General features: G+C 48.0%; 57 protein-coding genes, 1 tRNA gene and 1 pseudogene (2 of these 59 cut by a window edge). 26 read left to right on the forward strand and 33 right to left on the reverse strand.

Features of this window, described 5'->3' with window-relative positions:
* Both dnaG and rpsU read right to left on the reverse strand, forming a co-directional pair.
* A protein-coding gene (dnaG, locus tag B8880_RS11515) for a DNA primase (protein WP_084257736.1) crosses the window boundary here: on the reverse strand, positions 1–998 show its 5' portion. Its footprint begins 763 nt before the window's first position; 998 of the gene's 1,761 nt are visible here — the first part of the coding sequence; its start codon is at positions 996–998; its stop codon lies beyond the left edge, outside the window.
* Between the two features lie 158 nt (positions 999–1,156).
* Positions 1,157–1,372 (reverse strand): 30S ribosomal protein S21, encoded by a 216-nt coding sequence (gene rpsU, locus B8880_RS11520; protein WP_034614227.1) that lies wholly within the window; start codon positions 1,370–1,372, stop codon positions 1,157–1,159.
* A 265-nt stretch (positions 1,373–1,637) separates the two neighbouring features.
* On the opposite strand from rpsU, the gene tsaD reads away from it, so the two are divergent.
* Entirely contained in the window at positions 1,638–2,663 is a 1,026-nt protein-coding gene (gene tsaD / locus B8880_RS11525) for a tRNA (adenosine(37)-N6)-threonylcarbamoyltransferase complex transferase subunit TsaD (RefSeq protein ID WP_084257737.1), read from the forward strand.
* A gap of 41 nt (positions 2,664–2,704) precedes the next feature.
* The gene (locus B8880_RS11530) at positions 2,705–3,220 is read left to right on the forward strand and encodes an HdeD family acid-resistance protein (protein WP_084257738.1); all 516 of its coding nucleotides are present in this window, start codon (positions 2,705–2,707) and stop codon (positions 3,218–3,220) included.
* A gap of 67 nt (positions 3,221–3,287) precedes the next feature.
* On the opposite strand, the gene plsY is transcribed toward B8880_RS11530, so the two are convergent.
* Positions 3,288–3,887: a glycerol-3-phosphate 1-O-acyltransferase PlsY gene (gene plsY, locus B8880_RS11535; RefSeq protein ID WP_084257739.1), complete on the reverse strand. Its 600-nt coding sequence runs from the start codon at positions 3,885–3,887 to the stop codon at positions 3,288–3,290.
* A 108-nt stretch (positions 3,888–3,995) separates the two neighbouring features.
* Here plsY and folB point away from each other — a divergent pair, with 108 nt between their 5' ends.
* Positions 3,996–4,352 (forward strand): dihydroneopterin aldolase, encoded by a 357-nt coding sequence (gene folB, locus B8880_RS11540; RefSeq protein WP_084257740.1) that lies wholly within the window; start codon positions 3,996–3,998, stop codon positions 4,350–4,352.
* Positions 4,352–5,254, forward strand: coding sequence for a DMT family transporter (locus tag B8880_RS11545; RefSeq protein WP_084257741.1), 903 nt, complete (start codon positions 4,352–4,354; stop codon positions 5,252–5,254). The genes folB and B8880_RS11545 overlap by 1 nt, the downstream gene beginning before the upstream one ends.
* Here B8880_RS11545 and B8880_RS11550 read toward each other — a convergent pair.
* The 4 genes and pseudogenes from B8880_RS11550 to aspA form a co-directional block, all read right to left on the reverse strand.
* Positions 5,246–5,530: a helix-turn-helix domain-containing protein gene (locus B8880_RS11550; protein ID WP_084257742.1), complete on the reverse strand. Its 285-nt coding sequence runs from the start codon at positions 5,528–5,530 to the stop codon at positions 5,246–5,248. The two genes, B8880_RS11545 and B8880_RS11550, sit on opposite strands and share 9 nt — an antisense overlap.
* 116 nt (positions 5,531–5,646) lie before the next feature.
* Positions 5,647–5,883: a type II toxin-antitoxin system RelE/ParE family toxin gene (locus B8880_RS11555; protein ID WP_244165644.1), complete on the reverse strand. Its 237-nt coding sequence runs from the start codon at positions 5,881–5,883 to the stop codon at positions 5,647–5,649.
* A gap of 183 nt (positions 5,884–6,066) precedes the next feature.
* Positions 6,067–6,789, reverse strand: a pseudogene (locus tag B8880_RS11560) (HAD-IA family hydrolase).
* 356 nt (positions 6,790–7,145) lie between these two features.
* A complete protein-coding gene (gene aspA, locus B8880_RS11565; protein WP_084257743.1) occupies positions 7,146–8,567 on the reverse strand; it encodes an aspartate ammonia-lyase in 1,422 nt (473 codons plus the stop codon).
* Positions 8,568–8,842: 275 nt separating this feature from the next.
* Here aspA and B8880_RS11570 point away from each other — a divergent pair, with 275 nt between their 5' ends.
* From B8880_RS11570 to groL, 3 genes are all read left to right on the forward strand, one after another.
* On the forward strand, positions 8,843–9,301 hold the full coding sequence (locus B8880_RS11570; protein WP_084257744.1) for an FxsA family protein: 459 nt from the start codon (positions 8,843–8,845) through the stop codon (positions 9,299–9,301).
* 136 nt (positions 9,302–9,437) lie between these two features.
* Positions 9,438–9,728 (forward strand): co-chaperone GroES, encoded by a 291-nt coding sequence (locus B8880_RS11575; protein WP_084257745.1) that lies wholly within the window; start codon positions 9,438–9,440, stop codon positions 9,726–9,728.
* A 47-nt stretch (positions 9,729–9,775) separates the two neighbouring features.
* Positions 9,776–11,416 (forward strand): chaperonin GroEL, encoded by a 1,641-nt coding sequence (groL, locus tag B8880_RS11580; protein WP_084257746.1) that lies wholly within the window; start codon positions 9,776–9,778, stop codon positions 11,414–11,416.
* Between the two features lie 133 nt (positions 11,417–11,549).
* Here groL and B8880_RS11585 read toward each other — a convergent pair whose 3' ends face one another.
* Positions 11,550–14,120, reverse strand: coding sequence for a penicillin-binding protein 1A (locus tag B8880_RS11585; RefSeq protein WP_084257747.1), 2,571 nt, complete (start codon positions 14,118–14,120; stop codon positions 11,550–11,552).
* A gap of 171 nt (positions 14,121–14,291) precedes the next feature.
* On the opposite strand from B8880_RS11585, the gene B8880_RS11590 reads away from it, so the two are divergent.
* From B8880_RS11590 to B8880_RS11625, 8 genes are all read left to right on the forward strand, one after another.
* Positions 14,292–15,185 carry a hypothetical protein gene (locus B8880_RS11590; RefSeq protein ID WP_084257748.1) on the forward strand — a complete coding sequence of 298 codons (894 nt, stop codon included), beginning with the start codon at positions 14,292–14,294 and terminating at the stop codon, positions 15,183–15,185.
* Entirely contained in the window at positions 15,163–15,765 is a 603-nt protein-coding gene (locus B8880_RS11595) for a hypothetical protein (RefSeq protein WP_084257749.1), read from the forward strand. Before B8880_RS11590 ends, B8880_RS11595 begins: the two co-directional genes overlap by 23 nt.
* Positions 15,766–15,781: 16 nt before the next feature.
* Complete coding sequence (locus tag B8880_RS11600; RefSeq protein WP_084257750.1) at positions 15,782–16,324, forward strand: hypothetical protein; 543 nt, start codon at positions 15,782–15,784, stop codon at positions 16,322–16,324.
* Positions 16,317–16,709, forward strand: a complete 393-nt coding sequence (locus B8880_RS11605; RefSeq protein ID WP_084257751.1) for a hypothetical protein — start codon at positions 16,317–16,319, stop codon at positions 16,707–16,709. The genes B8880_RS11600 and B8880_RS11605 overlap by 8 nt, the downstream gene beginning before the upstream one ends.
* 41 nt (positions 16,710–16,750) lie before the next feature.
* Positions 16,751–18,160 (forward strand): type IV pilus secretin PilQ, encoded by a 1,410-nt coding sequence (gene pilQ / locus B8880_RS11610; protein WP_084257752.1) that lies wholly within the window; start codon positions 16,751–16,753, stop codon positions 18,158–18,160.
* Positions 18,161–18,419: 259 nt separating this feature from the next.
* Positions 18,420–18,968: a shikimate kinase AroK gene (gene aroK, locus B8880_RS11615; RefSeq protein ID WP_084257753.1), complete on the forward strand. Its 549-nt coding sequence runs from the start codon at positions 18,420–18,422 to the stop codon at positions 18,966–18,968.
* A gap of 57 nt (positions 18,969–19,025) precedes the next feature.
* Complete coding sequence (gene aroB / locus B8880_RS11620; RefSeq protein ID WP_084257754.1) at positions 19,026–20,117, forward strand: 3-dehydroquinate synthase; 1,092 nt, start codon at positions 19,026–19,028, stop codon at positions 20,115–20,117.
* 6 nt (positions 20,118–20,123) lie between these two features.
* The gene (locus B8880_RS11625; protein ID WP_084257755.1) at positions 20,124–21,020 is read left to right on the forward strand and encodes a Dam family site-specific DNA-(adenine-N6)-methyltransferase; all 897 of its coding nucleotides are present in this window, start codon (positions 20,124–20,126) and stop codon (positions 21,018–21,020) included.
* Here the strand turns inward: B8880_RS11625 and B8880_RS11630 are convergent.
* Positions 20,995–21,288 carry a DciA family protein gene (locus tag B8880_RS11630; RefSeq protein ID WP_244165645.1) on the reverse strand — a complete coding sequence of 98 codons (294 nt, stop codon included), beginning with the start codon at positions 21,286–21,288 and terminating at the stop codon, positions 20,995–20,997. The two genes, B8880_RS11625 and B8880_RS11630, sit on opposite strands and share 26 nt — an antisense overlap.
* A 173-nt stretch (positions 21,289–21,461) precedes the next feature.
* Between B8880_RS11630 and secM the strand changes: the two genes are divergently transcribed.
* From secM to mutT, 3 genes are all read left to right on the forward strand, one after another.
* Entirely contained in the window at positions 21,462–21,779 is a 318-nt protein-coding gene (gene secM / locus B8880_RS11635) for a secA translation cis-regulator SecM (RefSeq protein ID WP_084257757.1), read from the forward strand.
* A 94-nt stretch (positions 21,780–21,873) separates the two neighbouring features.
* Positions 21,874–24,567 (forward strand): preprotein translocase subunit SecA, encoded by a 2,694-nt coding sequence (gene secA / locus B8880_RS11640; protein ID WP_084257758.1) that lies wholly within the window; start codon positions 21,874–21,876, stop codon positions 24,565–24,567.
* A gap of 56 nt (positions 24,568–24,623) precedes the next feature.
* Positions 24,624–25,049: an 8-oxo-dGTP diphosphatase MutT gene (gene mutT / locus B8880_RS11645; protein ID WP_084257759.1), complete on the forward strand. Its 426-nt coding sequence runs from the start codon at positions 24,624–24,626 to the stop codon at positions 25,047–25,049.
* A 75-nt stretch (positions 25,050–25,124) separates the two neighbouring features.
* On the opposite strand, the gene B8880_RS11650 is transcribed toward mutT, so the two are convergent.
* Positions 25,125–26,324, reverse strand: coding sequence for an aspartate aminotransferase family protein (locus tag B8880_RS11650; RefSeq protein WP_084257760.1), 1,200 nt, complete (start codon positions 26,322–26,324; stop codon positions 25,125–25,127).
* A 296-nt stretch (positions 26,325–26,620) separates the two neighbouring features.
* On the opposite strand from B8880_RS11650, the gene B8880_RS11655 reads away from it, so the two are divergent.
* Complete coding sequence (locus tag B8880_RS11655) at positions 26,621–26,857, forward strand: Pathogenicity locus (RefSeq protein WP_084257761.1); 237 nt, start codon at positions 26,621–26,623, stop codon at positions 26,855–26,857.
* Here B8880_RS11655 and tldD read toward each other — a convergent pair.
* From tldD to B8880_RS11700, 9 genes are all read right to left on the reverse strand, one after another.
* Positions 26,854–28,299, reverse strand: coding sequence for a metalloprotease TldD (gene tldD / locus B8880_RS11660; RefSeq protein WP_084257762.1), 1,446 nt, complete (start codon positions 28,297–28,299; stop codon positions 26,854–26,856). The two genes, B8880_RS11655 and tldD, sit on opposite strands and share 4 nt — an antisense overlap.
* Positions 28,300–28,367: 68 nt before the next feature.
* Positions 28,368–29,846, reverse strand: a complete 1,479-nt coding sequence (gene rng / locus B8880_RS11665) for a ribonuclease G (RefSeq protein ID WP_084257763.1) — start codon at positions 29,844–29,846, stop codon at positions 28,368–28,370.
* A gap of 171 nt (positions 29,847–30,017) precedes the next feature.
* Positions 30,018–31,295 carry a UDP-N-acetylglucosamine 1-carboxyvinyltransferase gene (murA, locus tag B8880_RS11670; RefSeq protein ID WP_084257764.1) on the reverse strand — a complete coding sequence of 426 codons (1,278 nt, stop codon included), beginning with the start codon at positions 31,293–31,295 and terminating at the stop codon, positions 30,018–30,020.
* Positions 31,296–31,334: 39 nt separating this feature from the next.
* Positions 31,335–31,589 (reverse strand): BolA family protein, encoded by a 255-nt coding sequence (locus tag B8880_RS11675; RefSeq protein WP_084257765.1) that lies wholly within the window; start codon positions 31,587–31,589, stop codon positions 31,335–31,337.
* A gap of 25 nt (positions 31,590–31,614) precedes the next feature.
* Positions 31,615–31,941, reverse strand: coding sequence for an STAS domain-containing protein (locus B8880_RS11680; RefSeq protein WP_084257766.1), 327 nt, complete (start codon positions 31,939–31,941; stop codon positions 31,615–31,617).
* Positions 31,942–31,950: 9 nt separating this feature from the next.
* Complete coding sequence (mlaC, locus tag B8880_RS11685; RefSeq protein WP_084257767.1) at positions 31,951–32,595, reverse strand: phospholipid-binding protein MlaC; 645 nt, start codon at positions 32,593–32,595, stop codon at positions 31,951–31,953.
* Between the two features lie 29 nt (positions 32,596–32,624).
* A complete protein-coding gene (gene mlaD, locus B8880_RS11690; RefSeq protein WP_084257768.1) occupies positions 32,625–33,122 on the reverse strand; it encodes an outer membrane lipid asymmetry maintenance protein MlaD in 498 nt (165 codons plus the stop codon).
* Between the two features lie 59 nt (positions 33,123–33,181).
* The gene (gene mlaE / locus B8880_RS11695) at positions 33,182–33,967 is read right to left on the reverse strand and encodes a lipid asymmetry maintenance ABC transporter permease subunit MlaE (RefSeq protein ID WP_084257769.1); all 786 of its coding nucleotides are present in this window, start codon (positions 33,965–33,967) and stop codon (positions 33,182–33,184) included.
* A complete protein-coding gene (locus B8880_RS11700) occupies positions 33,964–34,758 on the reverse strand; it encodes an ATP-binding cassette domain-containing protein (protein WP_084257770.1) in 795 nt (264 codons plus the stop codon). The genes mlaE and B8880_RS11700 overlap by 4 nt, the downstream gene beginning before the upstream one ends.
* A gap of 200 nt (positions 34,759–34,958) precedes the next feature.
* On the opposite strand from B8880_RS11700, the gene lptC reads away from it, so the two are divergent.
* The 7 genes from lptC to B8880_RS11735 all read left to right on the forward strand — a co-directional run bounded on the left by lptC (position 34,959) and on the right by B8880_RS11735 (position 39,860).
* Positions 34,959–35,543: an LPS export ABC transporter periplasmic protein LptC gene (gene lptC / locus B8880_RS11705; RefSeq protein ID WP_084257771.1), complete on the forward strand. Its 585-nt coding sequence runs from the start codon at positions 34,959–34,961 to the stop codon at positions 35,541–35,543.
* Positions 35,521–36,030: a lipopolysaccharide transport periplasmic protein LptA gene (gene lptA / locus B8880_RS11710; protein ID WP_084257772.1), complete on the forward strand. Its 510-nt coding sequence runs from the start codon at positions 35,521–35,523 to the stop codon at positions 36,028–36,030. The genes lptC and lptA overlap by 23 nt, the downstream gene beginning before the upstream one ends.
* A 14-nt stretch (positions 36,031–36,044) precedes the next feature.
* Entirely contained in the window at positions 36,045–36,770 is a 726-nt protein-coding gene (gene lptB, locus B8880_RS11715; protein ID WP_084257773.1) for an LPS export ABC transporter ATP-binding protein, read from the forward strand.
* A gap of 32 nt (positions 36,771–36,802) precedes the next feature.
* The gene (gene ptsN, locus B8880_RS11720; RefSeq protein ID WP_084257774.1) at positions 36,803–37,327 is read left to right on the forward strand and encodes a PTS IIA-like nitrogen regulatory protein PtsN; all 525 of its coding nucleotides are present in this window, start codon (positions 36,803–36,805) and stop codon (positions 37,325–37,327) included.
* Positions 37,328–37,366: 39 nt separating this feature from the next.
* Positions 37,367–38,236, forward strand: coding sequence for an RNase adapter RapZ (rapZ, locus tag B8880_RS11725; protein WP_084257775.1), 870 nt, complete (start codon positions 37,367–37,369; stop codon positions 38,234–38,236).
* Positions 38,237–38,243: 7 nt separating this feature from the next.
* Positions 38,244–38,320, forward strand: a tRNA-Arg gene (locus tag B8880_RS11730).
* 226 nt (positions 38,321–38,546) lie between these two features.
* On the forward strand, positions 38,547–39,860 hold the full coding sequence (locus tag B8880_RS11735) for an anaerobic C4-dicarboxylate transporter (RefSeq protein ID WP_084257776.1): 1,314 nt from the start codon (positions 38,547–38,549) through the stop codon (positions 39,858–39,860).
* 118 nt (positions 39,861–39,978) lie between these two features.
* Here the strand turns inward: B8880_RS11735 and arcB are convergent, their stop codons facing one another.
* The 14 genes from arcB to murE all read right to left on the reverse strand — a co-directional run.
* Positions 39,979–42,354 carry an aerobic respiration two-component sensor histidine kinase ArcB gene (gene arcB, locus B8880_RS11740; protein ID WP_084257777.1) on the reverse strand — a complete coding sequence of 792 codons (2,376 nt, stop codon included), beginning with the start codon at positions 42,352–42,354 and terminating at the stop codon, positions 39,979–39,981.
* A gap of 113 nt (positions 42,355–42,467) precedes the next feature.
* Positions 42,468–43,328 (reverse strand): phosphoribosylaminoimidazolesuccinocarboxamide synthase, encoded by an 861-nt coding sequence (locus tag B8880_RS11745; RefSeq protein WP_084257778.1) that lies wholly within the window; start codon positions 43,326–43,328, stop codon positions 42,468–42,470.
* A 149-nt stretch (positions 43,329–43,477) separates the two neighbouring features.
* Positions 43,478–44,395, reverse strand: coding sequence for a UDP-3-O-acyl-N-acetylglucosamine deacetylase (gene lpxC / locus B8880_RS11750; RefSeq protein ID WP_084257779.1), 918 nt, complete (start codon positions 44,393–44,395; stop codon positions 43,478–43,480).
* A 77-nt stretch (positions 44,396–44,472) separates the two neighbouring features.
* Complete coding sequence (gene ftsZ / locus B8880_RS11755) at positions 44,473–45,690, reverse strand: cell division protein FtsZ (protein WP_084257780.1); 1,218 nt, start codon at positions 45,688–45,690, stop codon at positions 44,473–44,475.
* A gap of 71 nt (positions 45,691–45,761) precedes the next feature.
* Positions 45,762–47,039 carry a cell division protein FtsA gene (ftsA, locus tag B8880_RS11760; RefSeq protein ID WP_084257781.1) on the reverse strand — a complete coding sequence of 426 codons (1,278 nt, stop codon included), beginning with the start codon at positions 47,037–47,039 and terminating at the stop codon, positions 45,762–45,764.
* A 25-nt stretch (positions 47,040–47,064) separates the two neighbouring features.
* The gene (locus tag B8880_RS11765) at positions 47,065–47,877 is read right to left on the reverse strand and encodes a cell division protein FtsQ/DivIB (protein ID WP_084257782.1); all 813 of its coding nucleotides are present in this window, start codon (positions 47,875–47,877) and stop codon (positions 47,065–47,067) included.
* Between the two features lie 2 nt (positions 47,878–47,879).
* On the reverse strand, positions 47,880–48,803 hold the full coding sequence (locus B8880_RS11770; protein ID WP_084257783.1) for a D-alanine--D-alanine ligase: 924 nt from the start codon (positions 48,801–48,803) through the stop codon (positions 47,880–47,882).
* An 18-nt stretch (positions 48,804–48,821) separates the two neighbouring features.
* The gene (gene murC / locus B8880_RS11775; RefSeq protein ID WP_084257784.1) at positions 48,822–50,264 is read right to left on the reverse strand and encodes a UDP-N-acetylmuramate--L-alanine ligase; all 1,443 of its coding nucleotides are present in this window, start codon (positions 50,262–50,264) and stop codon (positions 48,822–48,824) included.
* 115 nt (positions 50,265–50,379) lie between these two features.
* Entirely contained in the window at positions 50,380–51,435 is a 1,056-nt protein-coding gene (murG, locus tag B8880_RS11780; protein WP_084257785.1) for an undecaprenyldiphospho-muramoylpentapeptide beta-N-acetylglucosaminyltransferase, read from the reverse strand.
* Positions 51,436–52,623 carry a putative lipid II flippase FtsW gene (ftsW, locus tag B8880_RS11785; RefSeq protein WP_084257786.1) on the reverse strand — a complete coding sequence of 396 codons (1,188 nt, stop codon included), beginning with the start codon at positions 52,621–52,623 and terminating at the stop codon, positions 51,436–51,438. It lies immediately after the preceding gene.
* Positions 52,623–53,945 carry a UDP-N-acetylmuramoyl-L-alanine--D-glutamate ligase gene (gene murD, locus B8880_RS11790; protein ID WP_084257787.1) on the reverse strand — a complete coding sequence of 441 codons (1,323 nt, stop codon included), beginning with the start codon at positions 53,943–53,945 and terminating at the stop codon, positions 52,623–52,625. Before murD ends, ftsW begins: the two co-directional genes overlap by 1 nt.
* A gap of 27 nt (positions 53,946–53,972) precedes the next feature.
* Positions 53,973–55,055 carry a phospho-N-acetylmuramoyl-pentapeptide-transferase gene (mraY, locus tag B8880_RS11795; RefSeq protein WP_084257788.1) on the reverse strand — a complete coding sequence of 361 codons (1,083 nt, stop codon included), beginning with the start codon at positions 55,053–55,055 and terminating at the stop codon, positions 53,973–53,975.
* Entirely contained in the window at positions 55,049–56,434 is a 1,386-nt protein-coding gene (gene murF / locus B8880_RS11800) for a UDP-N-acetylmuramoyl-tripeptide--D-alanyl-D-alanine ligase (protein WP_084257789.1), read from the reverse strand. The genes mraY and murF overlap by 7 nt, the downstream gene beginning before the upstream one ends.
* 5 nt (positions 56,435–56,439) lie before the next feature.
* On the reverse strand, positions 56,440–57,545 hold the 3' portion of the coding sequence (murE, locus tag B8880_RS11805) for a UDP-N-acetylmuramoyl-L-alanyl-D-glutamate--2,6-diaminopimelate ligase (protein WP_084257790.1). It continues 364 nt past the right edge of the window; the window shows 1,106 of its 1,470 coding nt (coding positions 365–1,470); the start codon falls outside the window, past its right edge; the stop codon is at positions 56,440–56,442.

A 57,545-nucleotide genomic window follows, 5' to 3' on the forward strand; every position in this document is an offset into this window, starting at 1 on the left:
TCATGCAAGTGCGGTAAGGCATTTTCCAATGCACGCCACGCCGCATCGCGTCCCGCTCGATCGCCGTCATAACAACAGATAATCTGTTCGCAGCTGCGAAACAATTGATGGATCTGCTCTGCCGTGGTTGCCGTGCCTAATGCTGCGACCGCATTATTGACACCGAATTGCGCCAGCGCCACCACGTCCATATAGCCTTCCACAACCAATAAAAATTCCGGCTCGTCATTGTCCTGCAAGGCTTCGTATAAGCCATAAAGCTCATTGCCTTTGTGATAGATTGCCGTTTCCGGCGAATTCAGATATTTCGGTTTTTCATCACCCAACACCCGACCGCCGAAAGCGATTACCCGCCCACGACGATCACGGATCGGAAACATTAAACGGTTGCGAAAACGATCGTAAATATTACCGCGATCATTTTGCGACAACATGCCGGTGTCCAGCAATTGCTGTTGCAAGGCTTTACTGCCGCCAAAGCGCTTTAATACGGCGTCCATGCGGTTCGGGACAAAACCGATTTGATAACGCTGCACCACCTCGGCGGACAAACCGCGCTTTTCCACATAGGTCTGCGCCGGAATATCGCTTTGCAGATTTTGTTGATAAAAAACTGCGATCTCGTGCATCAGTTGATGTAAATCGCGTTTGCTTTGATAATTTAAATGCGAACCGCCCGCCTGATTAAATTTGCTTTGTTCGCGCGGCACGTCCAAACCATGGAGCGCAGCCAATTCTTCGATCGCTTCGACAAATTCCAGTTTGTCATATTCCATTAAAAAACCGATGGCATTGCCATGCGCGCCGCACCCAAAGCAGTGATAAAACTGTTTGTTCTGGCTAACGGTAAAAGAAGGCGTTTTCTCATGATGAAAAGGACAACAGGCTTGATAATCCCGTCCGGCTTTTTTCAGCTTTACCCGACCATTGATCAGCTCGACAATATCGGTGCGTGCCAGCAGATCATCAATAAACGTTCTTGGGATTGATCCTTTCATGTAATGCAGTTGCTCCGTTGTTATGGCTTAGCGGTTAAGCGACGAAACAGAAATCGATAAAAAGGAAGAAGACTAATGTAATAAAACCGTGAAGCCTGAGGAATCACGGTTTTATCGAATTTTAGCTATTCACCGAGCAGTGCGGTAACGAGCTGAAATTAGTATAAACGAGTGTGACGTGCGTTTTCGCGAGCCAATTTTTTAGCGTGACGTTTTTGCGCGGACGCTTTTTCACGTTTACGGATTGTTGTTGGCTTTTCATAGAATTCACGACTGCGAACTTCGGCTAAGATACCGGCTTTTTCGCATGAACGTTTGAAACGACGTAATGCTACGTCAAAGGATTCGTTTTCACGTACTTTAATTACAGGCATGTGCCATTCACCTCAAAGGAACTTTGTTATTTTAACTTAATTGCCGCACTTAAGGCGACAGGACTATATAAAGGTTTGCAATTCTAATGCAAAAGACAGGTAAAAGTCAAAGCAAAGTTTAGTCTTTTTGCTAAAAACTTGTCCGCTTTCTTACCGTCCTTACCTTGCCGGCGAAGTCCGGACAACCGCAGAAAGGTTGCATAGAAATGGCGGCATAGTAGAATAGCCGTTTATTCAGAGAAATTAAACCATAGGTATAACAAACATGCGGATTTTAGGTATTGAAACTTCCTGCGATGAAACCGGTGTTGCCATTTATGACGGGCAACGGGGGCTTATCGCCAATCAATTATACTCACAAATCGCCTTGCACGCCGATTACGGCGGCGTCGTGCCGGAGCTTGCCTCACGTGATCATATCCGCAAAACCGCCCCCTTGATTCAAGCCGCCTTGCAAGAGGCGAACCTGACCGCCGCCGAGATTGACGGCGTGGCTTATACCGCCGGTCCGGGCTTGGTCGGTGCATTACTGGTGGGAGCGACTATTGCCCGCTCGTTGGCGTATGCCTGGCAAGTTCCCGCATTGGGAGTTCACCATATGGAAGGCCATCTGCTCGCACCGATGCTGGAAGATAATCCACCGGAATTTCCATTTATCGCACTGCTGGTTTCAGGCGGACACACACAATTGGTGCAAGTGGACGGCGTAGGGCAATATCAACTGCTCGGCGAATCAATCGATGATGCCGCCGGCGAGGCTTTCGATAAAACCGCCAAACTGCTCGGCTTGGATTATCCCGGCGGTGCCGCATTGGCAAAATTGGCGCAAAACGGCAAAGTGCGGTTTAAATTTCCGCGCCCGATGACCGATCGTCCGGGCTTGGATTTTAGCTTTTCCGGCTTGAAAACCTTTGCCGCCAACACCATCAACAATAACGTTCAAGACGACCAAACCCGCGCCGATATTGCCTTTGCCTTTCAAGAAGCGGTGGTCGATACCCTGATGATCAAATGCCGCCGTGCGCTGCAACAAACCGGTTTAAAACGCTTGGTGATTGCCGGCGGCGTCAGTGCCAATACCGCACTTCGCCATGGATTAGCCGAATTAATGCAGCAGATCGGCGGAGAGGTGTTTTATCCGCAACCGCAATTTTGCACCGACAACGGCGCAATGATTGCCTACGCCGGATTTTTACGCTTAAAGAGCGGTCAGCAATCGGATTTGAGCATTGAGGTGCGCCCGCGTTGGAATATGACGGAACTTCCGCCGTTAACACGCAAGCTAATTTAATGATTTGATTAAACGACTTTGATTAAACAAAAAAGGAAATAATGATGAAAAGTTGGCACACTTGGTTAATAATCGGTTGTATTTCAATCCTGTTCGGGCTATTTGCGATTATCAACCCGTTCGCCGCCAGCATTGCGGTGGAACAGTTGATTTCGTGGATTTTTATCGTGATCGGCTTGATTCAAATCTACTCGGCATGGAAAACCCAGCGTTTCTCTTGGGTGATGTTGTCCGGCGTAATCGGCTTGCTGGTCGGCTTGGTAATGTTAACCAATCCGCTTGAAACCTTGCTTTCGCTCACCGCCACGATTTCTATTTTATTGCTGTTAATCGGTGGCGCCAAATTGCTGGCGTCATGGCGCCTGCGCGCCACTCCGTTTTTCGGCTTCGTGATGTTCTCAGGTTTGCTTTCGATACTGATTTCCATCGTCATCTTCGCCAACCTGCCGAACGCCGCCGCCATGCTGCTTGGCTTGCTGCTGGCAATCGAACTGATCTCCAACGGCATTTCGCTACTCACCTATGCGGTGATTATCAAGAAAATGGAACAGGAATAGCCATTTAATCCACCTGCTGTAAGTATGGGGAATCTTTCCCCATTCTCTTCATGATCTTTTACAGATGCTATTTTTTCTTAAACTTATCCCACATTTTCCCTTCTTGTCCGCGCCATAGGCGTTGGATATTTTCGTGGTGGCGGTAGATTAATAAGCAACAGACGAGGGCGACGGGGAAAGTGAATTCCGGTTTGAACAGATAAACGTATAACGGCACCAAAAGTGCGGTAAGTACTGCGCTGAGTGAGGAATAGCCGCTGATGAGAAATACCAGAAGCCAAGTGCCGAACATACTGCCTGCCACGCCCCATGCGATTGGGGCGATTGCACCGAAAGCAGTGGCAACGCCTTTGCCGCCTTTGAAGCCGAAAAATAGCGGAAAACAGTGTCCTAAACAGGCGGCAAGTGCCACCATGCCCAGTTCAAATTGGGTCAGATTTAAGTAATAGCCCGCCCAAACCGGCAACATGCCTTTCAACATATCAAACAGCAACACCGCTGCTGCCGCCCATTTTCCACCGTTGCGCAAAACATTGGTCGCCCCGGGATTGCCAGAACCGGCGGTGCGGGGATCGGGCAAACCGGCGAGACGGGAGATCAAAATCGCGCTGGAGATCGATCCGATTAAATAGGCAAAAATCATATAAAAAACGGCAAACAGGCTCATGGCGACCTCGCGGTATTAGCAATAAAATTTGAGAATATCATTCATTGTACCCAAAATCGGTGGCATAATCTGCGTTAAATTTTCTATTTCGCACAAAATGAGAAAAAAATGTACGATACGATTTTTATTGAAAAATTAACACTGTTCGCCACCATTGGTGTTTACGATTGGGAACAGCAGATTAAACAAAAGCTGGTGTTTGATGTTGAAATGGCGTGGGACAGCAGTCGCGCCGCCGCAGAAGACAATGTGGAATACTGTTTGAATTATGCCGAAGTCAGCCAGTTTATTATTGACTACGTCAGCGCCAAGCCGTTTTTATTAATCGAAACTGTCGCTTACCAAGTGGCGGAACAGCTGCAACAGCGTTTTTCGATTCCGTGGTTGCGGCTGAAACTGAGCAAGCCAAGTGCGGTGGCACAAGCCGCCGCAGTCGGGATTATCGTCGAACGGGGACAGCGTTGATGCCTTCTCCGTTGTACGGCTATTTGGGGCTGCTGTTTGCCGCGCTGTTCTGGGGCGGTAATTTTATGTTCGGCAAAATCATCAGCGCCGATATTCCGCCGATCATATTAAACTTCAGCCGCTGGTTTCCGGCGGCAATTATTCTGTTATTGCTGTTTCACCGCCGTTTAAAACCCTCTCTGGGGTTAATCCGCCGTTATTGGCTGCTGCTGACCGCACTTGGGATTTTGGGGATTATTTTCTTTCCGGTATTTTTATATCAAGGTCTGCTGACCACCACCGCCCTGAACGCCAGCATCTATCTGGCTGCCGTGCCGATGGCGACGTTGCTGATTAACCATCTGATTTTTCGCGATCCGATTCAACCGCGAATGTTGTTCGGCGCAATGTTGAGCTTTGTCGGCGTACTTTACCTGTTGATTCAAGGTGATCCGTCCAATATTTTGCATGTAAATATTAACAACGGCGATATTTGGGCAATCGGATCGGCGCTCAGTTGGGCAGTGTATTGCTCAATCGTCCGCCTGAAACCGTCGCAACTGCCCAACAGCGTTTTTGTGACAGCGCTGGTCGCTATCGGCGTGCTGCTGTTCACACCGGTTTATCTGTATGCGGTTATACAGGGCGAAAGTGCGGTTTATGCCGAATTAAGCGCAAATCAATGGTGGATTGTGCTGTATCTGATTGTTTTTCCGTCAATTTTATCGTATGTATTTTGGAATTACGGCATCGGCGTGGTCGGCTCGGCAAAAGGCGCAAGTTTTACCAACGCCGTACCGCTCTTTGCCGCGCTGCTCAGTATTCTTATACTGCGCGAACCGATCCATGTTTACCATTTGATCAGTAGCATTCTGATTATCAGCGGCTTGGTGTTGTGTAATCGAAAAGTGCGGTCATCTTAACGGCACAATCGCGATCGTTTTTCCTAACGGCGCAAGAAGTTTCAATAATGTACTGAGTTGCGGATTTGACGTACCTTTTTCGATTCTTGCAATCACCGGCTGTTTAACCCCGCTTAGCGCTTCCAATTTCTTTTGTGAAACGCCTAATGCTTGTCTGGCATTGATTAATTCGCTGATCAATGCCACTCTGAGATCACTTTCTCTGATTTCTTCCGCACTAAAAATATCTTTTTCAAAACCATTCCAGTTTGAACCGATTGGAGAGATTTTACGCATTATTTTTTCCTCTTTTGATCATATCCATTAGATTTTTCTTTGCCCAATCAATATGCTTTCTTGGCGTTTTGCGCGTCATTTTCATAAATTAGTGCAATAAAACAAAACTGCCATTGCTATATCCGGCAAATAATATTCGCTCTCAGCGGTCTTATTTCCCATATTTCCCCTTCTAAGTGTTTGATATAAGGTTCACCGGCAGTGGTACCGTGCAAACTGAGCACTTTAATATAATCACGAATCTTATTTAATTTAATGCGGCTATCTTTATCATTATTCTTTGATAATTCAATAAGATATAACTTGACAGGCTCTTTTCCGTTTTTATCCCGATAAAATACAATATCAAACATAGCGCTTCCTACCAATCAACGATAGCATACAGAAGGTAGGCAATCAATAACTTTTAAGTTATTAATCTCTTCTGTAGATCCATGATAAAAATGATAACGGAAGAAAAAAGCAAAACGAAAGATCAGCATAAAATATTGCGATCCGCCGCGAAAAACAGCGATGAAATACGCTAAAAAGTGCGGTCACGCCAAGAATAACAACTGTTGCAAATCCGTCAGTTCTAGCGTCGGCAGGTTGCGGCTTTCGGCGTGGCGACGGATCGGTTCGGCGTTGAGATTCAGCCAGACCGCCTGACAGCCGGCCTGTATCGCACCCTGCACATCGGTGTGCAGGTTGTCGCCAATGTGTAAAATTTGGTGCGGCTGCACTTGGAAATGTTGCATGGTTTGCGCAAACAAATCAAAGTGCGGTTTTGCCCTGCCGTGTTCGCCGCCGCGCAGACATAAACTGAATTGGCTCAAACCGATTCTGTGCGGTTCGACATTGCCGTTGGTGATCGCGACCAGCGGATAGCGTTGTGCCAATTGATTTAAGATCGCAATGCTCTGTGGCGGCATGCTAATTTGATGGCGCCAATGCACGAAATCTGCCATTACCTGCGAAATAATCGTATCAATTTTATCGACTGAAACCGCACTTTGCGTTAATAAACGTTCAAGTGCAACCCTCCGCCAACGCACTACATCTTCGCTCAACAGCGGCTCGGCTGCCGCCACCGCACTTTTCACCTCCCGCTAAATTTCGCTTAAGTACGGTAAGGTTAACTGCGCTAAATTCGCCGCACGTTGCAACGCCGCCAAAAACTGCTTTTCCGCCTCCATAATCACGGATCGGTTGTCATATAAGGTATCGTCCAGATCAAAACTGATGATTTTGAACGGTTGTAATTGGCGGTAAAAACGCATAATCAATCCTAAAAAATGAATAAGGGGAATATTATGCCATTAATTCGCAAAGTGCGGTTTAAAAAAACAATATTTCAATATTGCGATCCGGATTGAAAGAAAAACCAACGTTAAAAGACGGCTGGAAGAAAAGCGGTAAGCTGAAATTTCTCATTTTGGGCAATAGGCTATGGCAATAATATATTGTCATTATGTATCCTATAGATCACAATCAACGGGCGAAAGCAAACCACGTTTTGAAACCATCAATAAAATAGCCGCAGCTTTGGGTTTAAGCGTGGCTTTTATCCCAAAATCTGCGGCTGTTTGACTAAAATCCCTGATATTACTTCAGGGAAGTATCTGATGTATAAAACCTATTCCTCAATCGCTTTTGCTTTATATTGCGGATTCATCAGGTTTTCCGGCGACAGGATATCGTCCAGTTGCTCTTCGGTCAGCAAGCCTTTTTCCAACACCACGTCTTTCACGCTTCTGCCGGTGGTGGCACAGATTTTCCCGATCAAATCACCGTTGTGATGGCCGATAAACGGATTCAGGTAAGTGATAATCCCAATGGAATTAAACACATAATTTTCGCAAACCGCTTTATTCACGGTAATGCCGTCCACGCATTTGTCGCGCAAATTGACACAGGCGTTGCTGAGCAATGAAATGGTTTCGAACATCGCCTGCCCGATCACCGGCTCCATCACGTTCAATTGCAACTGCCCTGCTTCGGCAGCAAAGGTCACTGCAATATCGTTACCGAACACTTTAAAGCAGACTTGGTTAACCACTTCCGGAATCACCGGATTGACTTTTGCCGGCATAATCGAAGAACCGGCTTGCAGTTCCGGCAAATTGATTTCATTCAAGCCGGCACGCGGGCCTGATGAAAGCAAACGTAAGTCATTGCACACTTTGGATAATTTCACCGCCGTGCGTTTCAAAGCGCCGTGTACCATCACATAAGCACCGCAGTCGGAAGTCGCTTCAATCAGGTTTTTCGATGACGTGCAATTCAAACCGCTGACTTCCGCCAAATAGCGGGTTGCCAGTGCAGAATAGCCGCTTGGCGTATTTACGCCGGTGCCAATTGCGGTCGCGCCCAAATTGACTTCCAATAACAGTTTGGCAGCATGGGCGACATTCAAGATTTCCTCTTCAACCAACACCGCAAAGGCTTGAAATTCCTGACCGACGCTCATTGGCACGGCATCTTGCAACTGGGTGCGCCCCATTTTTAGTATGCCGGAAAATTCCTCGGCTTTTTGTTCAAAGCCTTTTCTCAGGTAATGCAATTTTTCAACCAGTTTCATCAAGCTGTTATAGACCGCAATGCGGAAACCGCTCGGATAAGCATCGTTAGTGGATTGGCTGGCGTTGACATGATCCATCGGATCCAGATATTGATATTCGCCTTTTTGATGTCCCATCAATTCCAGTGCCAGATTCGCAATCACTTCGTTGGTATTCATGTTGACCGACGTACCTGCGCCGCCTTGAAACACATCGGACGGGAATTGATCCAAGCAACGATCTTTCTCCAATACTTCGTCACAAGCCGCAACAATCGCATTGGCGATTTTTTTCGGAATGACTTTCAATTCACTGTTTGCCAGCGCCGCCGCTTTCTTCACCATCACCATGCCGCGCACAAATTCCGGAATATCGGAAATCACCGCATTGGAAATATTGAAATTTTCTACCGCTCTTAAGGTATGGATTCCCCAATAAACCTCGGCAGGCACTTCTCTTTCACCTAATAAATCTTTTTCTATTCTTACTGCTGTCATTTGTTGGCTCCTCTGTTTTTGGGACGGTTGATCCCGATTACACTATAGGGTGCGTAATAGGGTTTCGTGCGCTTAACACTTTATGGGTACTATTCTAGTCCTTTAAAAATTTTGATCATCGGATATAAATTCATTATATCCATTACTTTTTCTAATCCGAATCCGCACTCGATTCGCAGCGATAGCAAGCAAAAATGTTATTCCGCTACGGCTTGAAAAGTGCGGTTTTATCCACAATATAATGCCTTATCTGCTTTTCAGGTTTGAGGTAAAAAATGCCGTTACTGATTCTACTGATCATGGGTTTATACGTTTATTTGGAATTATCGCTACTCGTCGCCATCGGCGGCGCTATCGGCGTTTTCCCTTTGATTTTATTATTGATTTTCTCAAGTGCGGTTGGGCTTTGGATTATCCGCCTGCGCGGTTGGTACACCATGCTGCGCTTGCAACAGCAATTGCGGCAAGGAGAGATTCCGTCGCAAAGCCTGATGCAAACCGCACTTTGGTTGCTCGCCGGCGTGCTATTCCTGATCCCCGGATTTTTAAGCGATCTGCTCGCACTGATCTTACTTCTGCCGATCAGCGCCCGCCTGTTAGAAAAATATTTTGTCGGCAAAGTGCGGTCATTCACCTTTTTCAGCGGCAATTACCGCCAAGATAAACACGATGACGGCACGGTTTACGAAGCCGAATATGAGAAAAAAGTCGATGAAGATAAACGCTTGCGTTAAAAATTTTATTTTTGCCCTTGAAAGCCGTAAGTCTTGACCATATAAAGACTTCACAAATTAATAACCGCACTTGCGGTATTTTTACTGTATAGTGCCTAACGACAATGCAATCAATCTTTAATAGGAGAAAAATGAGATGAATATTCGTCCATTACACGACCGTGTGATTATCAAACGTGAAGAAGTTGAAACCCGTTCGGCAGGCGGAATCGTATTAACCGGCTCGGCTGCGACCAAATCGACCCGCGCTAAAGTATTGGCTGTCGGCAAAGGCCGTATTTTGGAAAACGGTACGGTGCAGCCGTTAGACGTAAAAGTCGGCGACACCGTGATTTTTAACGAAGGTTACGGCGTGAAAAACGAAAAAATCGACGGGGAAGAAGTGTTGATCATCTCTGAAAACGATATTTTGGCAATCGTTGAATAATCACTCTTATTTTACCATAACCAATTGTAATAGAAGGAATTTATAAAATGGCAGCAAAAGACGTTAAATTTGGTAATGATGCCCGTGTAAAAATGTTAGCGGGTGTGAATGTATTGGCCGATGCCGTAAAAGTGACATTGGGTCCGAAAGGCCGCAACGTGGTGTTAGACAAAGCGTTCGGCGCACCGACCATCACTAAAGACGGCGTTTCCGTGGCGCGTGAAATCGAATTGGAAGACAAATTCGAAAACATGGGCGCACAAATGGTGAAAGAAGTGGCATCCAAAGCCAATGACGCCGCCGGTGACGGTACTACCACCGCAACCGTATTGGCGCAAGCGATCGTCAACGAAGGTTTGAAAGCCGTTGCCGCCGGTATGAATCCGATGGATCTGAAACGCGGTATCGACAAAGCAGTTGTGGCTGCGGTCGACGAATTGAAAAAATTATCCGTGCCTTGCGCCGATTCCAAAGCGATCGAGCAAGTGGGTACGATCTCCGCCAACTCCGACACTATCGTCGGTAAATTGATCGCCGAAGCGATGGACAAGGTCGGTAAAGAAGGTGTGATCACCGTTGAAGACGGCAGCGGTTTGGAAGACGAACTGACTGTAGTTGAAGGTATGCAGTTCGATCGCGGTTATTTATCACCGTACTTCATCAACAAACCGGAAACCGGCAGCGCCGAACTGGAAAATCCGTACATCTTGTTGGTTGACAAAAAAATCTCCAATATCCGCGAATTATTACCTGTGTTAGAAGCCGTTGCCAAAGCAGGCAAACCGCTGTTTATCGTGGCGGAAGACGTGGAAGGCGAAGCCTTGGCAACCTTGGTGGTCAACACCATGCGCGGTATCGTCAAAGTAGCTGCGGTGAAAGCGCCGGGCTTCGGCGACCGTCGTAAAGCGATGTTGCAAGATATTGCGGTGTTAACTGCCGGTACGGTGATTTCCGAAGAAATCGGTATGGAACTGGAAAAAGCGACTATCGAAGAGTTAGGTCAAGCCAAACGTGTGGTGATCACTAAAGACAACACCACCATTATCGACGGAATCGGCGATCAAGCGCAAATCAGCGGTCGCGTGACACAAATTCGTCAGCAAATCGAAGAGTCCTCTTCCGATTACGACCGTGAAAAACTGCAAGAACGCGTTGCCAAACTGGCAGGCGGGGTTGCCGTGATCAAAGTCGGCGCGGCAACCGAAGTGGAAATGAAAGAGAAGAAAGCCCGTGTTGAAGATGCGTTGCATGCAACCCGTGCAGCGGTTGAAGAAGGCGTAGTTGCCGGCGGCGGCGTGGCTTTAGTGCGCGTTGCGGCTAAACTGGCAGATCTAACCGGTGATAACGAAGAGCAAAACGTCGGCATCAAACTGGCGCTGCGTGCGATGGAATCTCCGTTGCGTCAAATCGTCACCAACGCCGGCGAAGAAGCCTCTGTGGTTGCTCGCAACGTGAAAGACGGCGAAGGTAACTACGGTTACAATGCTGCAACCGAAGTGTACGGCGATATGGTGGAAATGGGCATTTTAGACCCGACTAAAGTAACCCGTTCTGCGCTGCAATTCGCGGCTTCGATTGCCGGTTTGATGATCACCACCGAATGCATGATCACCGAGCTGCCAAAACCTGAAGCACCGGATATGGGCGCTGGCATGGGCGGCATGGGTGGAATGGGCGGCATGATGTAACCGCACTTTCACTGATATAATTAAACCCGATAGCTTATAAGTTATCGGGTTTTTCTTTATTCCGCATTCAACGGCATAGGCATATCGCCAAGCAATCGCATTCTTGTTGGACGATAGCGGTTTTTACAAACCGCTAGAATAACTCCTCGACTCTCGGTCCGCTGCCATCGCCCGGGTTGACCATGATTTGATAGCCTTGTTCACGAATATAACGCCGTGTCGGTTCAGTGCCTTTGATAAAATATTCAACCCTGCCGTTACTGCTTAACAAACCGCTGGATTTATCAATCCGTTTTTCAACAATATTCGGTGGCAATGGGTCTTCACGTTCCGGCTTGTTTTCCAAGGCTTTTTTCATGTATTCCTGCCAAGCAGGCATAGCAGTGGTCGCTCCGGCTTCGCCGCGTCCCAGCTCATATTTGTTATCGTCGAAACCGACATAAACCGCCGTGGCAAAATGTGCGCCGTAACCGGCGTACCACGCCACTTTCGAGTTATTGGTAGTACCGGTTTTTCCGCCTAAATCACTACGTTTAATTTCATTCGCCATTCGCCAACCTGTGCCTCTCCAACTGCTGCCCGCTTCGCCGTAAACACCTGATTGCAGTGCGCTACGGATTAAAAAAGCCAACTCAGCGCTGATCACGCGCGGCGCATACTGTTTCTCTTGCGTTTGTGTCATGGATTGAGCCAACAATTGGGGACCGTCCTGCAATTGGCTGTTGGCAATTTGCAACTCCGGAATGTCCGGCACGGTTTCCGGCTGTTGATCGGGATCACCGTCACTGTTTTGCCCGTTAGCCGCTTCCGCATTTCCAAGCTGTTCATTTTCAATCGATCGATCCAGCAGTTCTAATTTCTGCTGTTCGCCATAAACCACCGGAATATCATTACAGGTAAAACACGCCAATTTCGGGTTGGCAAGATAGATTTCCTTGCCCTCATTATCCAAAATCTTTTCGATAATATAAGGATCGATCAGGAAACCGCCGTTATCAAATACCGCATAGCCGCGCGCCATTTCCAACGGCGTAAACGAAGCCGCTCCCAATGCAAGCGCTTCCGTCGCCTGATATTGATCACGCTTGAAACCGAAGCGCGGTAGGAAATCGGCGACATAATCGATACCGACCATTTGCACCGCCCGCACCATCATCACGTTTTTTGATTGTGCCAAGCCCTGACGCAGCCGCAACTGCCCGTCATAACGATTGGGCGAATTTTTCGGCGACCACGGTTTTTGTCCCGGAATTCGAATCGTAATCGGGTTGTCATTCAAAATAGTCGCCAAACTTAGCCCTTTATCCATTGCCGCCGCATAAATAAACGGTTTAATCGAAGAACCGACTTGCACCATAGACTGGGTGGCACGGTTAAATTTACTCTGCCCGAAGCTGAAACCGCCGACAATCGCTTCAATCGCACCGTTATCGCTGTTAAGCGAAACCAGCGCCGAGTTTGCCAACGGCAGCTGTCCGAGCACCCACTCTTGTTTGCTGTTCTGGCGAATCCAAATCTGCTCGCCCACTTTCACCCGCAAATTCGATGCGGTCGCGCCTGCCCACTTCATGGCGGACAACGGCAACTGCATACGCTCGCCGGACGCCAACAACAATTCCGCCCCATTACGATCGGTCGCCATCACCGCCGCCGGAACCAACGGTTCACTGTTGGGTAATTTCTTCAGAAAACCGATAATCCGTCCCTGCTCCCAAGTATCTTCACCGTTTTTCCATAACGGCGCACCGCCGCGATAGCCGTGACGCATATCATAATTAATCAAATTGTTGCGCAGTGCAATTTGCGCATTCAGCTGATCGCTGGAATCGACCGTGGTGTAAACTTTATACCCTTTGGTATACGCATTCTCTTCTCCATACAGTTTCACCATTTCCTGCCGCACCATTTCGGTGACGTAATCCGCGTGGAAATCCAGCTGACTGCCGTGATAGCTGGCGACCAAGGGTTCGTTGCGCGCCTGATCATACTGTTGCTGCGAAATATAATTTTCCGCCAGCATGCGCGACAACACAATATTGCGCCGCTCTGTCGCCCGTTGCAGCGAATACAGCGGATTCATAGTCGACGGTGCTTTCGGCAAACCGGCGATCATCGCCATTTCGCTCAACGTGAGCTGATCCAGCTCCTTGCCAAAATAGGTTTTCGCCGCTGCCGCCACGCCGTAAGAGCGGTAGCCGAGATAAATTTTATTCAGATAGAGGCTTAAAATTTCATCCTTGCTGAGATTTTTTTCAATCTCAATCGCCAAAATCGCCTCTTTCACTTTCCGCACCAGTGTTTTTTCCGGCGTTAAAAAGAAGTTTCTCGCCAGCTGTTGCGTGATGGTACTCGCCCCTTGCGATGCGCCGCCGTCACTGATCGCCACTTTTAGCGCGCGCGCAATCCCAATCGGATCCAAACCGTAATGTTCGTAAAAACGGCTGTCTTCGGTTGCCAGCACCGCATCAATCAACGGTTTGGGAATCTGCTGTAATGTCACCGGAATCCGCCGCTGTTCACCCACCTCGCCGATCAATTTGCCGTCGGCGGTATAAATTTGCATCGGTTGTTGCAGCTCGACATTACGCAACGTCGCCACATCCGGCAGATCCGATTTGATATGAAAATAAGCTGCCGCCACCACAACGCAGCCTAAAATAACCAGCGTTAATAGGGTACTAAATATTAATTTTGCGATCTTCACCGAAAATTTCTCTCTAAAAAGTCAATAATCAAAAATTTTTACGTCACACTAGCGGCCGATAAGCACAATCAATCTGACAAAAAATAGCACATATTTACTTACAAAAACCAAATGCCGACAACGATACTATTTTACTCGCGCCATGGCAAATTTTGAGGATATTTTTCTACCATGATGACATCGCTTTTTTACAACACAAAACACACTATTGGGTTATATAAAAAACGGCAACAGATTGAAATTGCTTTTTTAAATGAGCAACAGAAACCTTGTTTTGAACAACTGCCCTGCGCACAACTATCACAACTGCCGATACTATTAAGACAACGATTTGCCGACAAAATCCGCAATCGACAGAAATTTTTTTACGTTTCCTGTCTGGAATCCCATTTATTATGGCAAAAGCACCTTCTGTTACCACACATTAAACAAGCGCACGAACTTTATCGCCAAGTGCGGTTGATCCTGCAACAGCAGCTGCCGATCGAGCCGCATCTGTTGCAATTTGATTTTAACGCCACGCCACTGCAACATATCGGCAGCGCACGGCAAATCGATTATGTACAGATTTATGCCGCCAAAAAACAAAATGTGCAACAGCAATGCGAGCAGTTTCTGCCGTTGCGGTTGGACATACTGGATTTTCATGCCCATGCGCTGCTGCGCGCCTTTCATTATTGCAGCCAAATGCCGACGGACGAAGCCACCCTGTTTCTATACCAAGATGATCAGCAAAGCATTTTGTTGCAACAGCAGCGTGATAACCTGCTACAGATTTACCAAAAGCAGCAACCGCTGACCGCACTTTTACAGCAATTTCAGCAACGGCAAAATTCCGCGATTCAAGATCAGAAACTGCACTGCTTGGTTTATGCTGACCCGACGGCGATCGAACAATTGCGCCGTGACTGCCGACATCACATTACCGCACTTGATCCGCTGCAATATCCTTATTTTGCCGCATTAGGCTGCGCACTTTGGCAGAAAACTGTGCCAACCGCTCAACTAAAAGAAAAAACCTTAAGAGAAAACGAGGTGAAAAATGCCGCAACAAGCCTCAATTAATCTGCTTGATTGGCGCAGTCGGGATCTGCGCCGCCAAGCCGCTTATTTTACCGCGATATTGTTTATCACCGTGGCGCTGGCGGCGTTGTTACTGGCATCGCTGTTTAATTATCAACAACGGTTGGAAAGCCGTTTGGCGCAACAGCATCAGCAGCAGACCGCACTTCGCCAACAAAATCAGCAATTGCAACAACAGCTTAACCAACTGCAACAAAATAGTCCTGAAAGTGCGGTGCAACTGATTCCCGATCAAGCGGTTTTTGCTCAGTTTATTGATTTTCTAAGCCGCCTGCCGCTGTCACAGGGACGCTTGTCGGCGGCAGCGATTCAACCGCAAACCGCACATAACTACCTGATTCAACTGCAAGGCAGCACTCCGTCGCAAACTGAGTTTGAACAATTGCGCAACAGTTTTGAACCCTACTTTCAGCAATCTCCCCTATCGCCGCAAAACACTGTCAGCGTGCAGTTACAACAGTTTAATTTGCAGCGGCAACGACTGGAATTCAGTTTCGATTTAACCCTGCAACCACTCGAACCGCCCAATAATCCGGCGCAACAGCAGCCCGAGGAAAAATGATATAAGGAAAAAAATCATGCCGTACCGTAACTTACCGCCTTATTCGCCGCTTGCCCGTCTGTTATGCGCACCATGGTGGCTAAAGAGCCTGCTATCGTTATGCAGTTTGTTGCTGTTATCCGCTTATCCGTTACTGGAGATCATGCAGTTAAAACAGCAAGCCGGACAAAATTCCATCATCAATAGCGAGTTACAGCAAGAACAACGGCAGAAACAGCAAATCATCGCCCTGCTGAAACAAAAAGCCGAGTCGGCAAAAATGCAACTTGATCCGCAAACCGCCGCCAAAATAGCCACGCTGGATCAAGAATTGCAAAGTGCGGTTGCACAATTTGCCGATTTAACCATTGCCCGCCAGCACTGGCAGTTTTCCCGTTCGCCGTTATTGCAACTGGAACTGAACGGCAGTTTTTACGCAATTTCACGTTTTTTAATCACCGTTCAGCAACAATTCGGCGAAGTGAAGCTATTAAGCCTCGCGTTGCAACACCAAGAACAGCAAGCGTTTACCCAAGCAACACTGGCGTTGCTTTTCTCTGAGGAGTCCACCGATGAATAAATTTTACCTGACCGCACTTTTATGTGTTTGCTGTCCGGTGCTGGCAACCGACAGCACTTTTGCCGATCCTTTTGTCCTCAAACAATCGGTTGCGACCGTCTCACCGACAAAAAACGCAATCACGCCACCGGCCGGATCACAATGCACGCCCGATTCGCTGCTATTAATGGACACCTTACCGTTGGAACAGATCAAACCGGTCGGCTTAATCCGTTATCACGAATATGCGATCGTGCTGTGGGCAACCCCCGACGAGGTGATTATCGACAGTCGTTTACATGATGTGGTGTCGCAACAACAATGGCAAATTGTCGCCATTGAAGCACAACGGATTCGGCTGCAAAGCTGTCATGATCCGCAATTACAACGCCATATCCATTTATAACCCGACGGAAAACTTGAACAAAAAACTTGAAAGGAAATACCATGACTTTTTTACGCTCGCTGCTAACCATGTTATTTTTTATCGCGCTCAAAAGTGCGGTCGCTACAGATTCAGACGCACAAAACCGCACTTTCGCCCTTAGCTTGAAACAAGCGCCGTTAATCGGCACCCTACACTATCTGGCGCAGCAGCAAGACATCAATTTGGTGCTGGACGACAACCTAAAAGGCAATATCAGCCTGCATTTGCAACAGACCGATTTTGTACAAGTCCTGAACGCCGTCAGTAAAATTCATCAATTGGAGGTTGAAAAGTTCGAGGGCAACTATTTTGTCAGTTTACAAACCACGCCAAAACCGACCTCACCCTCCCTTTCCAGCACACTTAAACCCGATAGCGCCCGACAAGCCGGCGCAATGTTGCAAACCGTCAGCATACCGCTGCAACACGCCAAGGCCGCCGAGGTGATGCAATCACTCACCGGCGGTAACGGCTCATTTTTGTCCGCCGACGGCAGCATAACCTTTGACGAACGCAGCAACCGTTTGATTATTCAGGAACTTGCCGCCAATATTGCCCGTTTGCGCCCGCTTATCCAACAGCTGGATCAACCGACCCGACAAATATTAATCGAAGCCCGAATCGTCACCATCAGCGATGAAAGTCTGCGTGAATTGGGCGTGCGCTGGGGTCTGTTCGAACCGAATGCACAGGCACACCGTGTTGCCGGCAGTTTGAATGCCAACGGATTTGCCGATCTGGAAAACAATCTGAACATCAATTTCGGCAGCGAATACAGCAATGCCGCCAGCGTATCGTTACAAGTTGCCAAAATTAACAGCCGCTTACTGGATCTGGAACTCACCGCACTTGAGCGCGAAAACAATGTCAATATTATCGCCAGTCCCCGTTTGCTGACCACCAATAAACGCAGCGCCAGCATCAAACAGGGTACGGAAATTCCTTATATCGTCAATAACACACGCAACGAAACGCAAAGCGTCGAATTTCGCGACGCCGTGCTCGGCTTGGACGTAACCCCGCATATTTCCCAAGACAACACGATTCTGCTCGACTTGATGATCAGTCAAAACTCTCCCGGCAACAGCGTGGCTTACGGCAATAATCAAATGACCACCATTGACAAACAGGAGATTCAAACGCAAGTGTCCGCCCGCAACGGCGAAACGATTGTACTTGGCGGTGTATTCCACGACACGCTTGTTGACGGACAGGATAAAGTGCCGCTGTTGGGCGATATTCCCGGCATAAAGCATTTGTTCGGCAAAGAAACCAAACGTCATGCAAAACGTGAACTGGTGATTTTTGTCACGCCGCATATTGTCAATCCGAATACCTCGCCGACTCGCGAACGCCAACAAAATTCCGCCGTCAAAAAGGCAAATACTCCGGCAACCAACCCGAAACGCCCGTTCCTTTATGGCTTTTAAGTCAGGAATTGGGTTTTTTTCCTTGTTTTATTAATTAAAAAAGGAAATATCAGGTCAGGAGGTTGAAAACAAGGTCGGTTTATTGCGATAATTACTCCCTTAAATTAAAAGTTGAAGCTCATGGAGTATGTTATCGTTTAAACTGCCGTTTCTTCGCGTATGAAGCCGGCAATGAATATCTCCCTTCTTTATTCCTTCAACAACATGTTTGCATCAGCAAATCTCATTAATCATTTAATTAACAAGAATATAAAATAACATGGCTGAAAAACGTAATATATTTTTAATCGGACCGATGGGCGCCGGAAAAAGCACTATCGGTCGCCAATTGGCTCAGATCCTTGGAATGGAATTTATTGATTCCGACAGTGAAATCGAACAACGTGCCGGCGCTGATATCAGCTGGATCTTCGACGTTGAAGGCGAAAGCGGTTTCCGTAAACGGGAAGAACGTATCATTAACGAATTAACCCAACTGCAAGGCGTGGTGCTATCCACCGGCGGCGGCGCGATTCTGTCAAAAGACACGCGCAACCATTTATCGGCACGCGGTATCGTCGTTTATTTGGAAACCACCGTGGATAAACAACATCAGCGCACGCTGCGTGACAAAAAACGTCCGTTACTGCAAGATGTAACCGATCCGCGTCAGGTATTGGAAGATTTGGCGAAAATACGCAATCCGCTGTATGAAGAAATCGCCGACATCACCATGAGCACCGATGAACAGAATGCCAAAACCATGGCAAACCAATTGATTGACCGCTTGGACGCATTTTCTTCGGTCAATTCGCCGCTAACCGATTAAGCAAGATTGAAAATCAAGCGATAATAAAACCTGTTCCACCTAACCAGAGAGCGCAACATGATTGAAGTCAATGTCGAACTGAAAGATCGCCGTTATCCGATTCGCATCGGAGCCAATATTCTGGCTGCAAGCGACAGCTACGCACCGTTAAAGTGCGGTGACAAAGTCATGATTGTATCTAACCCGACCGTTGCCGAACACTATCTGGCAACCGTCAGCGACAGCCTGCAACGGCTAGGCTGTCAGGTGGAATCGGTGTTGATTCCCGACGGCGAACAGTACAAAACGTTAGACTCGTTAAACCTGATCTTTACCGCACTTTTGCAAGCCAATCACGGCCGCGACACGACCATCGTCGCACTCGGCGGCGGTGTAGTCGGTGATGTGGCGGGCTTTGCCGCCGCCAGTTATCAACGCAGCGTGCGCTTAATGCAGATTCCGACCACGCTGTTGTCGCAAGTCGACTCCTCGGTCGGCGGCAAAACCGGCGTAAACCACGCACTGGGTAAAAATATGATCGGTGCGTTTTATCAGCCTTGCGCCGTGATTATCGACAGCACAACCTTAAATACGTTGCCAAAACGCGAAGTTTTTGCCGGTTTAGCGGAAGTGATCAAATACGGTGCGATTCTGGACTCCGCCTTTTTCGAATGGTTGGAAAGCAATATCGACGATCTGGTCGCCCTACAGCCGCAAAAATTACAGTATTGCATTCAACGCTGCTGCGAACTGAAAGCCGATGTTGTGGCGCGTGACGAAACCGAACAAGGCGATCGCGCCTTGCTGAATTTGGGGCACACCTTCGGCCATGCGATTGAAACCCATTTGGGCTACGGCAGCTGGCTACACGGCGAAGCCGTTGCGGTCGGAATGCTAATGGCCGCCGATTTATCCCACCAGTTAGGCGATTTGAGCCGTCAAGACGTTTTCCGTCTGGAAAAACTATTGGTGCACGCCAATCTGCCGACGGTATCGCCGGACGGTATGACCGCCGATGATTATCTGCCGTTGATGATGCGTGACAAAAAAGTGTTGGCGGGCAAATTGCGTTTGGTTTTGCTGAAAAAATTGGGGCAAGCCTATGTTGCAAGCGACAACGATGCGCAGCAAGTCAGACAAGCTATCGAAAACTGCAGCCAGTTTGACTAACGCCTGATGTCCACCACCGCCAACAACCTGCCTAAACACCGCCCTTTTTTAAAATGGGCCGGTGGTAAATTTCGTCTGACCGATGAAATCAACCGCTTGTTGCCAAAAAATAAAGATACCCTGCTTGAACCTTTTGTCGGCGCCGGATCGGTTTTTTTAAACACCCGCTTTAAGCACTACATTCTGGCGGATTTAAACGCCGATTTGATTAATCTGTTCAATACCGTAAAACAAGATCCGGAACATTTTATCAGCGAAAGCCGCAAACTGTTCCAGCACGCCGATGCCAACAGCGCCCATTTTTATTATCTGAAACGGGAAGAATTTAACCGCACTTTGGATATTTTTCAGCGTTCGGTGCTGTTTTTATACTTAAACCGCTTCGGTTATAACGGGCTTTGCCGCTATAACAGCAAACAACAGTTTAACGTGCCGTTCGGCGCTTACGTCAAACCTTATTTTCCGGAAGATGAGATTCGTTACTTCAGCCATAAAGCGCAAAGTGCCGAATTTATTTGCGCCGCCTTCCACGACAGTTTTGGCTATATCGGCAATAACAGCGTGGTATATTGCGATCCGCCGTATGCGCCGTTGCCGCAAAATTCCAATTTTACCCATTACGCTGGCAACGGCTTTAATTTGGAACAACAACAAGAGCTGGCTAATTTGGCGCGCCACTATTCGCAGCTGCACCACACCACGGTGCTGATTTCCAACCACGATACGCCTTTTACCCGTAAAATTTATCACGGCGCCAAGCTTAACAAACTCATGGTGCAGCGGCATATCAGCCAAAATGGAGAAAACCGCGGCAAGGTCAGTGAATTGATTGCGATTTTTAAACCGCGCAAAAACCGTGTGCCTGATCCTCAGGCGACTACAACGAAGCCAATTCAGGATTGATCTTCAAAGCCAGCTGTTGCACCTCGGGAAAAGCCTGTTGCACCAACCCCAGCAATTCCGTCCGGCGGAACAAAATCGCTTGCCTCAACATGGCATTTTGCACCTCGCAGTGCAGTACGCCATCTCGAATATTCGCCACCCGAAACCGCCCTTTAAACTGCGGCGGAAAAGTATCCTGCAATTTGCGGTTTAATTCGCTGAGAAAAAGCCCGCGTTTTGCAATCTCAGCAAATTGGCTTTTTTCAACAATATCAGTGATGTTTTTCATTTTATTGTTGCGCATAGCTTGTTTTTTACGGTCTTCGCCCTTATATGTGAAAAATCGGGATAATCCGGCAACGAATCAAAGATTATTCGTGCCGTATATGACATTGTGTCGGCTATGCACTATAATAGCACGATATTTTGAACGCTAAAGCGTTAAGCACAGGCTAAACATTAATGAATCTGTTACAGGCATACCGTAAACCGCACTTTTGGTCGCAATTCCTGCTGGGAATCATTGCGATTTTATCCGTGCCGGTTAATGCCGCCACAAATCAGGCACAGCCAACCTATAACCAAACCTGTCAACAGATCCAACAAGCCGAGCAAAACCAACCGCTTCCAGCGGCTTTCTATCAACAGCAACAATCTCAAGCCCAACGGCAACAAAGTGCGGTTCCGTTGCCGGCGGCAAGGCCGCTATCTCCGCGTTTGCTCGCCCAATCTGCATTCAAAACCGTTCCGCCGATTCGCGCCGGGCCGCAATACCTTTAATTTCGTCCTGAACCGCACTTTTATGCGGTTAATATAACCACAATTTGCCGCTGCAAATTGATCGAATTATTCCATTAATAAATGAAGAAAAAATATGTTAAGAACGATTGCAACCAAATTATTCGGCAGCCGTAACGATCGTGTTTTACGCCGCCTGAACAAACGTGTCAACCAAATCAACCAACTGGAAGCGGAATACCAAGCGCTGAGCGACGAACAATTAAAAGGCAAAACCGCCGAATTTAAAGCCCGTTTGGAAAAAGGCGAAACGCTGGAAAAAATCCTGCCGGAAGCCTTCGCCACCGTGCGCGAAGCCTGTCAACGCACCATGGGTATGCGCCCGTTTGATGTGCAACTGCTCGGCGGCATGATCTTAAATGACCGCTGCATCGCCGAAATGCGTACCGGCGAAGGGAAAACCTTGACCGCTACTCTGCCCTGCTATCTGAATGCCCTGACCGGTCGCGGCGTGCACGTTGTGACCGTCAATGACTACTTGGCACGCCGCGATGCGGAAACCAACCGTCCATTATTTGAATTTTTAGGCATGACCGTCGGAGTGAATATTCCGGGATTATCGCCTGAACAAAAGCGTGCCGCTTACGCCGCCGATGTGACCTATGCTACCAACAGCGAACTGGGATTTGATTACCTGCGTGACAATCTGGCACATTCGCCGCAAGACCGTTTCCAACGCCCGTTATATTATGCGCTGGTCGATGAGGTGGATTCGATTTTAATCGACGAGGCGCGTACCCCGCTGATTATCTCCGGACAGGCGGAAGACAGCTCCGAGTTGTATATCGCCATCGACAAATTGATTCCGAAACTGGTGTTCCAAGAAAAAGAGGACAGCGAAGAGTATCAAGGCGACGGCGACTACACGCTCGATCTGAAAAACAAGCAGGCGTTTTTAACCGAACGCGGCCAAGAGAAAATCGAAAGTCTGCTTACCGAAGCCGATTTGATGAAAGAGGGCGATTCGCTGTATTCGCCGTCGAAAGTGACCCTATTACACCACGTTTACGCCGCCTTGCGCGCCCACACCCTGTTCGAGCGCAACGTGGACTATATCGTCAAAGACGGCGAAATCGTGATCGTGGACGAACACACCGGCCGTACCATGCAAGGACGCCGTTGGTCGGAAGGCTTGCATCAGGCGATCGAAGCCAAAGAGAATGTCAAAATTCAGAGCGAAAACCAAACCACCGCCTCGATTACTTACCAAAACTATTTCCGGTTATACGAGAAATTGGCGGGTATGACCGGTACGGCGGATACGGAAGCCTTTGAATTCCAACAAATTTACGGCTTGGAAACCATTGTCGTGCCGACTAACCGTCCGATGATTCGTGACGACCGTACCGATTTGATGTACAAAAACGAAGAAGACAAATTCAACGCCATTGTCGCCGATATTAAAGAGGCGGTGGCACGCAACCAGCCGGTTCTGGTCGGTACGATCTCAATCGAAAAATCCGAATTGTTATCGCAAACCTTAACCAAAGCAGGGATTAAGCATAATGTATTGAATGCCAAATTCCACGCACAAGAAGCGGAAATCGTCGCCAATGCCGGTGAGCCGGGGGCGGTGACCATCGCCACTAACATGGCGGGACGCGGAACGGATATCGTATTGGGCGGTAACTGGCGTGCCGAAGTGGCGAAACTGGAGAACCCGAGCGAAGAACAGATCGCCAAAATCAAAGCCGATTGGGAAGTACGCAACAAAACGGTGATGGACGCCGGCGGTTTGCATATCATCGGCACCGAACGCCATGAATCGCGCCGTATCGACAACCAGTTGCGCGGTCGTTCCGGCCGTCAGGGCGATCCGGGTTCTTCGCGTTTTTACCTGTCGTTAGACGATGCCTTAATGCGGATTTATCTTAACGAAGGTAAATTAAACATGATGCGCAAGGCCTTCAGTGAGCCGGGCGAAGCGCTGGAATCCAAACTGTTGGCAAAAGTGATCGCCAGTGCGCAAGCCAAAGTGGAAGCACACAACTTTGACGGCCGTAAAAACCTGTTGCAATTTGACGATGTCGCCAACGATCAACGCCACGCCATTTATGCGCAACGCAACGACTTGTTGGATCATGAGGATATTTCCGAAACAATCAATGTGATCCGTGAAGACGTACTGAACAGCGTCATCGATCAATATATTCCGCCGCAATCCTTAGAAGAGCTGTGGAATGTGGAAGGCTTGGAAAAACGCCTGCAAAGCGATTTTGCCCTTGATCTGCCGCTGACCAAATGGCTGGAAGAGGACAACAGCCTGCACGAAGAAAATCTGCGCGAGCGTATTTTGAGCGCTGCAGTTAGCGAACATCAACGCAAGGAAGAATTGGTCGGGGCTGAAAATATGCGCTCCTTTGAAAAAGGGCTGATGTTGCAAATTTTAGACGAACTTTGGAAAGAACATCTGGCGGCAATGGATCACTTGCGCCGTGGGATCCATCTGCGCGGTTATGCGCAAAAAGATCCGAAGCAGGAATATAAAAAGGAATCTTTCCAAATGTTCACCGAAATGCTGGATACGCTGAAACTCACCGTCATCAGCACCTTGAGCAAAGTGCAAGTGCGTACGCAGGAAGAGGTGGAAGAAGCCGAGCGGTTGCGCCGTGAAGCGGCCGAGCGCCAAGCGGCGGCACTGCAATATCACCAACACGGCGAAGAAGCCGGCGCTGAAAACGAGGGCGAAGTGCAAAAAGTCAGCCGCAATGCTCCTTGTCCGTGCGGTTCGGGTAAAAAATATAAATACTGCCACGGACGCATTAAATAATATTAACAAACAAAAAAGGCAGGATTTTCCTGCCTTTTACTTTCGACGGAAAAACAATGTCTAAACATTCAACCGCACTTCACACCACCAAACCCCTGATTAAGGTCGCAGTCGGAATTATCCGTAACGAATTCAAGCAGATTTTTCTGACCCGTCGTTTAGAAGGCAAAGATTTTGCCCAAAGTTGGGAATTTCCCGGCGGCAAGGTCGAAGCCGATGAAACTGCTGAGCAAGCCTTGAAACGTGAGTTAGAAGAGGAGATCGGCATTATGGTGATTAAAGCCGAGCTCTATGAACGATTTCAGTTTGAATACCCGAAAAAAGTTATCGAACTGAGTTTTTATCTGATCGAGGAGTGGCTGAACCAGCCTTTCGGTCGTGAGGGACAGGAGGGTTTCTGGATTGAACAACACGCCTTGGACAGCGGACAATTTCCGCCAGCAAACAAGAAAATTATTGAACGTTTGTTGAGTGAAAAATAGAGGCAGAATCAATAAAAGAGCGGTTTTACAATAAAAACCGCTCTTTTTACAGCTAAATTAACAGATTAAAGTTAATTATAACGAAGCCACCATCTGCGCGAAACGCTGCATACCGAGCGCAAATTCTTCGTCGCTGATATTTAATGCCGGTGCAAAGCGTAAAACATCAGGGCCGGCAACTAAAATCATGACACCGAATTCACCGGCTTTTTTACGCAACTCCGCCGCTTTGCCGTGATATTGTTCCACTAATTCCGCGCCGATCAATAAACCGTGACCGCGCACGGTGGTGAATAATTTGGCTGTTTCATTGATTTTTTCAAGCGCTTCAATCAGTTGCTGCGAACGTTGCCTCACTTGTTGTAAAAAGTGCGGTTCGCTGATGATATCCACCACTTTCACCGCCACCGCACATGCCAGCGGATTGCCGCCGAATGTCGTGCCGTGCACACCCGGCGCAAAGCTTTTCGAGATTTTATCGGTCGTCAACATCGCACTGATCGGAAAACCGTTCGCCAACGCTTTGGCGGAGGTTAAAATATCCGGAATCACACCATAGTGCATATATGCGAAAAATTCACCGCTACGCCCCAAGCCGGTTTGGACTTCATCAAAAATCAGCAAGGCTTGATGCTGATCGCATAACGCACGCAGTCCCTGCAAAAATTCAGTCGTCGCCGGCAATACGCCGCTTTCGCCTTGAATCGGCTCGACGATAACCGCACAGGTGTGATCATCAATCACCGCCTTCACCGCTGCCAAATCGTTAAACGGTACATGCACGATGTCCGCCGGTTTCGGACCGAAGCCGTCGGAATATTTCGGTTGTCCGCCGACACTGACGGTAAACAGCGTTCTGCCGTGGAAACTTTGTTTAAACGAAATAATTTTACTTTTTTGATAGCCGAAATGATCAACCGCATAACGGCGTGCCAATTTCAACGCCGCTTCATTGGCTTCCGCCCCCGAATTGGCAAACATCACCCGCTCGGCAAAGGTTTTTTCCACCAGTTTCGAGGCGAGCTCCAACACCGGTTCGTTGGTAAACCAATTGCTAGAATGCCACAAAATGTCCGCCTGACGTTTCAGCACCTCAACCACGTCATCGGGACAATGCCCCAACGAATTGACCGCGACTCCGCTGGTAAAATCAATATAATCTTTGCCGGTCTGATCCCAAACCGTACTGCCCTTGCCGCGTACCGGAATAAAATCCGCCGGTTCGTAATTTTGGATTAAAACCTGATCAAAGGTTGCTCTGGTATATTGTGTCATGGTTATTCCTTGTGTTATCCATACGTTCTTTTACTCAAAAGTGCGGTGCAATTCACTATCTAACATAAAACGATTTGCAGCGCTTATCAATAGGTAATTTGGTAAGTGCGGTAATCTATAGTCAATTAAAATAAGAAGAAGACAAGGCGGCGAGTCGCAGACAGTACAGATAGTACGGCAAGACGAAGCCAACGCTGTATTGTTCTTATTTTAATTGACTATAATTGCTTTCCTTTGATCAACCATGCGATACTTGGGTAAAATTCAAGCAACAGCAATCGGCTAAGGAAAACATTATGCACTTTTCGGAACAAGAGAAAGCCCAGCTATTACAGCTGAAATATGTTGGCTTGAGCGTGATTGAACGCTTGGAACAGTTGGGAATTTATTCGTTTGAGCAACTCGCCAAAGAAAAAACCGAAGATATTTGCCAACAAATTTCTGCAGCGTTGGGTAGCTCCTGTTGGAAAAACAGCCCGCAAGCAAAAGCGGCAATTAATGCCGCCATTGCCTTGGCAAAAAATCAAGGCTAATGCGTACCGCCCACCGTGATCTGATCGATTTTCAGCGCCGGTTGGCCGACGCCGACCGGTACGCTTTGTCCCTCTTTGCCGCACACACCGATGCCGGGATCGAGTTCCGACTCATCGGCGACCATAGACACGTTTTGCATCACTTCAATGCCGCTGCCGATTAAGGTTGCGCCGATAACCGGTTTGGTGATTTTGCCTTTTTCAATCAAATAGGCTTCCGAGGCGGAAAACACAAATTTACCGGAAGTAATGTCCACCTGTCCGCCGCCAAAGTGCGGTGCGTAGATCCCCTGATCCACCGAAGCGATCAAATCGTCAAATTTGCTTTGCCCTGCCAGCATATAAGTATTGGTCATGCGCGGCATCGGCAAATGCGCATAGGATTCGCGCCGTCCGTTGCCGGTCGGGGCAACGCCCATCAAACGGGCATTCATCTTATCTTGCATATAACCTTGCAAAATGCCGTCTTGGATTAACACATTACGCTGGCTCGGCACGCCTTCGTCGTCAATGGTGAGTGAACCGCGCCGATCGGCTAGAGTACCGTCATCAACAATCGTACACAACGGCGATGTCACCAATTCGCCAATTTTACCACTGAATAACGACGATTTTTTACGATTGAAATCCCCTTCCAAACCGTGTCCGACCGCCTCGTGCAGCAACACTCCCGGCCAGCCTGCGCCTAAAACGACCGGCATCATGCCAGCAGGAGCTTGCACCGCACTTAACTTCACCAGCGCCTGACGTACCGCTTCTTTGGCAAACCAAACTGCGCGGCTGACACCTTGATAATCCTGCAAGAACCAATCCAATGCGAAACGTCCGCCTGCGCCGGCACTGCCGCTTTGGCGTTTGCCGTCCTGCTCAACCAAAACCGAAATCGAAAGCCGCACCAGCGGACGGATATCTGCCGCCAACGTGCCGTCGGTTGCCGCTACCAATACCTCTTCATATAACGCATTCAAACCGGCTGAAACCTGAATCACACGCGGATCTTCGCGGCGTGCGCTTTGATCGATTAAATGCAGCAATTCGATTTTCTTTTCGCGGCTTAAACTCTGTAGCGGATCCAAAGCCGCATAGCGCTGCCGAGCCCGGGTTGCTTGCAGTATAATCGGCGTAGTTTGCGAATGCGCCGCTTGTGCAATGCCTTTGGTCGCTTCGATACACTGCAACACCTGCGCCGCGCTGATTTGATCGGCATAAGCAAATCCGGTTTTTTCGCCACTGACCGCTCGCACGCCGACACCGCGATCGATATGGAAACCGCCCTCTTTGATAATACTGTCTTCCAGCACCCAATTTTCATCAATTGAAGATTGGAAATAGAGATCGGCATAGTCAATTTGGCGTGCGGAAAAATGATCCAACAGATTCGCCAATGCGCCGACAGAAAGCCGGCTTGGCTCCAGTAAGGAGGCTGACACTTTATTTAGCATAATTTCTCTTTATCTATGATTAACTTGTTTTGCTATTAGTTTGTTTTGCAATCGGTTTTATCAACCGCCTACATGATGACCACATCAAACTGCTCTTGGTTGTAAAAGACTTCGGTTTTAACCTGCACCTGTTTACCGATAAACACTTCCAGTTCGGCTAAAATCCCGTGTGCCTCTTCGTTGATCAGATAATCCGCCACCGCTCTTGAGGCATACACCAAAAATTGTTCGCTGTCATATTGGTGATGAATGCGCACGATTTCACGCACAATTTCATAGCTGACGGTCTCCACCGTTTTCAGACTGCCACGCCCTTTGCACGCAGGGCATTCGGTGCACAACACATGCTCCAGACTTTCACGGGTGCGTTTACGGGTCATTTCCACCAGCCCCAACTGGGTGAAGCCGTTGACACTGGTTTTAACCCGATCGCGCGACAGCGCTTCGTTTAATGATTGCAGCACCCGTTCGCGGTGTTCTTCACTCTGCATATCAATAAAATCAATGATAATAATACCGCCCAAATTGCGCAGTTGCAGCTGTTGCGCAATCGTCTGCGTCGCTTCAACATTGGTATTGAAAATAGTTTCTTCCAGATTGCGATGGCCGACAAAGCCACCGGTATTAATATCAATGGTGGTCATGGCTTCGGTTTGTTCGATAATCAGATAGCCGCCGGATTTCAGGTTGACCCGTTTTTCCAAACCGCGCTGAATCGCATTTTCCACCCCGTACAGATCAAACAGCGGCTGGCTGCCTGCATAGAGCGACAGACGGTCGGTCAGTTCGGGCATAAACTCTTGGGTAAAGGTCTGAACTTCCTGATAGGTCAACTTAGAGTCTATCCGAATCAAATCGATTTGCGTGCCGACGAAATCGCGTAACACCCGCTGTGCCAGCGCCAACTCGCCGTATAACATCGAACGGGTCGGATATTTGCTTTTGCGCTCCATCACTTTACGCCACAAGCGTTTCAGAAATTGCGCGTCTTGTTGTAACTCCTCCTCCGAGCAACCCTCGGACGCGGTACGCACAATAAAACCGCCCAGTTCATCGCAATACTCTTCTACCAACGCTTTTAGTCTGGCACGTTCCTCTTCGCTTTCAATCCGCTGCGAAACACCGACATGACTGTTTTCCGGCATAAACACTAGATAGCGCGACGGCAGCGTGATATCGGTGGTTAAGCGCGCCCCTTTGGTGCCGAGCGGATCTTTAACCACCTGCACCACAATATCTTGTCCTTCACGCACCAGTTCGCTGATGTCTTTGACGATAAACTGCTTTTTTTCCGACTCATCGACGCATTCGGTATGCGATACGATGTCGGAAGCGTGCAGAAACGCGGCTTTTTCCAAACCGATATCCACAAATGCCGATTGCATGCCGGGTAATACCCGCATAATCCGCCCTTTATAGATATTGCCGACCAGACCGCGTTTGGCTTCACGTTCAATGTGCACTTCTTTTAATACGCCGGTATCCAGCAACGCAATTCGGGTTTCGTTCGGCGTTACATTCACCAACAACTCTACACTTGATGTCATACTGCACCTGTTATTATTCTTAAAATTAATGAGTTATATTCTAGCGTAAAACCGCACTTGGCAGAAATCGGATTTAAACTTCGTTCGGTTATTTTTCAGTTATTGTGACAAGGCGCAAAAGAAAACCCGAAACAAATCGGGTTTTCAATTGGATAGTCAGTAACGTTGTTCTTACTCTTCGCTCTCCGTATCGGAAAAACGTTCGATTCGTGCACCCAGACCACGCAATTTTTCTTCAATATGCTCATAGCCGCGATCAATATGATAAATCCGATCGACAATGGTTTCACCGTTGGCAATACAACCTGCCAGCACCAAACTGGCGGAGGCGCGCAGATCGGTCGCCATCACTTCGGCACCGTTTAAATTACCGACGCCGTAACAAATCGCCGTGTTGCCTTCAATATCGGCTTTGGCGCCCATACGAACCAGTTCGGGGATATGCATAAAGCGGTTTTCAAAAATGGTTTCGGTGATAACGCCCGTACCTTCCGCCACCATATTCAGCAAGGTGAATTGCGCCTGCATATCGGTCGGAAATCCCGGGTGCGGCGCAGTGCGGATATTAACCGCTCTTGGGCGGTAACCGAGCATATCCAGGGTGATCGTATCCTCGCCGATGTCAATTTGCGCACCGGCTTCACGCAGTTTTTCGATCACGGCGTCTAACGTAGGCGCCCGTGTGCCGCGACAAACGATACGCCCGCCCGAAATTGCCGCCGCCACCAGGAAAGTGCCGGTTTCGATGCGATCCGGAATAACGTGATGTTCGCCGCCGCCCAAACGCTCAACCCCGTCAATCGTGATTAAATCTGTACCGGCGCCGCTGATTTTGGCACCCAGCTTATTCAGGAAAAGTGCGGTATCGGTAATTTCCGGTTCACGCGCGGCATTCTCAATCGTGGTCGTGCCTTTGGCCAAGGTTGCCGCCATCATTACGGACAAAGTAGCGCCGACGCTGATTTTATCCATCACGATATTGGCGCCTTTCAAACGCCCGTCAACAAAGGCTTTGACATAACCGTCTTCCAGCTTGATTTTCGCACCCAGCTTTTCCAAACCGGAAATATGCAGATCAACCGGACGTGCGCCGATCGAGCAACCGCCCGGCAGCGAAACCTGCGCCTGACAGAAACGCGCGACTAGCGGAGCCAATGCCCAAATCGAGGCGCGCATGGTTTTGACCAGCTCATACGGCGTTACAAAATTATTGATATTGGAAGCGTCCAGATAAATGGTGTTTTTGTCTTTTTTCTCTACCGCAACCCCTAACTTGGCAAGAATTTTCAAGGTGGTAGTCACATCTTTCAAATCCGGCACATTGGTCAGAGTGACCGGCTCTTCCGCCAAAATCGCGGCAAACAGAATCGGCAGCGCCGCATTCTTTGCCCCTGAAATATCAACACTGCCTTTTAAACAGGTTTTTCCGTAAATACGAAACTTTTCCATTATTTTTCCTTTTGCTTGCGAGCGCAATTCGCGACTAAATTAAAGACCGTTCAATAACCGCACTTGTTTCCACTTTTCAACAGTGAACGTTTTGATGGATAACGCATGAATTTCATTGCTGGAAATATATTGCATTAGCGGGGCATAGATCAGTTGCTGCTGTTTGACTTTGCTCATTGAAGCAAAATCGTCACTGACTGCGGTTACATTGAAATGTGCATTTTCGCCACTGACGAAAACCTCGTTCAGATTAAGTTGCTCGCGCAAAATCGCTTCTATTGCTTGTGCGTCCATTGATGTTTTTGGTTCCTTGATTTACTTACTGTATAAACGGGGTTAGCCACTGTTCCAAATCATACAATTCGGCGAAATCCCGTACCAAGTGCGGTACCGCCCTTAATTTTACCGTTGTATATTGCGAATAGTGGTGAAGAATTTCACATATTAACACAAATCCTGCGGAATCCACTGTTTGCAGATGATTTAGCTCAATATATAAACAAGATTCAGGGGATAAAAAGGCGTTTTCCGCAAATAGCGCAGCACGCTGCTGCCACAACGGCAACAATGTGCTACGGGTCAATTCACCCTTTAATTGCAAGCAACAGCCTGGCTCGCTATTGCTGATATTCCATTCGAAGCTCAAGAGGCGGCCTTATTTTTCCAGTTTAATCGGAATGGCGGCACTTTTCTCGATTTGCGCGCTTAAGGCCTCAATGCCTTGTTGGCGCAAAATATTGCTCCATTCGTTTTTCTTAGTTTCAACCATGCTGACCCCTTCTGCCGCCATGTCATACGCCTGCCATGCGCCGGTGCGGGTATTTTTGCGCCATTTAAAATCCAGTTTGATCGGCGCCGCACCGTTGGTTTGAATGAGATTGACTCGAATACTGACAATATTTTGCTCACCGATCGGTTTTTCTTGTTCAATCTGGATCTGTTGATTGTTATACATGGTCAACACTTGCGCGTAAGACTGTTCGATAAAGTTAGAAAACGCATTGAAGAACTGATCGCGTTGCGCCGGCGTGGTACTTTTGAAATATTGTCCCAACACTAACGAACCGGCGTAATTCACATGTACATACGGCATCAATTCTTGTTTGACAATGGTGCGCATATAATTCGGGTTTTGTTGGATTTTTGCCTGATTGGCGCTAATCGAAGCAAATAACTTGTCCGATGCCTGCCGCATCAACTGGTACGGATTATCCGCCGCACTGGCTTGCAGTGAAGTAAATAGTGACATCAATACTATTGTGCCAACCACCATCCATTTATTTAACATTTTCTTTAGCATGACTTTCTCCTGTTCAGTATGCCTGCAAGCTATTCCGTTTTGCTTGCGTCGGTTTCAGTTTCTTTCTTGTCACCATACAAGAATTGACCGATCAAATCTTCCAATACCATTGCCGAAGTGGTGTCGTGAATCGTATCACCATTTTTCAACATAGCGATTTCGCCGTCATCAAAACCGATATTCAGCGCAATATATTGTTCTCCGAGTAATCCGGACGTTTTAATTGAAAGCGAGCTGGTTTCCGGAATTTTGTCAAACGCCTGATCGATACTCAAACTCACTTTCGGCAGGTAGGTTTGCGGATCGAGATCGATTGCAGTCACCCGACCGATCACCACACCGCCGGTTTTCACCGCCGCCCGCACTTTAAGACCACCGATATTGTTAAAAGTTGCTTGTAAATTATAACTTTTGCTTTCGCTAAAACCCTGCACGTTCGCCACGCGCAAGCCTAAAAAAACCAGCGCGGCAATCCCCAACAGCAGGAACAATCCGACCCAGAACTCATATTTAATGGTTTGACGCATTCTCTTTTCCCTTCTTACTTAATATCTTAATATGCTTATTTTGCCGTTTAACCATGCGCTTAATTGCCGCCAAACATCATGGCGGTTAACACAAAATCCAACGCCAGTACGGTTAATGACGCATGAACCACGGTTTTGGTGGTGGCGCGGCTGATACCTTCCGACGTCGGGCGCGCATCATAACCGTTAAACAACGCAATCCACACCACTGCGATTGCAAAAACCGCACTTTTAATAATGCCGTTCAAAATGTCCGTTTGCCAACTGACGGAGTTTTGCATGACCGACCAGAAACTGCCGCCGTCCACACCTTTCCAATCCACTCCGACCAAGGCGCCGCCCCAAATGCCGATCGCTACGAAAATCACGGTCAGGATCGGCATGGAGATGATTCCCGCCCAAAAACGCGGCGAAATCACCCGTCGTAGCGGATCGACCGCCATCATTTCCAAGCTGGAAAGTTGTTCCGTCGCTTTCATTAAACCGATTTCGGCGGTTAAGGCGGAACCGGCGCGGCCGGCAAATAAAAGTGCGGTCACCACCGGTCCTAATTCTCGCAACAATGAAAGCGCCACCAGCTGCCCCAAACTGCTTTCCGCGGCAAAGCCGACCAACACCACATAGCCCTGCAATCCCAATACCATACCGATAAACAAACCGGAGAGTAGGATAATCAACAGTGATTGCACACCAAGCACATACAGTTGCTTGATCAGCAACGGAAAATATTTTTTCGGCTGCGGTACGCCGACCAAAGCGCCGTAGAGCATAAACCCTGAACGGCCGAGCGCACGGAAGAAACTGATAACGACGGCACCCAATTTAGAAATGGCTGAAATAATCATACAAATAACTCGTCAATATAATTTTGTGCCGGATAATGAAACTGCACCGGTCCGTCCTCTTTTCCCGCCAAGAATTGGATCACGCGCGGATCGGCACTTCGCTGCAATTGCTCTGCCGTACCTTCCGCAATCACGGTTTGATCCGCCACAATATAAGCATAATCGGCGATACTCAACACTTCCTTGACATCGTGCGACACCACCACTGAAGTCAGATGCAGCGTTTTGTTAAGGCGCTTAATCAAGCTGACAATCACCCCCATGCTGATCGGATCTTGTCCGGTAAAGGGTTCGTCATACATCACCAAATCCGGATCGAGCGCAACCGCTCTTGCCAGTGCGACCCTGCGCGCCATACCGCCGGAAAGTTCCGACGGCATCAAATCCGCCGCACCGCGCAGCCCGACCGCTTCCAACTTCATCAATGCCAGTTGACGGATCATCGCTTCCGGCAAATTGCTGTGCTCACGCAACGGAAACGCAACATTGTCAAAGGTGGAAATATCGGTAAACAACGCGCCCGACTGAAACAGCATTCCCATTCGTTTGCGCACCTGATACAGTTTGGCATTCGATAAACGGGTAATATCCGTACCATCAAATAAAATTTCGCCGGCATCGGGGAACAGTTGTCCGCCTATCAATTTTAACAACGTGGTTTTTCCGATCCCTGACGGCCCCATAATCGCCGTGATCTTGCCGGTTTCGACTTTTAGATTCAGCCCTTGATAGATTGTTCTCGAACCCCGTTTGAAGGTGAGATCCTTGACTTCAACCAAATATTTATTCATTTTTCGCCTTGGTTTTATAACTGCTGCCTAACGGCAATTAGGCGAAATCTTGTATGAAATTGCTAATAATGTCAAATATTCCCCTAATTTTCTCTCGTGATTAATCTGTCCAAGCTTGCCTATCGGTAAGCGATTTGTGTTAGAATTCAACATTGGTAATTTTTTAATCCTTTAAATATCACAGTACAGCAGGAAAATTGATGAATGCTCGTTGGAATATCGTCTTAGTGGTGATCGCACTGGCTTTGCTCGGCTGGTATTACTCCTTAAATCAACAGGATGAAACCGGTTTGGCTGCCCGCATTCAAACTAGCGATAGCCCTGATTACACCGCAAACAAAATGGAAACTACGCTCTATTCCGTCGACGGACGCAAGCAGTATGTCGCCACCGCCGATGAAGTCGAATATTTTCAGACCAGTGGCGATACGCTGTTTAAATCGCCGGAAGTGTATTTATTCGAAGCCTCCAAAAGCGGCGGTAATCCGGTTAGAAGCTGGCGGTTGAGCGCTGATCAGGCCAAAATCAGCAAAGACAAAATTCTCTATTTAGATGACAACGTTTCGATCCAAAGTTTGTTGCCGGAAAGCAAGATTCACAGCCTGCAAACCTCAAGTGCGGTTGTCAATCTAACGACACAGGATATAACATCTGATACAATGGTCAGCATTGTCGGTCAAAGTTTTACTACGACCGGAAAAAGTTTAAACGGTAATCTTCGCCAACAGGTCGCAACCTTAAAAGAGCAGGTACAAACCCACTATGAAATTCAAAACACTCAGTAAATCACTGCTATTGGCCGGTACGCTTTTACTCTCTTTTTCTGCTTCGGCATTGAAAAGTGATACCCAGCAACCGATTAATATTACTTCTGATAACCAATCGTTAGATTTGGAAAAAAATATCGTCACCTTTTCCGACAACGTGGTGATCACCCAAGGCTCGATTTTGATTAATGCCCGCCAAGTAACCATCACCCGTCCTGCGGATAGCAGCGGAAAGGAAAAAATCGAAGCGTTGGGCAGTCCGGTGACCTTTCAGCAACAGCTTGACAACGGAAAACCGATTAACGGCCGAGCCGGTAAGGTCAATTACGATCTCGGCAGCCAATATCTGGTGCTGACCGGAAATGCCCAACTGAAACAGTTGGACAGCCAAATTGATGCCGAAGTGATTACCTATGATGTACAACAACAGAAAATGATTGCCAAGAACAGCGGCAAAGGGCGGGTGAAAACCATTTTATATCCGTCACAATTACAACAAAAATAACAGGTTAAGCTTTTATGTCTATTCTTACGGCACAAAATCTGGCGAAATCGTATAAAGGCCGGCAAGTTGTCCATAACGTCAGTTTAACGGTCAATTCCGGCGAGATCGTGGGTTTGCTCGGCCCTAACGGCGCCGGAAAAACCACTACGTTCTATATGGTCGTCGGCTTGGTCAAAAATGATCACGGCACCATCAAAATTGACGATCAGGATATTACCCTGCTACCAATGCACAACCGCGCGCAGCAAGGAATCGGCTATCTGCCGCAGGAAGCCTCGATTTTCCGCCGTTTAAGCGTGTATGATAATCTGATGGCGGTGCTGGAAATCCGTAAAGATCTGACGGCAAAGCAGCGTCACGAGCGAGCCGAGGAATTGATCGATGAGTTTCATATTGATCATATCCGCAATAATTTAGGGCAATCGCTCTCAGGCGGAGAACGCCGTCGGGTCGAAATCGCCCGCGCATTGGCGGTCAATCCGAAATTTATATTACTGGACGAGCCGTTTGCCGGCGTTGATCCAATTTCGGTTATTGATATTAAAAAAATCATTTTACACCTGAAAGATCGCGGGCTGGGCGTGCTGATTACCGATCATAACGTACGCGAAACCTTGGACGTTTGCGAACGGGCGTATATCGTCAGCGCCGGCAACATGATTGCTACCGGCAGTCCGCAAGATATTTTACAAAATGAGGACGTGAAACGCGTCTATTTGGGCGATCAGTTCAAATTATAACGCGTTAAAATTTAAGCGAGAGAGATTATCATATGAAATTTACTCATTTGCTCAGCCCGGACAATATTCGTCAGGGCGTCATGGTGTCGAGTAAAAAACGCGTGCTGGAAATACTCAGTGAGATCGTTAGCGCTCAAACCGGCGAAGAGACACAAATTTGTTTTGAACACCTGTGCGAACGGGAAAAAGTCGGTTGCACCGCACTTGGCGGCGGCATCGCGCTTCCCCACGCCAGACTGGCCGGCGGCGACAAACCGATTGCGGTTTTTTTGCAGCTTGCCAATCCGATAGATTATAAAGCCCCCGATAACCGTGAAGTCGATCTGCTGTTCGCCTTGTTTATTCCGCAAAATTTATGCGGCAACTGCAAACCGCTATTACCGGAAATTGCGCAAAAGCTCAACAATAAAACGTTGACCAAACAATTACGCGCGGCAAAAAGTCAGGAAGAGATTTGGGATATTTTCGCCAAACTGGATCTGCATGACGAAGACATCATCAACGGCCCGCAAAACGCTGCACCGCCAGTAGAAAACGCGGCAACGGTCGGTGCGTAGCAGATCACACAGGCGATCAGGCAGAAAGGAGACAAAGCAATGGAGCTTATTATTATCAGCGGACGTTCCGGTTCAGGGAAATCCGTGGCACTGCGTGTGCTTGAAGATATTGGTTACTATTGTATTGATAATCTGCCGCTGGCGCTCTTCAACCAAGCGGTCGATATACTGCAAAATAACCAAAGTGCGGTTGCCATCAGCCTGGATATCCGTAATATACCTGAATCACCGTTACTGCTGGAACAAGTGCTGCAACAATTGCCGACCAGCACCCGGGTTAAAATCATCTTTTTAGATTGCGAGCGCAGTATTTTGGTGCGCCGTTATAGCGACAGCCGTCGTCTGCACCCGCTTTCGGTCAAAAATATCACCCTTGAAGCCGCCATCGACATCGAACGGGAATTGCTCGAACCGCTGTTTCAGCACGCCAATTTAATTATTGACACCTCACACATCTCCACCCACGCACTGGCGGAGAAGCTGCGCCAATTTTTACGCGGCGATTCCAATAAAGAACTGAATATTGTGTTTCAATCTTTCGGTTTTAAATACGGTATTCCGTTAGATGCGGATTACGTCTTTGACGTACGCTTCCTGCCGAATCCGCATTGGGATCCGCAACTGCGGCCGATGACCGGACTGGACGAACCGATTATTGATTTTTTAAACCGGCACAATGATGTGCATAATTTTATTTATACTACCCGTAACTATATTGAGACTTGGCTGCCGTTGTTGGAAAAAAACAACCGCAGTTACCTAACCATCGCCGTCGGCTGCACCGGCGGAAAACACCGCTCGGTGTATATTGCTCAACAATTGGGCGAATATTTCTTGGGGCGCGGCAAAAAAGTTCAGATTCAACACAGTTCGTTAAGCAAGCACAAACTGCAACAATCCCACGAATAAATCCAGCGAATGTGTAGCTCAGTCGGATAGAGCAATCCCCTCCTAAGGGATAGGCCGGCGGTTCGAATCCGCCCACATTCGCCAGACCAATCTGTTGATTACCGTACAAAAAATCATACTTTCGTACATAAAGTGCGGTTTTGTGACACTTCCCTCTCTCTTTTTCTTTAATAACTGATAAAATAGCGCCACGATTCAGAAGCACTGATATGCACTCACCTGAATCCAGTATCCAGAAGTGTTCTTGTTCAAATTGACGAAACGCTTTTTATCATTAAATATTTTTCTTATTAAAATAATGGAGCAATTCATGTTTCTCTTTCAATTTGCCATCGTATTGCTGTGTATCCTGATTGGTGCCAGACTTGGCGGCATCGGCTTAGGAGTCATGGGGGGAGTCGGCTTAGCCATTCTGGCGTTCGGCTTCAATTTACAACCAACCAGTCCGCCAATCGACGTGATGTTGATGATTATGGCGGTTGTTTCTGCGGCGGCGGCGATGCAAGCCGCCGGCGGTTTGAATTATATGATTCAGATTGCAACCCGCATTTTACGCAAAAATCCGAAATACATTACCTTTATAGCACCGGCAGTGACGTGGACCTTTACCGTCTTGGCTGGAACCGGCCATGTAGCCTATTCGGTGCTGCCGGTTATCGCCGAAGTCAGTCGCTATAACGGAATCCGTCCTTCGCGCCCGCTTTCCATGGCAGTTATCGCCTCGCAATTTGCGATTGTCGCCAGCCCGATTGCGGCGGCGGTCGTCGCAGTGGTCGCCTACCTTGAACCGCAAGGCATCACCTTAGCGAATGTGCTGAGCGTCACCATTCCGTCCACCGTTCTGGGTATCTTCCTTGCCTGTGTGTTTGTCAACAAAATGGGGAAAGAACTGAAAGACGATCCGCATTACCAACGCTTGCTGCAAGATCCAAAATATGTGCAAGAAAATTCCGTGAAGTTAGATGTGGAAAATATGGAAATCAGCACCACCGCAAAATATTCGGTAGGGCTGTTCTTGTTCGGCGCGCTGTTGGTGGTTGTGATGGGGGCATTCCCTGAATTACGACCGCACTTTGACGGCAAAGCGATGGGTATGGCGCATACCATTGAAATTATCATGCTGACCATGGCGGCATTAATTATTCTGATCTGTAAACCGGACGGTACCGAAATCACGCAAGGCTCGGTATTCCATGCCGGTATGCGTGCCATCGTAGCAATCTTCGGTATTGCTTGGTTGGGCGACACCTTAATGGGCGCACATATCACCGAAGTGAAAGAGATGGTTTCCGGCCTGGTCGAATTTGCCCCTTGGACGTTCGCATTTGCCCTGTTTGCCTTATCGGTGATGGTCAACAGCCAAGGCGCAACCGTGGCCGTATTGGTACCGTTGGGAATTGCCCTAGGCTTACCGGCACCGGTGATTATCGCCACGTTCGTCGCCGTCAACGGTTACTTCTTTATTCCGAACTACGGCCCGATTATTGCCTCGATTGACTTCGACACCACTGGCACAACCCGAATCGGAAAATTTATCTTTAACCACAGCTTTATGATTCCGGGCTTGCTGAGCATGATCTTCAGCCTGATCTTTGGTTTCATCTTTGCCGGTATTTTCCTGTAAGGGGATTTATCAGCCAAACAAAAAGAGATATACCGCACTTTGGTATATCTCTTTATAAATGTCTGCAAACTATCTCACCGTATTACTTGTACTAAACTTAGCGTGCTCACGTCCTGTTCTAACGGCCGGCAATCCATTTCTTCAAGGCTTTCACGGCATCTTGCCATTCCTCTTGTATCACCTCTACCCAAAAGGCAATCTGTTTTTCCCATTGCGCCGAGTCCTCGTGCTGCGCCAACTCGGCAATGTCACGAATACGGTTCAAGCCGACCGAAGCCGCCGCCCCTTTGATTTTATGCGCCTCTTCGGCAACCGCACTTTTTAAGCTATGATCCTGTTGATAAGCCTGATAATGCCGGATGAGTTCTTCCAAATAGCCCGGCATCAACTGCTCAAACAACACCGCACTTTTCATCACCTTTTCCTTTCCCATCAACTCGATCAACTCATCTAACATAGGGTAGTCGAACTCCATTACCGCACTTTTATTTTGCGATTCGTCCATATCCGCTAGCGGCTCTTCCTTGGTCGGCTGATTTTGATTCGCCTCGCCAAACTCATCACTGAACAAGTGCTTTAAAGTTAAATTCAACGCTTCCAATGATAACGGTTTTGACAAGACATCATCCATACCTTGCTGCAAATAGTGATTTTTGTTATTCATCACATTGGCTGTCAGCGCCACTAATGGCGGTAGATATTCAATTTCGTCATCTTCATATTGCCGGCGCAAGATTTGGGCGATATCAAAACCGGACATATCCGGCAACTGAATATCCAATAACAGCAAGTCATATTGATTCTGATGAAATTTTTGCAACGCTTCTGTGCCGGTCATGGCAATATCGACGTGATACCCCAGTTTTTCCAAAATGGATTTGGCAACGATAATATTCACCTCGATATCTTCCACCAATAAAATATTCAAGGCCGCTACGGGGTGAGCCAGAGCCGCCTTATCCAAGGTTTTTTCCACTTCCGGCGCATTGATGGTTAAGGTAAATGTTGTGCCGACATGCTCCTCACTCTCTACCGTCAAGTCTCCCTCCATTAACGAGGCGATTTTCTTTGAAACCGACAAGCCAATACCGCTGCCTAAAGCCCGCATATTGTTTTGCGACTTCACTTGATAGTACATGGTAAAAATTTTATTTAACTCGGCCTGTGGAATACCAATACCACTGTCACTAATCTTGAATACCAATTTACTTTGCTCAACCTTGGCTACGCTCAATTTCACCCAGCCTTGCGGCGTAAATTTGACCGCATTACTGATCAAATTCCATAACACCTGACTCAATCGAATAGGATCAACCCAAATCCAGTCCGGCAACGGATTTTCTAACATCATCTCAAATTTCAGGTTCTTTTGCGCCGCCATGACTGAAGCAATATTATTAATATCATTTAATAAGTTATTGAAATCACATTCTTTATTAAATAATTCGATTCGATGCGTTTCAATCTTTTCCAAATCAACCAAATCGTTAAAAATATGCCCCAATGACACCGCACTGACCTTGATTGTTTGCAAATAGTTACGTTGCTGCTCGTCCAGATGACCATCTAACAAAATCCGGCTCAAACCGATAATCCCGTTTAACGGTGTTTTCAATTCATGACTAATCGTGGTCATCATATTGGTTTTATCACGGCTGTTTTTTTCTATCATCTCTTGATAAGTGGTGCGTTCGGTAATATCACGTCCAAAGCCGATAATCATATTTTGTTTGCTGACTTTATCGTAATAAGGCACTTTCAAAATTTCAAAACAAGCCGCCTGCCCATCGGGATAATACAACCATTGCTCATAACTGATGCCTTTCTTTTCCTTGCTCACCTGTATATCAGACTCAATCGCTTTTTTAGCCGTGCGATCCGCATAAATATCAAAAGGCGTAAGTAATTTTAATTCGTCTGATTTTTTACCGGTCAATTTTTCCATCGCTTTATTTGCGCCCAAAAAACGGTGATCTTCGCCACGATAAAAAACTAAATCCGGCGACGCATCAAAGAAAGAGCGTAATAAATGCGCGCTTTGTTCCAATTCTAATTGAATCCGCCCTCTCTCCCGAACTTCTTGCTCAAGATGTAAAAGTGCCGAAGTCAGCTCTTGTTCTGCTTTTGCCCTTTCATCAATTTCACGGCTCAACAACAAGTTTTTTTTATTCAATTCCTGATTTAACTGATAATCCTGCATACGCAAGGTTTTTAGTTGAATCAGGGTTTTTTCCAACCCTTGCCGCGCCAATTCCAGTTTTTCAATCACGACCAAAAAAAAGTAAATCACAAACGGCGCCGAACACAGCCCGAAAATCACCGAGCGCCAAATATCTCCCCAATTCAGTTCTCCGGTAAACAACAACGTGCTGCCCGCTTGGATTAACAAGGCATAAGCCCCTAAAATCAGCAATCCCAGTAATGAAAATTTTAATTTGCCGATACGGATAATCCAGTCGATATAATTTTGCAGATAGATTTTTACATTTTTCATAATAGTGATCTGAGAAAGTGATGTTGATAAGACAAAGTGCGGTTTGAAACCGCACTTTTAAAACGGACGGAAATCACTACCGCCCTTACGCTAATGATGATTGTTGTGAAAAACTATTTGGTCAACAAATCCAACGCTTCGCGGTATTTATCCACCGTTTTCCGAATAATGTCAGCAGGCACACGCGGAGCCGGCGCTTGCTTGTTCCAACCGCTTTGCTCCAACCAGTCACGGATAAACTGCTTATCAAACGATGGCGGATTGCTACCTTCCCGATAGTTTTCAATCGCCCAAAAACGGCTCGAATCCGGTGTCAAGACTTCGTCCATCAAGGTCAGCACGCCGTCTTTGTCCAAGCCGAATTCGAATTTGGTGTCACAGATAATAATACCTTTCGTCAGCGCATACTCCGCAGCTGCCGTATACAAGGCGATTGCTTTTTGCTTCACCTCTGCCGCCAACGTTTTGCCAATCAACTGTTCGCACTGTTCATAGCTGATATTGATATCATGATCGCCCACCTCCGCTTTACTGGACGGCGTGAAAATCGGCTGCGGTAATTTGCTGGCTTCTTGCAAACCTTGCGGCAACGGCAAGCCGCAAATCGTACCAGTTTGGCGGTAATCTTTCAAACCGCTGCCGGTCAGATAACCACGCACAATCGATTCGATTTTCACCGGTGTCAGACGTTTGCACACGACCGCACGATCTTTAACCTGATCGGCTTCTTCTTGCGGCAGAACGTCATAAACCGTGTCGCCGGTAAAATGATTCGGCATAATATCAGCCAATTGTTTAAACCAAAAATTGGAAATTTGCGTCAAAATTTCCCCTTTACCCGGGATCGGATCGTCCAAAATCACATCAAATGCCGACAACCGGTCGGTGGCGACCATCAACATTCTTTCACTGTCAATTTCGTATAAATCACGCACTTTGCCCGAATAAATTTTCTTCAAACTGATTTGCTGCATCGCCTTGTCCTGTTAAATAAGCCAATAATCAAAAAATACCGCATTTATTGTAGCGCAATTTAAACCGCACTTTGTATTCTTTTCGATCACTGGATATGAAAAAAGCCATATTTCCTGAAAAATATGGCTTTTAAAAATCCGATTAATGCTTAAATCATAATTTGGGCAGGCACCAGATAGCCCTGCGGTACTTTTTCTTCCTGATCGAAAGTCACATACTCCCACGCGTCCTGATCGGCCAATACCGCTCTCAGCAATTTGTTATTTAAACCATGACCAGATTTATAGGCTTTAAACGCACCGATAATATTGTGGTTTGCCATGTAAAGATCGCCGATAGCGTCCAATAATTTATGACGTACCAATTCATCTTTGAAGCGCAAACCGTCTTCATTCAAAATACGGTATTCGTCCAGCACAATGGCGTTATCCAAGCTGCCGCCCAATGCCAAACCTTGCGCTTGCAAATATTCGATATCTTTCATGAAACCGAAAGTACGCGCCCGACTGATTTGCTGGATAAACGCCTGAGTGGAGAAATCCAGCTTATAATTGGTCACATCACCGGAAATCGCCGGATGTTTGAAATCGATGGTAAAATCCAAATGGAAACCGTTATACGGCTTGAACTCAGCCCATTTATCACCGTCTTCCACCCGAATCGGTTTTTTGATACGGATAAATTTCTTGGCTGCCGCCTGTTCTTCGATCCCTGCATCTAACAACAGATAAATAAACGGTGCTGCGCTGCCGTCCATAATCGGAATTTCAGGCGCATCCACTTCAATGATGATGTTGTCAATGCCTAATGCCGCCAATGCCGAGTTGATATGCTCCACGGTTGAAACACGCACCCCGTCATCATTTACCAAACAAGTACACAACATCGTGTCACGAATCGCATCGGCGTTCGCAACAAAGCTGACAGGCGGATTTAAGTCGGTACGACAATAAATCACGCCGGTATTGACTTCGGCAGGACGCATGGTCAGCATCACTTTTTTACCGCTGTGCAACCCGATACCGGTGACTTTTACACTCTGTTTTAATGTTCTTTGTTTAATCATAATCTCTCTTTAGTATCCTTATGAAGATACAGCAAACCGCATTTTTAATCCTTTAAGTGAAAATAACACCTAACGTTTTAGTCGGCTTGATTACGCAAAAATGATGGAATATCAAACAAATTATTCTCATCAAACTCTTTTGGCTTTGCAGTTTCCGCACCTACTGCCGTTTTCGCACCACCATAATTATTGCTATACCCTTGGTTAGACTGCGATTGCGGATTTAAGTTCGCTTGTGTTGCAAAACCCGATTGTTCCGCTTGCGAATTGGCTTGCGCACCTGCCGCATTAAATTTCGGCGTAATCACTTTCAATTCGGTTTCTTCTTTGTTGCCAATGCCGGTTGCCACGATGGTTACGCGAATCTCCTCGCTCATTTCCGGCACCAAGCTGGTACCGATCACCACCGTCGCTTCTTCCGAGGCAAACGCACGAATAGTATCACCGACGGTTTGGAATTCTTCCAATCCCAAATCCATACCGGCAGTAATATTTACCAATACGCCACGCGCACCGGACAGATCAATATCTTCCAATAACGGACTGGCAACCGCTTCCTGTGCCGCTTTATCCGCACGCCCGTCACCAACGTCACCGCTCGCAATACCGGTACCCATCATCGCGTGCCCCATTTCCTGCATCACTGTGCGCACGTCGGCAAAATCGACGTTAATTAAACCCGGGGAGGTAATCATATCGGAAATCCCACGCACCGCATTTCGCAAAATTTCGTTGGCGGTAGCAAACGCATTAACCAGGGAGATATTTTTGCCCAGTACCTTCAACAATTTTTCATTCGGGATAACAATTAGGGAGTCAACATATTTGGATAGTTCACGGATACCGATTTCAGCCAGCTGCATGCGTTTTTTGCCTTCGAAACCAAACGGTTTGGTCACTACGGCGACGGTTAAAATGCCCAGTTCTTTGGCAATTTGCGCCACCACCGGTGCCGCCCCCGTTCCTGTACCGCCGCCCATTCCTGCTGCGATGAAAACCATATCCGCGCCTTCCAGAATGTTACGGATCGCATCTTTATCGTCTTCCGCCGCCTGACGACCGACATTCGGATTTGCACCAGCTCCCAAACCTTTGGTCGTATTGCCACCGATTTGCACCGTTTGTTTGACCAAACTTTTGCGCAAAGCCTGGGCATCGGTATTAATTGAGAAAAACTCAACGCCGTGCATTTCTTCCTGCACCATATGATTAACGGCGTTACCGCCGCCACCGCCAACACCGACAACTTTTATTACTGCATCAGTAACGTCGTCAAACTCGATAGGCTCAAACATATATTCTCCCCGTTATGTTTGTTTTATTTTGCAAACCAATAATTTCTATTCTATTCGATAACGGTCAATTATCAAAACTGATTTTTTATCATTGTAAAAAATTTAACAATATTTTCCTTGATTCCGGAAACCACACCAATTGAACCGCCGGAGGAATCACGTTGCCGCACTTCATCTGCATTATTATAATTATGGTGTAGTAATCCCAATACGGTTGCATACTGCGGTTTATTCACATAATCAGTCAATCCTGCCAAATTTAACGGCGTTCCGACCCGCACTTGCGGACCGAAAATCTCAGCGGCACACTCGGAAATATCTTCAATTTGCGAACCACCGCCAGTGAGTACGATACCGGCAATCAAATCGGATTTGATTTGCTTTGCTTCCAGTTCATGTTTCAGAATCGCCAACTCTTTCTCAACCAGTTTCAGTAGCTCTTGATAACGTGCCGAAGTGACCACCGATAACATCTCTTTCGCCAAACTGCGCGGCGCACGTCCGCCCACACTCGGCACTTCGATTTTTTTGTCCGGATTAGTATTAGGCGGCGTGACCGCACTGCCGTAGGCAACCTTGATTTTTTCCGCTTCGGTTCTTGATGTACTGAACGCATACGCCACATCATCGGTCACACGGTTTCCCGCATAAGGAATCACTTTGCTGAAACGCAAGGCGCCGTTGGTATAAACGATAATATCAATCGTACCGCCGCCGATATCAATCAGGCAAACGCCCAGCTCTTTCTCGTCCTCCGTCAAGACGGAATAACTCGAAGCCAAACCGGAAAATACCACTTCATCGACCTTCAAGCCGGCACGAGATACCGCTTTTTTCAAATTGTTTAGCCAACTTTGATGACAGGCGATCAGATGCGCCTGCGCTTGTAAACGCACACCCTGCAAGCCAAGCGGATTTTTGATGTTCAGTTGTTTGTCAACGGCAAACTCTTGCGGGATTACATGCAAAATGCTGACACCCTCTCCGATTTTGACCGATTGTGCAATATTCATCGCTCCTTCGACTTCGTCCTGCGTGACTTCGCCGCTGGAAATCGGCACCACACCGCTCTCGTTCAAGCTTTGGATATGTTCGCCGGTAATCGCCAGAGATACACTGACAATTTGGCAATCGGCGATTGATTCCGCCCCTTCAATTGCACGCTGAATGGAGTTCACCACCGCATCCAAATCGGTAATGCTCCCGCGATCAATTCCTTTGGACGGACTGCTGCCCACGCCAAGCACATTGACCACGCCGTCCGGCAGCACTTCGCCCACGACCGCAACGACTTTGGAAGTACCGACTTCCAGACCTACCTTGATTTTCGCTTCAACAATCTTTGCCATATGTGTTTACTTCGTTGCCAATTAATTAATCTTCATTCGTTTCCGCCGGTGCCGGCTCTACCTGTGGCAGCGGCTTAAAGCCGACTGCAGCACCGCTGTTATAACGCAAATCGACATAATCCAACGCCTGCTGTTCAGGCACTTCAATCTGCGGATAAATCGTTGCAAAGCGTTCGATTTTTTGCTGCCACTCCCCGCGCCCCAGCTTCAAAATAATGCCGTTGCTCAGGCTCACCTGCCAAGCCCCGCGTCCGTCGATTTGCATCGTCTGCAAAGTCATGTTTTTTGCTTTTAACGCATTGCTGATTTGATACCAGGCAGACAACACCTCGCGGCTTTGGAAATCATTGCCCTGCAAGGCCGGCAGCTGTAAATTTCCGCGTTTTTCTTCCGGCAGGCTGAAAATCGCGCCGTCCGCCGCCAATAATTGTTTGTCATTCCAAAAAGCCACCGGCGAATATTCCGCTACCGCAATACTTAATTTATTCGGCCAGATTTTGCGCACCAGCGCCCCTCTCACCCACGGCATTTTTTCTATTTGCTGTTGAACTTCTTTGACATCTTGTGAAAAATAACCTTTCAATTCGCCAAACTGCAACAAACTGTCGCGAATATCGTTATAAGCAGTATATTTCGGCTGCCCGACCACGGCGAAAGAATTAATCGGCTGTGAATCTAAGTATTCCAAAAAATCGTGCCAATGTGTGTAGCAATAATAACCAAATCCTACGCATAATATCACAAATAACGATTTAAACGGCAGAAAAAACTTAAAATCGCTCTCTTCCGTTGCTTGTGACGGGCTGCGTTGTTGAACACGGTTAGGTCTTACTGCCATAACTATACACTCAGCTCCAAAATCTTCACTACCAGCTGCTCGAAACTGTAACCTTTTACCTTAGCCGCCATAGGGAACAAGCTGTGGCTGGTCATGCCCGGCGTGGTATTGACTTCGACCAGATTAAACCGCCCTTCAGCATCGGTCATCACGTCAACCCGACTCCAGCCGCGGCAACCGACACTGTCATATGCCAATTTGACTAAATTTTTCAATTCTTGCTCGCGTCCGTCACTTAAACCGGACGGGCAAAAATATTGGGTCTCGTCAGAAATATATTTGGCGTCATAGTCATAAAATTCGCCTTGCGGTACAATGCGAATCGCCGGCAACACTTCGCCGTCCAGCACCGGCACGGAATACTCTTCCCCTGCCAGCCATTCTTCGATCAGCACGGTTTCATCATACTGAAACGCATATTCGACTGCACTTTGCAGATCGTCACCGCACTTCACTTTAGTCAGCCCGACGCTGGAGCCTTCCAATGACGGCTTGACCATCAGCGGCAAGCCCAAACGGGCAACGATCCGCTGCGCATCAAAATCCGCAAAATTGGATTTGGTCACCACTTCCATCTCGGCCACCGGCAAGCCGAAGCCTTTCCACAGCATTTTGGTGCGCATTTTATCCATGGTTAATGACGAGGATAACAAACCGCAGCCGGTATAAGGAATGCCCAAAAATTCCAACACGCCTTGTACCGTGCCGTCTTCGCCACCACGGCCATGCAAAATATTGAACGCACGTTCAAATCCCTGTAATTTCAGCTGCTCCAAGCCGATCTCTTTAGGATCAACTCCATGGGCGTTAAAGCCTTGGTTTTGCAATGCTTCCAGTACCGCTCTGCCCGAATTTAACGAGACTTCGCGCTCTGCCGATGTACCGCCGTATAACACCGCGATTTTTTGTTGTTTTAAAGGTTTCATTAATTTGCCTGCTGTCTGTTATTTTTTGTTATTATTCCACAAATCCACCAAATGACGGGATAATTTACTTACACTGCCGGCGCCTTGCGCCAACACCAAATCGCCATTTTGTAATACTTGCTCCATAATCTGCGGTAATTTTTCGGCATCGGATAATAAAATCGGATCGACTTTGCCCAAATTGCGAATCGAACGGCATAACGCGCGGCTGTCCGCACCGGCAATCGGCTCTTCGCCCGCCGCATACACTTCCAGCATGATCAGCACGTCGACATTCGACAACACCTGCACAAAATCGTCGAACAGATCACGGGTGCGCGAATAGCGGTGCGGTTGGAACACCATCACTACCCGTTTATCCTGCCAACCGGAACGTGCCGCCTCAATCGTAACATTGACTTCGGTCGGGTGGTGTCCATAATCGTCCACCAACATCACGTTGCCGCACGGCCGTTCAAACACGCCGAGCTGATCAAAACGGCGCCCCGCGCCTTGGAAATCAGCAAGTGCGGTCAAAATCGCCTCGTCGCCAATCCCTTCTTCTTTTGCCACCGCCAACGCAGCGGTCGCATTCAGCGCATTGTGTTTACCCGGCACATTCAATACCAGCGAAATGCGTTTGCCGGACGGATAAATGACGTCGTACAAGCCCTGAAATGCGGTTTGACGGTAGTTTTCAATCCGATAATCGGCGTGTTGGCTGAAACCGTAAGTGATCACTTGTCGCCCGACGCTTGGGATAATCTCTTCCAATTCTTTGTCGTCGGCACACATCACCGCCAAACCGTAAAACGGCAGATTGTGCAGGAAATCAATATAGGTTTGTTTCATCTTGGCGAAACTGCCCTGATAAGTTTCCATATGATCCGGTTCGATGTTCGTGACCACCGAGACCATCGGCTGCAAATGCAGGAACGAGGCATCACTTTCATCGGCTTCTGCGATTAAATAACGGCTCAACCCCAAATGCGCATTCGTACCTGCCGATTTCACCAAACCGCCATTGACAAAAGTCGGATCCAAACCGGCTTGGGCATAAATCATCGCAATCATTGCAGTGGTCGTGGTTTTGCCGTGCGTACCGGCAATGGCAATGCCGTGACGGAAACGCATGATCTCCGCCAACATCTGCGCCCGTTGGATCACCGGAATCCGCGCTTCGCGTGCGGCAACCACTTCCGGATTATCGGCTTTAATCGCACTGGACACCACCACCACACTGGCTTCCTTCACATTGGCGGCTTCATGTTTAAAAAAGATTTTCGCGCCTAAATTTGCCAAGCGTTGCGTGACGGCACCATCGGCAATATCCGAGCCGGTAATCATATAACCTTCATTTAGCAGCACTTCGGCAATGCCGCCCATGCCCGCACCGCCGATCCCGACGAAATGGATCTGTTTCACCCGACGCATGCCCGGCACAAAATCTCTCAGGCGTGTTTGAAAATCATGTTCTGTCATTGTTTGTTCTCTAATTTTGTCCGAACACGATTTTCAATCGTACTCGGTTAAGCATTGGTGAGAGGCTTTCCCTCTCTTTTTTAATTCCTAAAAAGGAACGGCTAATCTATTTACTTTACTGGGCGACACTGATAATCACATCGGCAACCCGATCAGCGGCAAGCGGTTTTGCCATCGTTTTGGCTTTCTCCGCCATTGTCGCTAATTGTTTACGATCCAGCTGCGACAAAAGTGCGGTAATCCGTGCGGCGTTCAGCTCGTTTTGCGGCACAATCGTTGCTGCGCCGGCTTCGGCTAAATAACACGCATTCAAATATTGTTGTTGATCTTTATGCTGAAACGGCACAAAAATCGCCGCAGCACCTACCGCGGCAATTTCCGACACGGTTAATGCGCCGGAACGGCAAATAATCACATCCGCCCACGCATAGGCTTGCGCCATATCGTCGATAAATTCCGTCACCAGTACCTTAGCATTGTCAGGATAACGGGCTTGGATACTGTCGACATTACCTTGCCCGACCTGATGACGAATCTCCAGCGGCTGATCATATTGTTTCACCACTTCCGGCATCAATAAATTCAACACTCTCGCGCCCTGACTACCGCCGACCACCAGCACTTTCAACGCACCGTCACGGGCGGCATACCGCACTTTGGGTTCCGGCTGTTCAAATAATGCCTGCCGTACCGGATTGCCGACGACTTCCGCCTGCGCAAACGCATTGGGAAAAGCCTGTAACACTCTGGTCGCAATTTTTGCCAGCCATTTATTGGTTAAACCGGCGATCGCATTTTGTTCGTGCAGCACAATCGGCACCCCGCATAATTTGGCGGCGATTCCGCCCGGCCCTGAGACATAGCCGCCCATTCCCAACACCGCATGCGGTTGGTAATCTTTGATAATTTTCCGCGCCTGCCACACTGCACGGGTGATCGCAAACGGCGCAACCAACAGCGCTTTTAAGCCTTTGCCGCGCAAGCCCGAAATTTGGATAAATTCAATCGGAATGCCGTGTTTCGGCACTAAGCTGGCTTCCATGCGGTCTTGAGTGCCAAGCCAGCAGATCTGCCAGCCTTGTTGTTGTAATTTTTGTGCCACCGCAATTGCCGGAAAAACATGACCGCCGGTGCCGCCAGCCATGACTAATAACCGTTTCTGTTCCGCCATTTAATCGTCCCTCAAATGAGCATGACCGCGCATCAGGCGGTTTTCATGATCAATCCGTAGTAAAATCGCAATCACCAAGGCATTAATAATCAAACTGGATCCGCCGTAACTGACAAACGGGAAAGTAAAGCCTTTGGTCGGCAACAGTCCCATGGTCATGCCTAAGTTAAATGCGCCCTGAAAGAAAAACCAAGCGACCACCCCAAAAGCGAAATAACCGCCGAACCGCTGTTCCAGCAACAATGATTCTTTGCCGATTTTCAGAATGCGGAACAGTAACAGCGTAAACAACACGATCACGGCGATAATCCCGATTAGACCAAACTCCTCGCCGACAATCGCCATAATAAAATCGGTATGTGCTTCCGGCAGATACTCTAATTTTTGAATCGAGTTCCCCAAGCCGGTTCCCCAAAATTCACCCCGTCCGAAAGCAATCAATGAGTTGCTTAACTGAAAGCCGGAACCGAACGGATCGGCAAACGGATCGGTGTAAGACGTCAGCCGCTTCAAGCGGTATTCGGAGGTCAGAATCAAGAGATAAATGGCAAAAAATCCGGCGACCGCCAACGCAATAAACTGGAAAATTTTCGCTCCGACCATAAACAGCATCATGAAGACGATGAAGCCCAGCACGACACTGCTGCCCAAATCGGGCTGAAATAGCAGAAAAGCGGAAATCAGAATCAACACCAACGTCGGTTTGACCACGCTCAACTGCTTGCTGCGCACTTCCTCGTAACGGCGCACAAAATAGCTGGACAAATAACAAATCAGCGCAAATTTTACAAATTCCGCCGGCTGAAAATTAAACAGTACCAGCGGAATCCAGCGTCTTGCGCCGTTTACGGTTCTGCCGATCCCCGGCACCAGCACCAATATCAGCAACAGCAAGGCAATCAGCAACAGATACGGACTCCACTTTTCCCATTTTTCGACCGGAATAAACACGAATACATAGGCGGTCAGGCAAGCCAGCACCACATAAACCAGATCACGCAGGGCAAAATGAAACGGATCGTCATACAAGCGGCTGCCTTCCGCCACCGATGCCGAGGTGATCACGATAAAACCCAACGTCATCAAAGAAAGAAACAGCCAGAATAAGGCACGGTCATATAGCAGATTACTTGGCGTTACTCTGAACCAACGTTCCGTTTCGCTTTTCAGCCAATTCAAGCTGGACATTATGCCTCCGCACCGGTTGCCAAGCGGGCAAATTCTGCCCCGCGCTGTTCAAAATTGGCAAATTGATCAAGGCTGGCACACGCCGGCGAAAGTAGCACCATATCGCCTGATTTCAATTGCGGACGCAAAGCGGCAACCGCACTTTGCATGGTGTCAAACAATTGGCTTTGTGCTGACAGTTGCACCAATTGCGCGCCGTCACGGCCAAAGCAGTAGAGTTGGATATCCGCTTGATTCACGGCTTTTGCCAATTCGGAAAAATCGGCGCCTTTGCCGTCGCCGCCGAGCAGTAAATATAGCGTTCCGATCACATTCAATCCCTGTAACGCCGCGAGCGTGCTGCCGACATTGGTGGCTTTGGAATCATTAATCCAAATGATACCGCCTGCGCGCGTCACCAATTGGAAACGGTGTTCCAACCCCTTAAATTGCCGCAACGCCTGACAAGCCGCCGTGCGATCCACACCTGCCGCATCGCATAACGCCAACGCCGCCAAGGCATTCATATAATTATGCCGCCCCACCAGTTGCATTTCATCGGTGGCTAAAATCGTTTGGTTTTGAAAAGCAAGGAAAGTGCGGTTGTCTTGTTGTAATAAATGGTAGTCGCCCTGTGCGCCAAAACTTCGGGTCTTGACCGCACTTTGTTGAACAGCCTGAGTCAGCGGATCTTCCTCATTGATCACCGCCGTTTCCGCATGGTGATAAATCGCTAACTTCGCTTGGCGATAGGTTTGCAAATCGGCATAGCGATCCATATGATCTTCGGTCACATTCAGCACCGTGGCGGCTTTGGCTTTCAATGAACGCGTGGTTTCCAGCTGAAAACTGGACAATTCCAACACATACAGATCGCAATTTTGTTTTAATAATGACAGCGCCGGAATACCGATATTGCCGCCCATGCCGACCTTGATTCCGGCAGATTCCGCCATGGCATTAACCAGTGAAGTCACAGTGCTTTTGCCGTTGGAGCCGGTGATCGCAATAATCGGTTTATTGGTTGCACGGCAAAACAGTTCGATATCGCCGACAATTTCCACGCCGGCTTGAAGTGCGGTTTGCACTTCGGGGGTCGCCAAGGCTAACCCCGGGCTAATCACAATCAGATCCGATTCTAATAACCATTGCTGCGGAATGCTGCCGAAATGCGCTTCTTTGACAAAATCCGGTAACGTTTGCGCCTGCTTACGGGTGTCGATCACGCGCAATTCAGCCCCTTTATCCGCAAAAAAGTCGATACAGGAAAGACCGCTCTTTCCTAACCCCAACACGGTTACCTTTTTCCCTTTATAATTATTTTCGGCGGAATCCCTGTTCATCTTACTGCAACCCTAAAAAAGTAAAAATTAACGTAATTTCAATGTAATCAAACCGAGTAATACCAGCACCAATGAAATGATCCAAAAACGGATAATCACGCGCGGTTCCGGCCAGCCTTTTAATTCGAAATGGTGGTGAATCGGCGCCATGCGGAAAATACGCTGCTTGCGGATTTTATACGAGCCGACTTGCAGAATCACCGAAATCGTCTCCATCACAAACACGCCGCCCATAATCAGCAATAAAAACTCTTGCCGCACCAACACCGCAATCGTGCCTAATGCGCCGCCGAGCGCCAACGAACCGACATCGCCCATAAACACTTGCGCCGGATAGGTGTTGAACCATAAAAAGCCCAAACCGGCGCCGACAATCGCGGTGCAGACAATCACCAGTTCGGCGCTTAACTTAATATACGGAATATGCAGATAGTCGGCGAAATTGACGTTACCGGTCGCCCACGCCACGAAGGCAAATGCGCCGGCGACAAACACCGTCGGCATAATCGCCAAGCCGTCCAAACCGTCGGTTAAATTGACCGCATTACTGGTGCCGACAATCACGAAATACGCCAACACAATATAGAACAAGCCCAACTGCGGCATAATCTCTTTAAAAAACGGCACGACCAACCTGGTCGCATTGGTGTCTTTCCCAATCGCATACATCGCGAAAATCGCCACCAACGCCACCACCGACAGCCAGAAATATTTCCAACGCGCAATCAAGCCGTCGGTATTTTTATGCACCACTTTGCGGTAATCATCGACAAAACCGATTGCGCCGTAGCCGAACAGGACGAACAGCGTACACCAGACATAGGCATTGCTCAGATCCGCCCATAATAACGTACTGATCCCGATTGAAAACAGGATCATCACCCCACCCATGGTCGGCGTGCCGCGTTTGCTGAAATGGCTTTCCGGACCGTCATGACGCACTACTTGTCCGATTTGCAACATTTGCAAACGACGGATCACTTTCGGCCCGATCCATAAAGAAATTAAAAGTGCGGTCAAGAGCGCAATAATCGAACGGAAGGTCAAGTATGACACCACATTAAAAATGGAATGATATTGGACTAAATAATCCGCCAACCAAACTAACATAATTTATCCTTTAATGAATCGATCACGGTTTCCATCTGCATACTGCGTGATCCCTTTGCCAACAACACGATATTCTTATTTTCATTTGATTGTTGTTGGATTTGCCGTTGTAAAAATAAGACCAAATCCGCTTTGTCGCCGAAGTGTTTTCCTTGCGACAAACGGCTGATCACCTCGCTTTGTACGCCAAAACTGACCACCAAATCCAGTTCTGCCTGCCGCACAAACTCCGCCACTTGTTGATGGCAAAGTTGACTATTTTCGCCTAATTCCGCCATATCGCCAACAACTAAAATGCGAAATCCGCGATAATTTTTTAAGACTGCCGCCGCCGATTGCATCGAATCAACGTTGGCATTGTAAGTATCGTCCAAAAACAAGAGGTTCGGCTTGATTTGAATCGGATATAGGCGGCCTTTGACCGCCTGTTTCTGCTCCAGACCGCACTTCACCTGCGCCAAATCCGCTCCGGCCAGCATCGAAAGTGCGGTTGCCGCCAAGGCATTACTGACATTATGCATGCCTAAATACGGCAGACTGATCGACGTATTCCCTTGCGGCGTACACAGCGCAAAATCCGCCCCTTGTTCATGCAAACGGATATCCACCGCATAAAAATCCGCCTCCGGCTGCGAAATCGAAAACGAGTAAGTGCGGTGGTTGCCGATTTCCTGCCGCCAATAGTCATCAAGATAGTGACAATCCAAATTAATCACCGCACAGCCACTGTGAACCAAGCCGCGATAAATTTCGCCTTTGGCTTGTGCGACGCCTTCAAGCGAACCAAAGCCCTCCAAATGCGCCGACGCAACATTATTGACTAACGCCACGTCCGGCTGCACCAACGCAGTGGTATAGGCAATTTCGCCGGCATGGTTTGCCCCCAGTTCAATCACCGCAAATTGGTGTTGCGGTTCTAAACGTAATAAGGTTAGCGGCACGCCGATATCGTTATTAAAATTGCCTTGGGTAAACAGCACCTCACCGCACTGTGCCAAAATCGCGGCGGTCATCTCTTTCACCGTGGTTTTGCCGGAAGAGCCGGTCATGGCAACGGTTTTCGGCGCTAATTCGGCTTTTAACCATTTCGCCAGTTGTCCCAACGCTAAACGCGTGTCGCTCACTCGCAGTTGCGGCACATCTAAAACATGGTCGGCTTTTTCCACCACCAGTGCGGCTGCGCCCTGTTCAATCGCTTGTGCCAAATAATCATGCGCATCGAAATTCGTACCTTTTAAAGCAAAAAACAGTGCATTTTCACCGGCTTTGCGCGTATCGGTGGTGATTTGCGACACCTCGACCGCACTTGGTTCAGCGTCGGCATTAATCAACTCGGCGGACAAAATTTCCGCTACACGAGCAAGGTTTAAATTCATCATGCTTTTTATTCTGCTTGAAGTAATTGCTGCACAATTTCCCGATCGGAAAAGTGCAATTTGGTTTCGCCGATAATTTGATAATCCTCATGCCCTTTGCCGGCAATCAGAATCACATCATCGCCCTGCGCCCGTTGCAAGGCGTATTGCAGTGCCAACTCACGCCCATGAATGATCGTAGCGCCGTGCGGTTGTTTCAGTCCGGCGGCAATCTCTTGCAAAATCAGGCGAGGATCTTCAGTGCGTGGATTATCGTCGGTCAAAATCAGTTCATCAGCAAACTGCTCGGCAATTGCGCCCATTAGCGGTCGCTTACCGCGATCACGATCGCCGCCGCAACCGAACACGCACCATAACCGCCCTTTGCAATGCAACCTTGCCGCTTGCAGCGCTTGTTGCAACGCGTCCGGCGTATGGGCGTAATCGACAATGGCCATCGGTTTATCCGCCGCAGTAAACATCTCCATGCGTCCGCAAACACCGCTTAGCCGATTGACGCTTTCGCACAATTGTTGCAACGGATATCCCAACTGGAGCAAGGTTGCCGTCACCAGCAAAAGATTACTGACATTAAACGAACCGATTAAGCGGCTGTCTAATTCGCCGTCCCCCCAACTGGATCGAAAAGCGATGCTCGCACCGCCTTCGTGATAATCAATCCGAGTCGCTTGCAAATAAGATACTTGGTTTAAGTGACGTTGCGGTTCGGCACTGACCGCAACCGCACTTGGCAATCGCGCCAGCCATTGTACCCCAATCGGATCATCGGCATTGATAATCCGATTGTCACACGCTAATTCGTTGAATAAACGGAACTTCGCCTCGGCATAGGCTTGCATGGTTTGATGATAATCCAAATGGTCGCGGCTTAAATTAGTGAAAAGTGCGGTTTTGAAATGCAAGGCTTCCACCCGATGCTGCACCAAGCCGTGTGATGACACTTCCATCACCGCCATCTCCGCCCCTTGGCGCACAAAATCGGCCAAATTAGCCTGCACCTCGACCGCCGAGCCGGTGGTATTCGCCGCCTCAACGGTTTTTCCGTATAAGCCGTTGCCGATAGTACCCATCACCGCCGTGGTTTTGCCCAACAGTTGCCCCCATTGTGCCAATA

Origin of the sequence: Pasteurella testudinis DSM 23072 (genome assembly GCF_900176075.1) — a bacterium.
GTDB lineage: Bacteria > Pseudomonadota > Gammaproteobacteria > Enterobacterales > Pasteurellaceae > Chelonobacter > Chelonobacter testudinis.

Excerpts from the sequence above, each read along its gene's own strand:
- ftsZ (WP_084257780.1), bottom strand. The coding sequence starts at position 45,690 with ATGTTTGAGCCTATCGAGTTTGACGACGTTACTGATGCAGTAATAAAA.
- B8880_RS11530 (WP_084257738.1), top strand. The coding sequence starts at position 2,705 with ATGATGAAAAGTTGGCACACTTGGTTAATAATCGGTTGTATTTCAATC.
- B8880_RS11735 (WP_084257776.1), top strand. The coding sequence starts at position 38,547 with ATGTTTCTCTTTCAATTTGCCATCGTATTGCTGTGTATCCTGATTGGT.
- murD (WP_084257787.1), bottom strand. The coding sequence starts at position 53,945 with ATGAACAGGGATTCCGCCGAAAATAATTATAAAGGGAAAAAGGTAACC.
- B8880_RS11745 (WP_084257778.1), bottom strand. The coding sequence starts at position 43,328 with ATGCAGCAAATCAGTTTGAAGAAAATTTATTCGGGCAAAGTGCGTGAT.
- B8880_RS11630 (WP_244165645.1), bottom strand. The coding sequence starts at position 21,288 with ATGAAAAACATCACTGATATTGTTGAAAAAAGCCAATTTGCTGAGATT.
- secA (WP_084257758.1), top strand. The coding sequence starts at position 21,874 with ATGTTAAGAACGATTGCAACCAAATTATTCGGCAGCCGTAACGATCGT.
- B8880_RS11545 (WP_084257741.1), top strand. The coding sequence starts at position 4,352 with ATGCCTTCTCCGTTGTACGGCTATTTGGGGCTGCTGTTTGCCGCGCTG.
- murC (WP_084257784.1), bottom strand. The coding sequence starts at position 50,264 with ATGACAGAACATGATTTTCAAACACGCCTGAGAGATTTTGTGCCGGGC.
- murA (WP_084257764.1), bottom strand. The coding sequence starts at position 31,295 with ATGGAAAAGTTTCGTATTTACGGAAAAACCTGTTTAAAAGGCAGTGTT.
- B8880_RS11555 (WP_244165644.1), bottom strand. The coding sequence starts at position 5,883 with ATGTTTGATATTGTATTTTATCGGGATAAAAACGGAAAAGAGCCTGTC.
- mlaD (WP_084257768.1), bottom strand. The coding sequence starts at position 33,122 with ATGCGTCAAACCATTAAATATGAGTTCTGGGTCGGATTGTTCCTGCTG.
- B8880_RS11675 (WP_084257765.1), bottom strand. The coding sequence starts at position 31,589 with ATGGACGCACAAGCAATAGAAGCGATTTTGCGCGAGCAACTTAATCTG.
- plsY (WP_084257739.1), bottom strand. The coding sequence starts at position 3,887 with ATGAGCCTGTTTGCCGTTTTTTATATGATTTTTGCCTATTTAATCGGA.
- lptB (WP_084257773.1), top strand. The coding sequence starts at position 36,045 with ATGTCTATTCTTACGGCACAAAATCTGGCGAAATCGTATAAAGGCCGG.
- ftsA (WP_084257781.1), bottom strand. The coding sequence starts at position 47,039 with ATGGCAAAGATTGTTGAAGCGAAAATCAAGGTAGGTCTGGAAGTCGGT.
- rpsU (WP_034614227.1), bottom strand. The coding sequence starts at position 1,372 with ATGCCTGTAATTAAAGTACGTGAAAACGAATCCTTTGACGTAGCATTA.
- lpxC (WP_084257779.1), bottom strand. The coding sequence starts at position 44,395 with ATGATTAAACAAAGAACATTAAAACAGAGTGTAAAAGTCACCGGTATC.
- arcB (WP_084257777.1), bottom strand. The coding sequence starts at position 42,354 with ATGAAAAATGTAAAAATCTATCTGCAAAATTATATCGACTGGATTATC.
- B8880_RS11770 (WP_084257783.1), bottom strand. The coding sequence starts at position 48,803 with ATGAAACCTTTAAAACAACAAAAAATCGCGGTGTTATACGGCGGTACA.
- B8880_RS11655 (WP_084257761.1), top strand. The coding sequence starts at position 26,621 with ATGCACTTTTCGGAACAAGAGAAAGCCCAGCTATTACAGCTGAAATAT.
- lptC (WP_084257771.1), top strand. The coding sequence starts at position 34,959 with ATGAATGCTCGTTGGAATATCGTCTTAGTGGTGATCGCACTGGCTTTG.
- groL (WP_084257746.1), top strand. The coding sequence starts at position 9,776 with ATGGCAGCAAAAGACGTTAAATTTGGTAATGATGCCCGTGTAAAAATG.
- B8880_RS11625 (WP_084257755.1), top strand. The coding sequence starts at position 20,124 with ATGTCCACCACCGCCAACAACCTGCCTAAACACCGCCCTTTTTTAAAA.
- rng (WP_084257763.1), bottom strand. The coding sequence starts at position 29,846 with ATGACATCAAGTGTAGAGTTGTTGGTGAATGTAACGCCGAACGAAACC.
- aspA (WP_084257743.1), bottom strand. The coding sequence starts at position 8,567 with ATGACAGCAGTAAGAATAGAAAAAGATTTATTAGGTGAAAGAGAAGTG.
- mlaE (WP_084257769.1), bottom strand. The coding sequence starts at position 33,967 with ATGATTATTTCAGCCATTTCTAAATTGGGTGCCGTCGTTATCAGTTTC.
- mutT (WP_084257759.1), top strand. The coding sequence starts at position 24,624 with ATGTCTAAACATTCAACCGCACTTCACACCACCAAACCCCTGATTAAG.
- aroB (WP_084257754.1), top strand. The coding sequence starts at position 19,026 with ATGATTGAAGTCAATGTCGAACTGAAAGATCGCCGTTATCCGATTCGC.
- B8880_RS11700 (WP_084257770.1), bottom strand. The coding sequence starts at position 34,758 with ATGAATAAATATTTGGTTGAAGTCAAGGATCTCACCTTCAAACGGGGT.
- B8880_RS11575 (WP_084257745.1), top strand. The coding sequence starts at position 9,438 with ATGAATATTCGTCCATTACACGACCGTGTGATTATCAAACGTGAAGAA.
- aroK (WP_084257753.1), top strand. The coding sequence starts at position 18,420 with ATGGCTGAAAAACGTAATATATTTTTAATCGGACCGATGGGCGCCGGA.
- ftsW (WP_084257786.1), bottom strand. The coding sequence starts at position 52,623 with ATGTCCAGCTTGAATTGGCTGAAAAGCGAAACGGAACGTTGGTTCAGA.
- B8880_RS11605 (WP_084257751.1), top strand. The coding sequence starts at position 16,317 with ATGAATAAATTTTACCTGACCGCACTTTTATGTGTTTGCTGTCCGGTG.
- lptA (WP_084257772.1), top strand. The coding sequence starts at position 35,521 with ATGAAATTCAAAACACTCAGTAAATCACTGCTATTGGCCGGTACGCTT.
- mraY (WP_084257788.1), bottom strand. The coding sequence starts at position 55,055 with ATGTTAGTTTGGTTGGCGGATTATTTAGTCCAATATCATTCCATTTTT.
- tsaD (WP_084257737.1), top strand. The coding sequence starts at position 1,638 with ATGCGGATTTTAGGTATTGAAACTTCCTGCGATGAAACCGGTGTTGCC.
- B8880_RS11765 (WP_084257782.1), bottom strand. The coding sequence starts at position 47,877 with ATGGCAGTAAGACCTAACCGTGTTCAACAACGCAGCCCGTCACAAGCA.
- rapZ (WP_084257775.1), top strand. The coding sequence starts at position 37,367 with ATGGAGCTTATTATTATCAGCGGACGTTCCGGTTCAGGGAAATCCGTG.
- folB (WP_084257740.1), top strand. The coding sequence starts at position 3,996 with ATGTACGATACGATTTTTATTGAAAAATTAACACTGTTCGCCACCATT.
- ptsN (WP_084257774.1), top strand. The coding sequence starts at position 36,803 with ATGAAATTTACTCATTTGCTCAGCCCGGACAATATTCGTCAGGGCGTC.
- B8880_RS11600 (WP_084257750.1), top strand. The coding sequence starts at position 15,782 with ATGCCGTACCGTAACTTACCGCCTTATTCGCCGCTTGCCCGTCTGTTA.
- B8880_RS11590 (WP_084257748.1), top strand. The coding sequence starts at position 14,292 with ATGATGACATCGCTTTTTTACAACACAAAACACACTATTGGGTTATAT.
- secM (WP_084257757.1), top strand. The coding sequence starts at position 21,462 with ATGAATCTGTTACAGGCATACCGTAAACCGCACTTTTGGTCGCAATTC.
- B8880_RS11550 (WP_084257742.1), bottom strand. The coding sequence starts at position 5,530 with ATGCGTAAAATCTCTCCAATCGGTTCAAACTGGAATGGTTTTGAAAAA.
- pilQ (WP_084257752.1), top strand. The coding sequence starts at position 16,751 with ATGACTTTTTTACGCTCGCTGCTAACCATGTTATTTTTTATCGCGCTC.
- murF (WP_084257789.1), bottom strand. The coding sequence starts at position 56,434 with ATGATGAATTTAAACCTTGCTCGTGTAGCGGAAATTTTGTCCGCCGAG.
- tldD (WP_084257762.1), bottom strand. The coding sequence starts at position 28,299 with ATGCTAAATAAAGTGTCAGCCTCCTTACTGGAGCCAAGCCGGCTTTCT.
- B8880_RS11595 (WP_084257749.1), top strand. The coding sequence starts at position 15,163 with ATGCCGCAACAAGCCTCAATTAATCTGCTTGATTGGCGCAGTCGGGAT.
- mlaC (WP_084257767.1), bottom strand. The coding sequence starts at position 32,595 with ATGCTAAAGAAAATGTTAAATAAATGGATGGTGGTTGGCACAATAGTA.
- murG (WP_084257785.1), bottom strand. The coding sequence starts at position 51,435 with ATGGCGGAACAGAAACGGTTATTAGTCATGGCTGGCGGCACCGGCGGT.
- B8880_RS11650 (WP_084257760.1), bottom strand. The coding sequence starts at position 26,324 with ATGACACAATATACCAGAGCAACCTTTGATCAGGTTTTAATCCAAAAT.
- B8880_RS11570 (WP_084257744.1), top strand. The coding sequence starts at position 8,843 with ATGCCGTTACTGATTCTACTGATCATGGGTTTATACGTTTATTTGGAA.